The following is a 57,671-nucleotide window of genomic DNA, read 5'->3' on the forward strand; positions in this document are numbered from 1 at the left end:
GAGAGCCGTTAAGCATGCCCGAGCAACTCAATACCCGCGTCGAAGACTGTTTCCAACTCGCTGAATCCTTTTTCAAACGACCTTTCAAACGTCCCGTGGTCAGCCTCAAGTTGCGTGGCCAGAAGGCCGGCGTAGCGCACCTGCACGAGAACCTGCTGCGCTTCAACCCGCAGCTGTACCGGGAAAACACCGAAGACTTCCTCAAGCAGACCGTGGCTCATGAGGTCGCGCACCTGATCGCCCATCAATTGTTCGGCGAACGCATTCAGCCCCATGGCGAAGAATGGCAGTTGATCATGCGTGGCGTGTACGAACTGCCGCCCAACCGCTGCCACACCTATGAGATCCAGCGGCGCCGCGTGACCCGCTATATCTACCGCTGCCCCTGTGCCGACAGCGACTTCCCGTTTTCCGCCCAGCGCCACAGCCTGGTCGGCCAGGGCCGGCGCTACCTGTGCCGACGCTGCCGGCACACCCTGGTGTTCAGCGGTGAAATGCGGGTGGAATGAGGCCCGGCTGCGGCTACAGGGTCACTTTGGCCCGGCGTAGCTGGTCGATGCGTTCAGGGCTGTAGCCCAACTCCCGCAGCACCTGCTCGGAATGCGCGCCGACCGCAGCACCGATATGCCGCGGTTCAGGCAAGCCCTGGGAAAACTTCAGCGGACAGGCCATCTGCGCCTGCGCGCTGCCATCGCCACGGGGCACCTGGCTGACCAGTTGCCGCGCCTGCAACTGCGGGTGCTCCAGCGCTTCCGCGAGGCTCAGCACCGGCTCGACACAGGCATCCAGGGCGGCAAACAACTCGCAGAGCTCGGCAAAGTCGCGCTTCTCGAACTCGATCTGCAGCGCCTGTTTCAAGGCTTGCTGCTGCTCAGGCCTGGGCGACAGACCCTGGGCTGCCAACTCCGGCCGACCCAGGGCGGCGCACAGCGCCTGCATAAATCCGGGCTCCAGGCTGCCCACCGACAACCAGCGACCGTCACGGCTGCGGTAGTAGTCGTAAAAGCTGCCGCCATTGAGCATCTGGTCCTCGCGCTGCGGCTCGACGCCACATGCCAGATAACCAGCGCCGGCCATGGCATGCAGGCTGAAGGCGCAGTCGGTCATGCTCACATCCAGGTGTTGCCCGACGCCGCTGTGCTGACGGGCGATCACCGCCGCCAACAGGCCAACCACGCCGTGCAGCGAACCACCGGCAATATCCGCCGCCTGAATCCCCAGCGGCAGTGGCCCGCTGTCCTGGCGCCCGGTGTAGCTGGCCAGCCCGGCCAGGGCCAGGTAATTGATATCGTGCCCGGCACGCTCCCGGTAGGGCCCGGTCTGGCCATAGCCGGTAATCGAGACGTAGATCAACTTCGGGTTGAGCGCCTTCAACGCCTCATACCCCAGGCCCAGGCGCTCCATCACCCCTGGGCGAAACTGTTCGAGGACGATGTCGTAATCGAGCACCAGTTGCCGGACCACTTCCAGCGCCTCCGGCTGCTTGAGGTCCAGGGCCAGGCTGCGCTTGTTGCGGTTGAGGTAGGCGTGGCTGGCGGAAACCCCATGGTCATGGGGTGGCAGCACCCGCAGCAGGTCCATGCGGGTCGGCGACTCGATGCGCAGTACGTCGGCGCCCATGTCCGCCAGCAGCAACGAAGCGAAGGGCCCCGGCAACAGGGTGGAGAAATCCAGAACTTTGAGTGACGCCAACGGACCGTGCATGAACCCTCCTGACTCAAGATCGACTGCCCACAGCGTAGGCAGCCGATGCCCGCCCGGCAATTACCGCAACGCTCAGGCGGGCTGACGCTTGCGCTCGAAACCCGGGCAATAAAAAACCCGCCGTAGCGGGTTTTTCATCAACACACAGCTTTATTTGAGGATGCTTGGCGCCGGGCCTTCGGCCACGCCCAGGTCATCTTCTTCACGGGTGTCGGAGATACCACGACCACCGGAAGCCAGCTCGACCTGCAGCTTGTCTTCGTCCAGTTCCTTGACCCACTTGGCAACCACCAGGGTGGCCACGGCGTTACCCACCAGGTTGGTCAGGGCACGGGCTTCGGACATGAAGCGGTCGATACCCAGGATCAGTGCCAGACCAGCCACCGGCAGGTGACCGACCGCCGACAGGGTGGCCGCCAGCACGATGAAGCCACTGCCAGTCACGCCCGCAGCGCCTTTGGAGGACAGCAGCAGCACCAGCAGCAGAGTGATCTGGTGAGTGATGTCCATGTGGGTGTCGGTCGCCTGGGCGATAAACACGGCCGCCATGGTCAGGTAGATCGACGTGCCGTCGAGGTTGAAGGAATAACCGGTCGGGATAACCAGGCCGACTACCGACTTCTTGGCACCCAGGCGTTCCATTTTGATCAGCATGCGCGGCAGAGCCGATTCGGACGAGGAAGTACCCAGTACGATCAGCAGCTCTTCACGGATGTAGCGGATCAGTTTCAGCACGCTGAAACCGTGAGCGCGGCAGATGGCGCCCAGTACCACCACCACGAACAGCACGCAGGTGATGTAGAAGCAGATCATCAGTTGACCCAACTGCACCAGCGAGCCGACACCGTAGGCACCGATGGTGAAGGCCATGGCGCCCAGGGCACCGATTGGCGCGAGCTTCATGATCATGTTGATGATGTTGAACATCACGTGGGCGAAGCGATCGATGAAGTCCAGCACCGGCTTGCCGTAGGCACCCAGGCGATGCAGGGCGAAACCGAAGATCACCGAGAACATCAACACTTGCAGGATGTCGCCGTTGGCGAAGGCGCCGACGATGGTGTTGGGGATCACGTTGAGCAGGAAGCCGACGATGCTCTGGTCAGCACCGGCCGTCACGTAGGCAGCGACTTTCGACGCGTCGAGGGTGGCGACGTCGATGTGCATGCCGGCGCCCGGCTGGACGACGTTGACCACGACCAGGCCGATCAGCAGCGCGATGGTGGAGACGATTTCGAAGTACAGCAGCGCATAGCCGCCGGTCTTGCCCACCGATTTCATGCTCTGCATGCCGGCGATACCGCTGACAACGGTGCAGAAGATGATCGGGGCGATGACCATTTTGATCAGTTTGATGAACCCGTCACCCAGCGGCTTCAAGGCGACGCCGGTCTGCGGGTAGAAGTGACCGAGCAGGATGCCGATGGCGATGGCAACGATCACCTGGAAATACAGGGATTTGTACAGTGGCTGACGAGTCGTCATTGCAAAGTTCCTCAAAAGCCCCGGTGAACATCATCCATCGATGCACACGACGCCTAAAGTGCGAACCCTCCTGCACTGGAGGGATTTGTTTTGTCGAGCTGCGCGCAGGCATCTCTATCGGCCTTATCGCAAAGCCCGTGCCACCTTGTTGAAAATGCCCTGCAGGCCTTTAGACATCAGGGCCACAAGCAAACACTCGGATTCTTTGTCGGGGTTCGACATGGCGGATTTCCGCCCATTGCCCCTCGCTCGTCCTACAATTTGGCGGATATCCGCCTTGTCCACCTCGTACCCGCTGACTACCATCCGCCACTCAATGGACGGAACAGCCCGCATGCGCGAACGCACCATCGCCAGTCATTTCGCCCGTGCCGCTCTAGGCGGCGCGCATCGGCGTGGCCATGACTGCTCGGCGCTGCTGCAACAGGTGGGCATCAGCGCCGAACTGCTCAACGAGCCCAGGGCACGTATCGCCCCCGAGCAGTTCAGCGGCTTGCTGCAATTGCTCTGGCAAGCACTGGACGACGAATACCTGGGGTTCGCGCCCGAGCCGAGCAAGCGCGGCACCTTCGCCATGATGTGCCACGCGCTGATTCACTGCCGGACCCTGGGGAAGGCGCTCAATCGCGGCTTATTATTTTATAGCCTATTCCCGCAGGCCCCGCGTCTGAGCCTCAGTCGTGAAGGCGAGATGACCCGCCTGAGCCTGGACGACAGTCAACTGCGGGACCCGGACCACTTCCTCAGCGAAAGCCTGCTGGTGATCTGGCATCGCCTCGGCAGTTGGCTGGTCGGCCAACGGATTCGCCTGGAGCAGGCGACCTTCAGTTACCCCCGGCCCGGGCACGGCGCCGAATACGACCTGTTGTTCCCCTGCCCCCTGGTGTTTGGCGCCGAGCACAGCAGCCTGCTGTTCCACAGCCGCTACCTGGACCTGCCATTGCTGCAGGACGAACGGACCCTCAAGCACTTTCTTGAACGCTCACCGGCAGACCTGCTGTCGCGGCCGGACCCTGGCGACAGCCTGAGCAGCCAGCTGCGCCGCCTGCTCAGTCGCGACTGCGAGCACTGGCCAGACCTGGAAAGCGTGGCCCGGCAACTGCACATCAGCCCACAGACCCTGCGCCGGCACCTGCGTGAAGAAGGGTCGAGTTTTCAGGAGTTGAAGGATCAGTTGCGGCGCGATATCGCCATCTATCACCTGGGGCGGGCCGACCTGTCGTTGCAACAGATCGCCGAGCAGCTGGGGTTTTCCGAGCCCTCGGCCTTTCATCGGGCCTTCAAGAAGTGGACCGGCCTGACCCCGGGCGCCTACCGCGCCCAGGAGCATTGAGCCCACGGCTTCAGATGATCGGGAAGTGAATCCGGAACGCCGCGCCCCCCAGGGAGGAATCCCCCAGCGTCAGCTGCGCGCCGTAACTGTCGATGATGTCCTTGACCACCGCCAGGCCAATCCCCTGCCCCGGATGCTGGCGGTCCAGGCGTTCGCCACGTTGCAGAATCCGCGCGCGCTGGTCCGGTGGTACGCCGGGGCCGTCATCCTCGACACAGAGTTCAGCGCCCTCGAGGGTGTCGCGCACGCTGATGCGCACCTGGCTCAGGCACAGGCGGTAGGCGTTCTCCAGCAGGTTGCCGAGCATTTCCAGCAGGGCACCGTGCTCAATCGGCACATAGCACTGCTCCGGCAGGTCGAAAGAGACCCGCACCTGCTTGTCGCGGTACACCTTGTCCAGGGTGTCGCACAGGCTTTGAAGCACCGGACGCAACCTGACCTGGTGCCGCACCAGGCCGCTTTTACGCAGGCTGGCGCGCTGCAATTGATAGCTGATCTGCTGACTCATGCGCTCGATCTGGCTTTGCAGGACCCAGGCCTGGTCACGGTCCTGGGGGCGCTGGGCCATGTCTTCACTGACTCCCTGCAACACCGCCAGCGGGGTTTTCAGGCTGTGGGCCAGGTCATCCAGCGAGTCGCGGTATCGGCTGCGCTGCTCGCGCTCGCTGTGCAACAGGCGGTTCAACGAGCCGGTGAGCCGCAGCAGCTCGCGCGGGTGTTCTTCGCTGAGGCTTTCGCGGGTACCGCTTTCGATCTGGTCCAACTCCTGGCTCAAGCGGCGCAAGGCCTGCAGGCCCCAGGTCAGGCCGAGCCAGAGCAATGCCAACAACACCAGCAACGCCGCGCCGAACCCCAGGTAGAGGTTTTCCCGCACGCCTTCCAGGGTCTGCTGGTACTCACGCACCGGCTGCAAGGCGACGATACTGAAGGCCGCACTTTTACCGCCTAGCAGCTTGACCTCGACGTCGTAGACGAAGAACTCCTGGCCATCGGCGTCGCGGATTTTGGCGAATTCGTTACCACGCCCGTCATAGCGCGGCTTGTAGTTGATGCTCTCTTCCCGCGTCGCTTTCGAGCGCCACACCAGGTGCCCTTCACGATCATAGATGTAGCCGAGCAAACGGCTGTCGGTGAGGTTGAAACGCTCGTCCGGCAATTGCATCGGCATCTGCAGGTGATTGCCTTCGACCCGCGCCGCCGAGATCAAGGTGGTCACGTCGGAGGCCAGGCGCTGCTCGATGGAGTCCTGCAGCGCCAGGCTGAACGCGCCTTGCATGGCCGGCAACAATGCCAGCATGAACAGCACCGCCAGGGTGGTGGCGGCCAGCATCAGGCGCAAGCGCAGCGATCGAATCATCGGCAGCGCTCATTGAACAGGTAGCCCAGGCCACGCACGGTCTCGATCGGTTTGAAGCCCGACGGAGCCTCCAGCTTGCGCCGCAAGCGCCCGACCAGCACTTCGATCACGTTTGGATCGCGCTCGTCGTCGTCCGGGTACAACTGCTCCATCAACCGATCCTTGGCCACCACTTGCTGGTGATGACGCATCAGGTATTCAAGAATCCGGTACTCATAGGCGGTCAGCGCCAGCGGCTGCTCATCCAGGGAGGCCTGCTTGCGATTGAGGTCGAGCAGCAGCGGCCCGGCGATGATGGTCGATTGGGTAAAGCCACTGGAACGGCGCAGCAAGGCATTCAGGCGCGCGTCCAGTTCTTCGAACTGGAAGGGCTTGACCACATAGTCGTCAGCGCCGGCTGCCAGCCCTTCGACCTTGTCCTGCCAGTTGCCGCGAGCGGTCAGGATCAGGATCGGGAACGTCTTGCCACGGGCGCGCAACTGGCGGATCAGGTCCAGGCCACCCATGCCCGGCAGCCCGAGGTCGATCACCGCCAGATCGTGATTGAACTGCTCGCTCTGATACAGCGCCTCTTCGGCGTTGGCCACGGACTCGACCACATGACCACTGTCCGTGAGCCGGGTTTGCAGGTGATGGCGCAGCAGCGCCTCATCCTCAACGACCAGCAGTTTCATAAAGCTCTCCCAGGCAAAATATCCACAACTCCAAAGGGCATTCAGGCCCCCTGATTACTCATACGGCAACGCCGGATCTGCCTTTGGGCCAGATCCGGCGTCAGTCAAAGCCAGAGTACGGGTCAGAACGCGTAGTTGGCCGACAGGTAGGTCTGGGCGCTGCTGTCCAGGTTCAGCGAACCCTGCTTGCTGCCGCCGCGCTCGCTCATTTCGGTGCTGGCGTTGCTGCGCAGGTAACGATAACCCAGCTCAACCGAGGTGTTCTGCGAAACTTGCTGCAGCACGCCGGCCTGTACGCCGACCGCATAACCGATGTCGCTGTCACGGCTGAAGCCTGGCGATTCCTGGGTCATCTTGACCAGGCCGGCGGTGGCGCCACCGAACAGTTTGGTGCTGCTGGTCACTGGCAGGAACATATCGTAGCTGCCCAGCAGATTTTGCTGACGCAGTTTAATGCCATTGTGCGAGCCAGAAACATATTCATAAGTGGCGTAGTAACGGGCCTGGTCATTCAACTGGCCGAAGCGCACACCGAAGGTGCTGTCCTTGGCGATCACACCATCGGAATCCGGGTGGCCGAGGTTGTTGTTGAGCAGGCTGGACTTGCTGACCTTGTCGCTGGTCAGGCCGTAGCTCAGACCGGCGAAGTTGCTATCAGCGGCTTGGGCAGCGGCGCTGGCGCCGAGAACAGTGAAGGCCAGGATCATCTTTTTGATAGAAGTCATTAGGGAATTTCCTCATTCGCTATGTGCTATTTGGGTACGGAGCTAGGTTAACCACCACCCCCTGAACTCCCCCTGAACACACTCTGAACCTGGCCTGAACCGAACCCACCCTGCTGTTTTTTCAGCTATTTTCCGCAAAACAGCAGTAATGGGGCCTCAGCCGCCATACTGGCGCCGCTGCTTATAGAGGCACCCTCAAACCCCGGGGCTACCCCGCAACCGCGCAACCCGGCAAAATGCCGGACATGAATTCTCTCCCCGCCCTGCCCGCCTGCTGCACCCCACTCGACGCCCACTGGCCGCTGCCCCAGGCGCTGGCCAATAGCGTCCTGCTCAGCACCCACTTCAACCCCGCGCAACTGGCGGCGGACGACTTCCAGCGCTGCGCCATCGAGCCGCCGGCGAGCATTCAGCGCTCGGTCGCCAAGCGCCAGGCCGAGTTCCTTGCCGGGCGCCTGTGTGCCCGCGCCGCCCTGCAACGCCTGGAAGGCCTGGACTGCACCCCGCCCATCGGGGACGACCGGGCACCGGTATGGCCAGCGCACATCTGCGGCTCGATCACCCACAGCACCGGCCGGGCAGCGGCAATCGTGGCGCGCAAGGAGCACTGGCGCGGCCTGGGCATGGACCTGGAAAACCTGCTGGATGCCGAACGTGCCCGGCGCCTGGCGGGCGAGATCCTCACCGCGCCGGAGTTGCAGCGCATGGCCGCCGGCCCCAGCGAGCATCTCGCGCTGTCGGTGACCCTGACCTTTTCAGTGAAGGAAAGCCTGTTCAAGGCGCTGTACCCGATCGTCCAGCAGCGCTTCTATTTCGAACATGCCGAAGTGCTGGAGTGGACCGAGGCCGGCCAGGTGCGCCTGCGCCTGTTGCAAGACCTGTCCAGCGAATGGCGCAACGGCACGCAACTGGACGCGCAGTTTGCGCTGCAGGATGGGCAGTTGCTGAGCCTGGTCAGCATTCCCGGTTGAGACCGGCGCGCCCAAGCCCCAGGCCTGAGGCCTGGAGCTTCAGGGCTTCTCTTCTTGATGACGTGGCCAGCTCAGGCTGAAACAGGCGCCGCCCAGGCTCTTGCTGCGCCCGATCAGCGCGCGACCGTCGTGCCAGTGAATGATCCGCCGCACAATCGACAGGCCCAGGCCATGCCCGCCGGAGGCTCGGGTACGGCTGTCATCCAGCCGCAGAAAGGGGGTGAAGATCCGCTCCCAAGCGCTTTCCGGAACCCCGGGGCCATCGTCTTCAACGTCCACCCGGCACCGCACCTGCCCGACCTGATAGCTGATGGTCACCTGGGATTCGGCGTGGCGCATGGCGTTGCTCACCAGGTTCTGCAAGGCCCGGTGCAGATAGCGCGGCTCGGCCTCGACCCAGGCGTCATCACAATTGGCGGCCGACAGGCACAACCCGCGCTGGACCTTGACCTCGGCCCGCAGCGGCGCCAGTTCGCTGATCACCTGGCTGACCAGGGCATCAAGGTCGATGCGCTGGAAGTTCAGCGCCGGCGAACCCTGCTCCAGGCGCGCATAGGTGAGCATTTCATCCACCAGGCGGTCCAGGTCCTGGATATCGCTGTCCATGCCCTCCATGTACTTGTCCCGCGCCGCCGGGGTGGTGGCCGAGCCGATCATTTCCAGGCCAAAGCGCAGGCGTGCCACCGGCGTGCGCAACTCGTGGGACACCGCCCGCACCAGCTCACGCTGGATCGCCAGCAGACGTTGCAAGTGCTCGGCCATGCCATTGAACGCCGCCGCCAGGCGCCCGATCGAGTCGGCGCCGCGGGCGGGAACCCGGGTTTCCAGGCTGCCCTCGGCGATGCGCGTAGCCGCTGACTCCAGCCCGCGCAGGCGCCGCTCCAGCTGACGCACCAGGAGATAGACGATCAAGCCGATCAGGCTCAGGCCCAGGGCGGCGATCAGCACCAGCCACTCGGGCGGATAGGGGTTCATCTGATACAGCGGGCCGATTTCCAGGACCCAGGGCGTGCCAACCATGCCAGCAAACACCCGGATCGAATCGCCCCCCTTGCCCAACGCCATCACCGTATCGCCCTCGGCGACGCGGCGGCGCTGGTCTTCGTCCATGTCGGCCTGTTCAAGGATCACCAGGTGCATATCGAAACCAAACCCCTTGGCTTCCTTCAAGTCCGCCAGGCGTTGCGGTTGCTCGGCGACCGGGTAGCGCACCAGTTCGTCGGCCAGCAGGTAAATAGTCGCGCGCGCCAATTGCTCGCTGATCTGCTGCACCTCGCCGGTCAGCAGCAGTTGTTCCTTGTCGCTGACCAACCGGTAGACCCTTGCTGCGTGCGGCCCGGTCTGCTCCACCAGGGCCTGGCCTCGCAGCACGCGGCTGCGCTGGCCGCTGTCGAGGCTGGTCTGGGCGAATGTCTGCAAGGCCAGGGGAATCCCCAGGAGCCGCTCCCACAATGCCAGGGCGCGCCGGCGCTCGATCTCACTCATCGGCTGCAGGTTGTCGGCCATCAGCGAAAACGTGCCATGGGCCAGGCGCTCGCGATACTGCTCGCTGCGCACATTATTAAGCAGGTGCAGGGCCAGCACGCCAAGCAGCGCCACCAGGATCAGGGCGGCGCACATGCCGCCGTAGATGCGCAGGAAGATCGAGTTCACAGCGGCATATCGGCAGCGGCTTCAGGGACGAACAGGTAGCCCTTGCTGCGGATGGTCTTGATCAGGCGCGGGTGCTCCGGGTCGTCGCCGATCTTGGGGCGAATGCGCGAGATGCGCACATCGATCGAGCGGTCCTGGCCGTCGTAGCCGATGCCACGCAGGGCGGTGAAGATTTCTTCGCGGGACAGAATGCGCCCGGCGTTGGCCACCAATAGCCAGAGCAGGTCGAACTCGGCACTGGTCAATTCGATCCCCGCCTCGTTCAGCCACGCCTCGCGCAGCGCACTGTCGACCACCAGCGGGCCGAACTGCAGGCGTCGCTGCTTCTCCGGGACCGCCGCTTCCGGCGCCTCGCTGCGCCGCAGCAGGGCCTGGATCCGCGCCAGCAGCAGCCGCGGGCGCACGGGCTTGCAGACATAATCGTCGGCGCCCAGGTCCAGGCCCATGACCTGGTCCATGTCGTCGGAGCGCGCGGTGAGCATCAGGATCGGCCCGTCATAGCGGTGGCGCACCTTGCGGCAGATGCTCAAGCCGTCTTCGCCGGGCAGCATCAGGTCGAGAATCACCAGATCCGGCTGCTCGTTGATGATCCGCGCCGCCGCCAGCGCACCGTTGCCTTCTATGGCCACCTGCAGGCCATTGCTCTCCAGGTACTCACGGGTCAACTCGGCCAGACGCTGGTCGTCCTCAACAATCAATACCTGCCAGGCTTCTTGCTCCACGGGTGACCTCTTCTTGCCAAGAACATATTCAGGAAGGATCCACCCGTCTTTTTGTAATGTTTGAGGTGGATAAGACTGCTTAAAGCGCGGCCGATTGTAGCAATGGCCAGGCAGGTGAACACAAGGAGGCAAATCGGTTCGGACAGCGGCCTTTTTTGTGATAGGGTTCGCGCCCGCAAAAATCCGCCCAGGGCAGCTTCCGGCGGTAAAAAACAGTGACAAACGGTTTGATCCAGGCCTACTGCGGCCTGCATGAGGTTTGCGGCTTTCATACACAATTTACGCACAACCTTATCCACAGGCTGTACATTGCATTCACCCCCAAAAACGCATTATCTTGTAGCCCGGCGCAAAAAAAACCCTACATCTAGGGTTTTGCGCAAAAAACCAAACACAAATCAGACAAGAAACTCAAGCCCTTTTCTTGCCCAAGTTTGGTGAACCAATCGCTTTTTTAGAAGACCAAGACCGCGCGTGCGGATGGCTACTGTTTTCCAACCTGCCACAGGGGAAAACGGTACGGGTGTTGCAGTCACAGACTGTCATCCATCAGGAACAGGTGCTTGAGCCAAAAGCTCGGGAACCAAGACTTCGGCATGGAAGCGGCGCCAACAGCCCCCTTCCTGAACTGTCCCGAAGTGGTTATGCCCGGCCCACGCCGGTTGTAGTGCTTCAGGACGGAACGGTGGGCACCGTGATGGTGCCCAAACAAACATAGAGAACGTGGAGACACCCATGCAAACCGACACAACTCGCGAGAACCCGCAGGGCACCGCGCCGCAGGCCGCTGATTCCAATCTGGATCTGTCCGCCACCGCGCCCGGCCAACTGCGCGTGATCAAGCGTAACGGCACTGTCGTTCCTTACACCGACGACAAAATCACCGTCGCTATCACCAAAGCGTTTCTTGCAGTTGAAGGCGGCAATGCTGCCGCTTCGTCGCGAATCCACGACACCGTGGCCCGCCTGACCGAACAGGTCACCGCGACCTTCAAGCGCCGCATGCCATCGGGTGGCACCATCCACATCGAAGAAATCCAGGACCAGGTCGAACTGGCCCTGATGCGTGCCGGCGAGCAGAAAGTGGCGCGCGACTATGTGATCTACCGCGACTCCCGCGCCAAAGAGCGCGCCGTGCGTTCCACCAGCGAAGAGCCGGTACAGGCTCACCCATCGATCCGCATCACCCGCGCCGATGGCAGCATGGCGCCGCTCGACATGGGCCGCCTGAACACCATCGTCAGCGAAGCCTGCGAAGGCCTGGAAGAAGTCGACGGCGACCTGATCCAGCGCGAAACCCTGAAGAACCTCTACGACGGCGTGGCCCTCAAGGACGTCAACACCGCCCTGGTGATGACCGCCCGTACCCTGGTCGAGCGTGAGCCGAACTACTCCTTCGTGACCGCTCGCCTGCTGATGGACACCCTGCGTGCCGAAGGCCTGAGTTTCCTCGAAGTGGCCGAAAGCGCCACTCACCACGAGATGGTCGACCTGTATGCCAAGGCACTGCCTTCCTACATCGCCAAGGGCATTCAATTCGAATTGCTGAACCCGGTCCTGGCCGAGTTCGACCTGGAAAAACTCGGCAAGGCCATCAACCACGAGCGCGACCAGCAGTTCACCTACCTGGGCCTGCAAACCCTGTACGACCGCTACTTCATCCACAAGGATGGCGTGCGTTTCGAACTGCCGCAGATCTTCTTCATGCGCGTGGCCATGGGCCTGGCGATCGAAGAGAAACAACGCGAAGACCGCGCCATCGAGTTCTACAACCTGTTGTCGTCTTTCGACTACATGGCCTCGACCCCGACCCTGTTCAACGCCGGCACCCTGCGTCCACAGCTGTCGAGCTGCTACCTGACCACCGTGCCGGACGACCTGTCGGGCATCTACCACGCGATCCACGACAACGCCATGCTGTCCAAATTCGCTGGCGGCCTGGGTAACGACTGGACTCCGGTGCGCGCACTGGGTTCGTACATCAAGGGCACCAACGGCAAATCCCAGGGCGTGGTTCCGTTCCTCAAAGTAGTGAACGACACCGCCGTTGCCGTAAACCAGGGTGGCAAGCGCAAAGGCGCTGTCTGTGCCTACCTGGAAACCTGGCACATGGACATCGAAGAGTTCATCGAGCTGCGCAAGAACACCGGTGATGACCGTCGTCGTACCCACGACATGAACACCGCCAACTGGATCCCTGACCTGTTCATGAAGCGCGTCTTCGATGACGGCCCGTGGACCCTGTTCTCGCCATCCGAAGTGCCGGACCTGCACGACCTGACCGGCAAGGCCTTCGAAGAGCGTTACGAGTACTACGAAGCCCTGTCCCAGTACCCGGGCAAGATCAAGCTGTTCAAGACCATCCAGGCCAAAGACCTGTGGCGCAAAATGCTGTCCATGCTGTTTGAAACCGGCCACCCATGGCTGACCTTCAAGGACCCATGCAACCTGCGCAGCCCGCAGCAGCACGTAGGCGTGGTCCACAGCTCGAACCTGTGCACCGAGATCACCTTGAACACCAACAAGGACGAGATCGCCGTTTGCAACCTGGGCTCGATCAACCTGCCGAACCACATCACCAACGGCAAGCTGGACACCGCCAAGCTGGCACGCACCGTGAACACCGCCGTACGCATGCTCGATAACGTGATCGACATCAACTACTACTCGGTGCCACAGGCGCAGAACTCCAACTTCAAGCACCGTCCAGTGGGCCTGGGCATCATGGGCTTCCAGGACGCGCTGTACCTGCAGCACATTCCTTACGGTTCGGATGCTGCGGTCGAGTTCGCCGACAAGTCCATGGAAGCGGTCAGCTACTACGCGATCCAGGCTTCCTGCGACCTGGCCGACGAGCGCGGCGCCTACGAGACGTTCCAGGGTTCGCTGTGGTCCAAAGGCATCTTGCCGCTGGATTCGCAACAGATCCTGATCGAGCAACGTGGCCAGAAGTACATCGATGTCGACCTGAACGAATCCCTGGACTGGGCACCAGTTCGCGCCCGTGTGCAGAAAGGCATTCGCAACTCCAACATCATGGCCATCGCACCGACCGCCACCATCGCCAACATCACCGGCGTGTCGCAGTCGATCGAACCGACCTATCAGAACCTGTATGTGAAATCGAACCTGTCGGGCGAATTCACCGTGATCAACCCGTACCTGGTCCGCGACCTGAAAGCCCGCGGCCTGTGGGACTCGGTCATGATCAACGACCTGAAGTACTACGACGGTTCGGTGCAGCAGATCGAGCGCATCCCGCAAGAACTCAAAGAGCTCTACGCGACGGCCTTCGAAGTGGACACCAAGTGGATCGTCGACGCCGCCAGCCGTCGCCAGAAGTGGATCGACCAGGCTCAGTCGCTGAACCTGTACATCGCCGGCGCTTCGGGCAAGAAGCTTGACGTGACCTACCGCATGGCTTGGTACCGTGGCCTGAAAACCACTTACTACCTCCGTGCCCTGGCCGCGACCAGCACCGAGAAGTCCACCATCAGCACCAGCAAGTTGAACGCTGTTTCCAGCGGCAACCACGGTGATGACTCGGTCCTGGCCGCTCCGGCAGGTCCTGCTCCGGTGCCGAAGGCTTGCGCCATCGACGAGCCGGATTGCGAAGCTTGCCAATAAGCTGAACCCTTGAGCGCCGCCAGGCGCTTGAACCGAACCCCCGATAGACCTCTGGTTTATCGGGGGTTTTCTTTTGCTTGCAATTTACCGGTGACAACCGCCTAAACCACGGTTTACAGCGGGTGTTCAGGTGTAAGATGGCGCGCCATTCAACTTCAGGGATTTTTTGCAATGTTTGCCAGGTGCAGGGACGCAGCGCGCCGCCTTTTCGGCGTTTTATCAACCGTGGCACGCCTGTTGTTCGGGCTGACCCTGTGGCTGGCGCAAAGCCTTCTTGGCCAATGGCGCCCGCCCTATTGGCTGCGCAAATTGATCCCCGCACTGGGACGAGGCCTGACCGCCATCGGGCGCAAGGTCCAGGCCTACCCACGGCAATTTGCCGCCGGCATCGCGACCCTCGCCGTGCTGAGTGCCGGCGGCCTGTATGGCTGGCACTGGTACGCCAACCTGCCGCAACCCCACACCGTGCATTACAGCGTGCAAGGCCCCAGCCTGACCGACTACACCCGGCAGCCGCCGCTGATCGACACTCTGCGTATCCGCTTCAACGAATCGGTGGCGCCCCTTGAAGCCATCAATCAACCCGTGACTGAAGGCATCACCCTGAGCCCGGCAGTCGCCGGCAACTGGCGCTGGGTCGAGGACCGCACCCTGCAATTCACCCCAGACCAGGACTGGCCGATCGATGCCAAATACAGCGTCGAGCTGGCCAAGAAAAAGCTGCTGGCCGACGGCGTACTGTTGAGCCAGTACAGCAGCACATTTTCCACCCCCGCGTTCAGCGCCAACCTGGTTCAGAACGAGCTGTATCAGGACCCGGTCGACGCCAGCCTGAAACAGCAGGTCGCCACCTTCAGGTTCACCCACCCGGTGGATGAAGAGAGCGTGCGCAAACGGATCAAGTTCTCCCTCGGCACCGGCCTGCAATACCGCGACCCTAAAGCCGCGAACCAGCCCGAGATCAGCTTCGACACCTTCAAGCTGCAGGCCTATATCCGCTCTCCGGCGTTGGCCACGCCACTGGAAACCAACCAGATCAGCCTGACCCTCGGCGAAGGGGTCAAGTCCCAACTGGGCGGCAACGCCACTCCCGCCTCGCAAACCCGCCTGGTGACGGTGCCCGGTCGCTATCGGCTGACCTTCAGCAACAGCGAAATCAACTTCGCCGACAATGATCGCGGCGAACCCGAGCCGGTGCTGATGTTCACCAGCTCCAACGCCGTGGCCGACGAGGCGATTGCCGGCAAGGTCCAGGCCTGGCTGCTGCCGGAAAAACCCCAGGACGACCTCGCCCCCTGGAACGCCAAGGACATCGACGAAGCCCTGCTGGCCCGCTCGCAACCGATCAAGCTCAGCCACGTACCCAGTGTCGAGCCGCTCAATACCGAGCACGCCTTCAAGTTCAAGGCACCCGCGGGGCGCACCCTCTATGTGCAAATCCCGGCGCGGATCGAGGCGATTGGCGGCTACCTGGCGAAAAACCCTACAACCTCGTTGCTGAGCATGCCGGCCTACCCGCGCACCCTGCGCTTTCTGTCCGACGGTGCCCTGCTCAGCCTCACCGGTGAAAAACGCGTGGGTTTCATGGCCCGTGGCGTGCCCGGCGCCCACGTGGAGATCGCCCGCGTCCTACCCAACCAGCTGCAGCACCTGGTCGACCAGAGCAGCGGCAGTTTTGCCCGCCCCAACTTTGCCAATGACTATTTCGACCGCATGGTCGAACGCCAATCCCTGGACATCCCGCTGTCCTCCAGCGATCCGTCCAAGACCCAATACGACAACGTCGACCTTGGCAGCTACCTCAGTGCCAACGGCGGACGCCGCGGGATCTTCGTGCTCAAGCTCAGCGCCCAGGACCAACCGAGCCAGCGCACCTTCGACGGTTACTCGCAAAGCGCGACCAATGACCTGCGCTTCATCGTGGTCACGGACCTTGGCATCATCGCCAAGCGTTCCAGCGACGGCAGCCATGACCTGTACGTGCAATCCATCGGCAGCGGCCTGCCGGTGGCCGAGGCCCAGGTCGAGATCATCGGACGCAACGGCCTGCCGGTCAGCAGTGGCAAGACCGACGCCCAGGGTCACGCGCACTTCGCCAAGCTCGACGAACTGCGACGCGAGAAAACCCCGCTGATGTATGTGGTGACCCGCGGCAATGATCAGTCATTCCTGCCGATCGCTCGCCAGTCGCAACAGCTGGACCTGTCGCGCTTCGACGTCGGGGGCCTGCAGGAAGACGGCACCAGCAACCGCCTGAGCGCCTACCTGTTCAGCGACCGGGGCCTGTACCGCCCGGGCGAGACCGCACACCTGGGCATGATCGTGCGCAGCGGCGACTGGAAAGGCGCCTTGCAGGGCCTGCCGGTCGAACTGCTGATCACCGACCCACGGGGCCTGACGGTGGTGCGCGAGCCCCTGAAATTGTCTTCCAGCGGTTTTGAAAGCTACGACTTTGCCAGCAGCGACGTGGCACCGGCCGGCGATTACACCGCGACCCTGCAACTGATTGGCGACAAACAACTGCGAACCCACCTGGGCAGCGTCAACTTCAAGGTCCGCGACTTCGAGCCGGACCGCCTGAAGGTCAGCCTGAGCCTGCACGAAACCCCGGTCGCCGGCTGGATCGCGCCGGATCAGGTCGAGGCCAAGGTCACGGCGCTGCACCTGTTCGGCGCGCCGGCCGCAGGGCGGCGGATCACCGCCAACCTGTCGCTGAACCCGGCACTGGCGGGGTTCGAGCGTTACCCCGAGTACCGCTTCCGCCTCAACGACTCGCTGACTGAAGCCAGCAGCGAAGACCTGGCGGAAACCACCGCCGACGACAATGGCCAGGCCGTGCTCGACCTGGACCTCGAGCGTTTTGCCAACAGCACCTACCGCCTGCAGGTCCTGACCCAGGTGTACGAGGCCGAGGGCGGGCGCAATGTGGCGGCGCAAAGTTCGTTGCTGGTGTCTTCGGCGCCCTACCTGATCGGGGTCAAGAGCCAGGACTCGCTGTCCTACGTGGCCAAGGGCACGGCGCGCCAGGTGCATTGGCTGGCTGTCGGCCCGGACCTGAGCCCGCGCGCGGTCGAAGGCCTGGTCAGCCAGGTGATCGAGCACCGCTACGTGTCGGTGCTGGTCAAGCAGGCCAATGGCACCTACAAGTACGAGTCACGCCTCAAGGACACGGCTCAACCCGCCTCGCCGCTGACGCTCACCGAGCAAGGTGCGACCCAGGTGCTGGACACCCAGACGCCCGGCGACTTCACCCTGCAACTCAAGGATGCCAACGGCAACCTGCTGAACCAGATCGACTACAGCGTGGCCGGTAAAGGCAACACTTCGCGCTCCCTGGAACGCAACGCCGAACTGCAACTGCGCCTCGACAAACGCAGCTACGCCAGCGGCGACGAGATCGCCATCAGCATTCGCGCGCCCTACACCGGCGCCGGGCTGATCACCATCGAGCGCGACAAGGTCTACAGCCAGCAGTGGTTCAAGGCCGACAGCACCAACAGCGTGCAGCACATCCGGGTGCCCAAGGGCCTGGAGGGCAACGCCTACGTCAACGTGCAGTTCGTGCGTGACATCGGCTCGTCCGAGGTCTACATGAGCCCGCTGTCCTATGGTGTGGTGCCCTTCAGCATCAACCTCGATGCGCGCCGCATGCCGCTGAAAGTCGAAGGCCCGGCACAGATCGAACCGGGGCAAGTGCTGGATATCAAGGTCAGCAACGACCGGCCGACCCGCGCGGTGATCTATGCGGTTGATGAAGGCATTCTGCAGGTCGCACGCTACAAGGCGCCCGACCCGCTGGGCTTCTTCTTCCAGAAGCGCGCCCTGGAAGTCGGCACCAGCCAGATCCTTGACCTGATCCTGCCGGAGTTCAGCCGCCTGCTCAGTGGCGCAGCCCCAGGTGGCGACACCGAGGGCGCCCTGGCGTCGCACCTCAACCCGTTCAAGCGCAAACACCAGCCACCTGTGGCCTGGTGGTCAGGGGTGGTGGACCTGCCGGCCGGCGAAAGCGTGCTGCACTACCAACTGCCGGACAACTTCAACGGCAAGCTGCACCTGTTCGCCGTGGCGGTGGACGCCAACAGCGTCGGCGTCAGTGAAGGCGCGAGCGAAGTCCGCGGCCCGCTGGTGATCACGCCGAACGTGCCGGCCTTTGTCGCCCCAGGGGATATTTTCACGGTCAGCGCCGGGGTCTTCAGCAACCTGGAAGTCGATACCGCCGTGAAGTTCGAGCTGCAAACCAGCGCCGGGCTGCAGGTCGAAGGTGAACCCGGCAGCACGCTGCACCTGCAACCGCGCAAGGAAGGCGTGGCGCAGTTCCGGATCAAAGTCCTGGAAAACCTCGGTTCCGCCGACCTGCGCTTTATCGCGGTCTTGCCCGACGGCAAACGGATCCAGGTCGCGGAAACCACCTCGGTACGCCCCTTGAGCGAACACCGGGTGGCCCTGACCCTCGGCCGCTTTGAAGGCGCCAGCCAGGAACTGCTGCCGACCCGCAACCTGTTCAGCGAGTTGCGCAATGTCCAGGTGGGTGTTGCCGCGTCGCCACTGGTATGGGCCGACGGCCTGAAACACTACCTGGACGACTACGCCTACGCCTGCACCGAGCAGTTGGTGTCCAAAGCCATGCCGGCGCTGATCTGGCGTGATACGCAAGCGGGCGTGCCCTCCACGCAGGGCTTCGACGGCCTGCTGCGGGTACTGCGCCAACGGCAGAACCAGGCCGGCGGCTTCGGCTTGTGGGCGGCCAACCCACAGGTCACGCCCTACGCCAGCCTGTACGCCACCGACTTCCTGATCGAAGCCCGCGAACGCGGCCTGGCCGTGCCCGCCGACCTGCTGGAGCGGGCCAATGCCTACCTGACCGAGATCGCCAACGGTCCGAGCGAAGGCCTGCAGGAACTGCGCAACCGCGCCTACGCCAGCTACCTGCTGAGCCGCCAGGGGATCCTGGTCAGCGGCGCCCTGAGCGATATCCGCGAGCGCTACGAAACCTACCAAAGCGATACCTGGCAGAACGACCTGGGCGCGGCCTACCTGGCGGCCAGCTATAAGCTGCTGAAACAGGATCGCCAGGCCGATCGGCTGTTCCGCAAGCTTCCCTGGCGCACCCTGAACGACCGCTGGGATAGCGACGGTTTGTATTACGACCCCCTGGTGCACGATGCCGAGCACCTGCATCTGTTGAGCAAACACTTCCCCGACCTGGTGGACGATGTGCCGCTCGACTTGCTGGATAAACTCGGCAAGCGCCTCAACGAGCAGCGCTACAACTCGCTGTCGGCCGCCCTGCTGTTGCGGGCGCTGGACAACTACGGGCAGCGCGCCGACAGCGGCATGCACCTCAAGGCCAGCGCCTGGCTCAACGACAAGTCCCAGCAATTGCTGAACATGGTCGGCCAGCCTCCGCGCAGTGCGGTGCCGGCGGCCACTGAAAAGCTGCTGCTGGAGAAGTCCTCCGGTCCTGCCGCGTTCTACATGTTCAGCGAAGCCGGTTTCGATCGCGGCGCCAATACCCAGCCCTTGAGCAATGGCCTGGAAGTGATCCATGACTACCTCGACCTCAAGGGCCAGCCGGTGACCCAGGTCAGCGTGGGCGATGAGTTCCTGGTGCGCCTGCGCCTGCGGGCCACCGAACATGACCAGGTGCAACAAGTGGCCGTGGTCGACCTGTTGCCAGGTGGCGTCGAGCCGGTCTATCGCCTGCCCCCGCAGCCCAAGCAGCGCGACGAGGAGGATGAAGACGAGGAGCAATCGTCCGGCGATGACGACGAGCAATCCTGGCAAGCGCCGGTCGGCGAGAGTGAGCTGAGCAACTGGCAGCCGGAGTACATCGATGTGCGCGATGACCGCGTGGTGTTCTACGGCACCGTGCTGCGCGACGCCGCGACCTTTGTCTACCGCGTGCGCGCGACCAACGCCGGGACCTTCAACACGCCACCGGCGTATGCCGAAGGGCTCTACCAGACCACCCTGCAAGGACGTGGCAAGGTAGGCCAGCTTGAAATCGTCAAACCTTGAGCCCCAGCCCCAACGCAGGCCCCTTGCACAGCGCGTGAAACCGCTGCTCAAGGGCCTGCTGCTGGGGGCCATCGGCCTGGGGCTGCTGCGGCTGTGGCCCCATGCGCCGCTGCAACAGGCGGCGCCGTCGTCGCGGGTGGTGCTGGCCGAAGACGGCACCCTGCTACGCATGACCCTGGCCAGCGATGGCCAGTACCGCCTGTGGTTGCCCCTGGAGCGCATCTCGCCGTCACTGGTGCAGGCCCTGCTGCTCAAGGAGGACCGCAACTTCTACTACCACCCCGGGGTCAACCCGCCGGCGCTGTTCCGCGCCGCGCTGGCCACCTACAGCGGTGGGCTGCGCCAGGGCGGTTCGACCCTGAGCATGCAGCTGGCGCGCAGGCTGTATGACCTCAACACCCGGCAGGTTCCCGGCAAGCTGCAACAGATGGTCCTGGCCCTGTGGCTGGAGGCGCGCTACAGCAAGCACGACATCCTCGAGGCCTACCTGAACCTGGCGCCCATGGGCGGCAATATCGAAGGCGCCGAAGCGGCCAGCCGCGTCTACTTCGCCAGGCCGGCAGCCCAGCTCTCGCTGTCGCAAGCCCTGGCCCTGGCGGTGATTCCGCAACAACCCAACCGCCGCGCGGCCTTCACCGCCGACCTGCAACAGGCCCGCCTGCGCCTGATGGCTGCCTGGCGCGAGGCCTATCCGGATGACCCGCGCAATCAGAGCCTGCTGGAGTTGCCCCTGGAAGCCCGCAGCCGCCAGCAATTGCCGTTTCTTGCGCCGCACCTGAGCGAGCAACTGCTGGCCGCCCACGCCGGCAGCGAGCTGCAAAGTACCCTCAACCTGCCTTTGCAACGCCTGCTGGAGCGCCTGATCCAGGGTTACATCGGCGAAAAACACAACCTCGGCGTGGACAATGCGGCCGCCATCCTGCTCGACACCCGCGACCAGAGCGTCAAGGCCCTGGTCGGTTCGGCCGACTATTTCTCGCTGCCGATCCAGGGCCAGGTCAACGGCGTGCTAGCGCGGCGCTCACCGGGCTCGACCCTCAAGCCGTTTCTCTATGGGCTGGCGATCGACCAGGGGCTGATCCACCCCATGAGCATCCTCAGGGACATGCCGAGCAACTTCGGTTACTTCCAGCCGGAGAACTTCGATGGCAGCTTCATCGGCCCGCTGAACGCGCAGGAGGCGTTGATCCGCAGTCGCAACATTCCGGCGGTATGGCTCGCCAGCCAGCTGAAAACCCCGACCCTCTACGACCTGCTGCAACGCTCCGGCGTCAAGGGGCTGCGCGCGCCAGGGCATTACGGCCTGGCCCTGGCCCTGGGCGGTGGCGAGATGACCATGGAGGAACTGGCCCGGCTGTACCTGATGCTGGCCGGTGACGGCCACCTGCGACCGCTGCGCTACCTGAGCCAGCAGCCGACCAGCAGCGGCGAGCAACTGCTCAGCCCGCAAGCGAGCTTTATGGTGCGCGACATGCTGCGCCACAACCCGCGCCCGGATGGGCTGCCGGCCGACAGCCGCGGCCGGCATTGGCGCACCGCGTGGAAGACCGGCACCTCCTGGGGCTTTCATGACGCCTGGAGCGCCGGGCTGGTAGGGCCGTATGTGCTGGTGGTGTGGGTCGGCAATTTCGACGGCCGGCCCAACCCGCAGTTCATTGGGGCCAAGACCGCGGGGCCGCTGTTTTTCAGGATCGCCGATGCCCTGCCGCTGGCCTTGCCCACGGTCGCCGAGCGCGCCGACAAACCGCCGCCCGGGCTGACGCGGATCCAGGTCTGCAGCGCCTCGGGTGAACTGCCCAACCGCTGGTGCCCGCAAACCCGCAAGACCTGGTACATCCCCGGCGTGTCACCGATCCGGGTGTCGAACCTGCATCGCCCGGTGCTGATCGACACCCGCACCGGCAAGGCCGCCTGCCCGCCGTTCGACCCGCAGTACACCCGCGAGGAGGTCTTCGAATTCTGGCCCAGCGATGTGCGCCGGCTGTACCGCGCCGCCGGGTTGCCACGGCGCGCAGTGCCCAATGTGCTCAAGGCCTGCCAGCCCGAGCGCAATGCCGATCAGAGCGAGGCGCCACAAATACGCTCGCCACTGACCCAGGTGGTCTACCACCTGCGCCTGTCGCGACCGGAAGAAAACATCCAGCTGAGCGCCAACGCCGCCAGCGACGCACGCCGGCTGTACTGGTTCGCCGACCAGACCCTGATCGGCCAGGGCCCACCCCAGGTCAGCCTCACCTGGCGACCGCAACGGTCTGCCAGCTATCAACTGCGAGTCAGCGATGACCAGGGCCGCAGCGCCAGCCGCACCTTGAACGTAGAGTTCCAACCCTGACCCAGCCGCTGCCGAGCTGGGCGAGGCTACGCTGGCCGTATCAGGCGCGGGATTACATCCGGGAAAACTGCATCGTCTATCGGGGCCAGCATCCAAACGCGGCCCGAGCCTGGCGGCAGCAGCTACAGCTTGAGCCCGCGCTATCCCAGGCAGACCCAGGCGAAGGTCATGCCGCAGAACAGCATCGGCAGGAGATCAAGAAACACATTCATTCGGGCACGTTCCCTGTTGGCGAGTGCCAGCAATGTAGTCGCTGAATATGACAATTATCTGTCGCGCCGCCGCTCGCCACTGCGCCCTGCCCAGCCCCAAAACAGAAAAGCCCTGCTGGCATGAACCGGCAGGGCTTTTCGTGGTGAGTCGGGCTGAATGATCAGCCCGCCAGCATCAGGTCATCTGGATGATGGTCTGCATGATGGTGCTCTGGGTGGAGATGGTCTTGGCGTTCGCCTGGTAGTTGCTCTGCGCCTTGATCAGCTCGACCAGTTCGTTGGTCAGGTTGACGTTGGACTCTTCCAGGGAGTTGGACACCACAGAACCCAGGGTACCGGTCTGTGGCGAATCGTAGCCCGGGATGCCCGAAGCGTAGGTTTCTTTCCAACTGGTGCCGCCTACCGGCTGCAGGCCTTGCTCATTGGTGAAGCTGGCCAGGGAGATCTGGCCGATCGGCTTGGTCTGGTTGTTGCTGAAGTTGGCCAGCAACACACCGCTGCCGTCGATGGTCAGGTTGGTGATCTGGCCAGTGGCGTAGCCGTCCTGGGCCGGGATCGAGCGCGCGGTATCGGCGTTGACCTGGGCGGTGTTGGCCAGGGAGACCGATACCGTGCCGCCAGAGCTGGCGCCGTTGGCTTTCCACACGCCATTGGTCACGGTGCCCGGGATCCAGCCAGTCAACTTCAGGTCATTGCTGATGGTTGGGGTAGCCGGAGTTGATGGATTGGGAGTGCTGACCTGCAGCAACTTGCCGGACGTATCGAAAGTGATGGTCGAAGCCACCGGATCGGTGAGGGTACCGTTTTTGGTTGGCATGCTGCCATCCATGTTGCGACCGTCGATCAGGGTGTAGGTCTTCCAGGTGTTGGAGCCCGTCTTGACCATGTACTGGTCCATGCGGTGCTCGTTACCCTGGGTGTCGAAAATCGGCGTGCTGAACTGCTTGGTGAAGGTCGCCGACAGTGTCGGGTCAAACTTGTTACCCACGATCGTGTCGTCGATAACATCGGACGTCGAGTTCAGGTTGATGGTCGAAGACACCGAAGTGGTCGCCTTGGGCGCCAGGTTCGAGGTGTCGATCCGCAGGTCGGTCAACACACCGTTGATGATCTTGCCATTGGCGTCCACACCGTAACCCTGCAGGCGAGCGGTGCCGTCGGAGTTGGTGACGTAGCCTTCCTTGTCAGTCTTGAACGTACCGGCACGGGTGTAGGTCAACGAACCGTTGTTGCTCAGGACAAAGAAGCCCTGGCCCTGGATCCCCATGTCCAGCACGTTGCCGGTGTTGTTCACGTCACCCTGGTTGAACTGCTGGGAAACGTTGGCCAGGCGCACGCCGTTGCCAATCACTTTGCTGCCGCTGCCCAGCTTGGTGGCCGAGTAGACGTCGGCGAATTCTGCGCGCGACGATTTGAAACCGGTGGTTGCGACGTTGGCGATGTTGTTGCCGGTAACGTCCAACTGCTTGTTGGCTGCATAGAGACCGCTAAGGCCGATATTGAAAGACATATTCCACTCCTTGTGCCGGATTAGTCGGCTCTATATACCAATGGTTTTGACTTTGGACAGAGCGATCGGGCTGCTCAGTCCGGCGAGGTTCAACATCAATTCACCGCCAGTCTGGCTGATGGTGACGCTGTTGACCGTCGCAGGCAGGTAAGTGACCAGGGCGACCGCGGTGTTATCGATCGTGGTGCTGGCCTTGAACGTGTAGTTACCCGGGTCGGCCTTGGTGCCGTCGGTTTTGGTGCCGTCCCAGGTGAAGCTCGAGGTGCCCGCGACCTGGCTGCCCAGGTCGATGGTTTTCACCTCTTTGCCGTCTTTGTCGGTGATGGTCACCTTCACGCCCGCTACGCTGCTCGGCACGGTGATCGAACCGGTCATGCTCTTGGTGGTGTCGACCTGGGTAGTGCCGGACTGCACGATCACCGAGCGACCGACCAGGGACGAGGCCTGCAGGGCCTGGCTCGACTTGTAGTTGCCGGAAATCGCGGTGACCGAATCATTGAGCGTGGTGATGCCTTCCAGGCTGCTGAACTGCGCCAGTTGCGCCACGAACTCGCTGTTGTCCTGCGGGTCCAGGGGGTTCTGGTTTTTCAGCTGAGTCACCAGCAGTTGCAGGAACGCATCCTTGCCCAGGGCCTTTTTACCGGTGGCGCTGTTGGTGGCCGAGGTAATGCCGTCAGCGCTTGAGGTTGCGGTCTTTTTCGACGAGTTCGCGAGAATCTGGTTCAGACTCAAGCTGCTGGTGGTGCTGGTGGTGTCGTTAATGCTCATTGGCGAGGCCCCTTATCACTGACCCAGGGTCAGGACCTTCTGCATCATGGTCTTGGCGGTGTTCATCATTTCGGCGTTGGTCTGGAACGAACGGCTCGCGGAAATCATGTCGGCCATTTCTTCAACCACGTTGACGTTGGGGTAGTAGACATAACCCTTGGCGTCAGCGGACGGATGGTTAGGCTCGTAACGCGCTTCGAGGTTGCTCTGGTCTTCGACCACACCCAGCACCTGCACGCCCTGGCCAGTGGAGTCCTGGTTCTGGAACAGCGACTGGCTGCCACCGCTCTGCGCACCCTGGAACATGGTGGCGAACACCGGGTGGCGGGCACGGTAGGTCTGGTCGATGCTCGACGACACGGTCTCGGCGTTGGCGATGTTACTGGCGACGGTGTTCAAGCGAGTGGTCTGAGCACTCATGCCGCTACCGGCGATATTGAAAACACTGGCGAGGGACATGGATTACTCTCCGCGCAGGGCCGAAATCAGCCCTTTGAATTTGCTGTTGAGCAGCGTGAAGCTGGCCTGGAAGTTGACCGAGTTCTCGGCGTAGTTCGACTGTTCCAGTTGGGCGTCCACGGTGTTCTGGTCGATGGAAGGCTGCATCGGCGTGCGGTACAGCAGCGACTCGTCGCCGTTACCCATGCCTTCAGCTTCGATATGACGGCTGTTGGTCATGTTCAAGGCAAAGGTGCCGTTCTTGGTCTTCTCGTTCTGCTCGGCGAGCACGGCGGAGAAGTCCAGATCCCGAGCCTTGTAGTTCGGGGTGTCGGCGTTCGCGATGTTGTTGGCCAGAACCTCGGCGCGCTTGGCGCGAAAGCCCAGAGCCTGTTCATGGATACCGAGCGCTTTATCGAAGCTGATGCTCATGTCGGGAAACCTTTGGGTGACCTGATTTTTCGTAATCTGGATATAGCAAGCCCCGTGCCAAGTGCAAAAGCCCCGTAAATCAAGGCTTCGCCGGCAGCGGCAAGGCGGCAATGCCAGAAAAGCGGCAATGGATTTCCGCGATGCGCCAGCAAAGCGGCAACCTCACTGCCGCTTTTACGCCGCGACCCGGCAACGACCAGGCACAAAAAAAGAGGCCCTGGGGCCTCCTTTTATCCACACGCGCTACACCCGGCCTACTTCGCCTGGTAGATAATCCCCGGGCTGCACTGAACCATCTGGAAATGATCAGGCAGGCCGTTGAGCGCCTCGGATGCGCCAAGAAACAGGTAACCGCCCGGTTTCAAGGTGCTGTGAATGCGCATCAGGATGTCCTTCTTCACCTCGGCGGAGAAGTAGATCAACACGTTGCGGCAGAACACGATGTCGAACTTGCCGAGGCTCGCGTAGCTGTCCAGCAGATTGAACGAGCGGAACTCCACCCGACTCTTGATCGGCGCCTTGATCGCCCAGCGCCCCGGCCCTTTCGGGTCGAAGTAGCGTTGCAGGCGCTCGGCAGACAGGCCGCGGCCAATCGCCAGGCTGTCGTATTCGCCGGTCTTGCAGTTGTTGAGCATGGTGCCGGACAAATCGGTGGCAACGATCTGCACACCCATTTTCAGTTGGCCCATGTTGGTCCGTTCGAACTCATCGATCGACATCGACAACGAGTAGGGTTCCTGGCCCGACGAGCAGGCAGCCGACCAGATGCGCAAACGCTGGTTCGGACTGGCCTTGATCGCTTCGGGAAGGACCTTGTTCTTCAGGACCTCAAAGGGATAGGTATCGCGAAACCATAAGGTTTCGTTAGTGGTCATGGCATCCACCACCTGCTCGCGCAAACCGCTGCGCGGCTGGGTCTGAATACGCTGCACCAGCTCACCCAGGGATTTGATGCCCTGCTGTTCCATCAGTTTGTTGAGACGGCTCGATACCAGATATTGCTTGTTCTCACCCAGCAAGATCCCACAGGCTTTTTCCAGGAAGACCCGGAACTGTTCGAAATCCAAATTACCCGTAGACAATGATGCCGCCTCTTAAATCGTATGACCGCCAGGAGCCGATGCCCCTAGCTGTTGTCTGCTGCTTTGATCCGGTCGACTACCCGGGATGCCAGGTCATCAGGACGGAATTTGGCAAGGAAGTCATCGGCACCGACCTTCTTCACCATCGCCTGATTGAATACACCTGACAACGAAGTATGCAGGATGATATGCAGCTTTTGCATGCGCGGATCGTTGCGTATCTCGGCCGTGAGGGTGTAACCGTCCATCTCCGGCATCTCGATGTCGGAAATCATCATCAGAAATTCTTCTTCCGGCTTCTTGCCCTCGTCCACCAGCTTGCGCAGGTAATCCAGGGCCTGGCGGCCGTCGTTCAGCGCGACCACTTCCACGCCAACCGTCTGCAGGCAGCGTGTCACCTGCTTGCGTGCCACCGACGAATCGTCGACGGTCAGTACCCGCAGGGAAATCGCCTTGTGCTGGGTTTCGACGTCCACCACACCGACAGAAATCACTTCCGAGGTCGGCGCCACTTCCGCCAGCACCTTCTCGACATCGATAATTTCGACCAACTGATTGTCAACCCGGGTCACGGCCGTCAGGTAGTGATCGCGACCGGTGCCTTTGGGTGGCGGATGGATCTCCTCCCAGTTCATGTTGACGATACGTTCCACCGACCGCACCAGAAACCCCTGGGTCTTGGTGTTGTACTCAGTGATGATCACAAACGGGTTGCTCAGGTCTTTCAATCCACCCGAACCGGTGGCCATCGCCAAATCCAGGATCGGGATGGTCGCCCCGCGAATACTTGCGACACCGCACACGACAGGACTGGATTTAGGCATCAAGGTCAGTTTCGGGCACTGCAACACCTCCCGAACCTTGAACACGTTGATCCCGTAAAGCTGCTGGCCGTCCAGACGGAACAGCAGCAGCTCCAGGCGATTCTGCCCAACCAGTTGCGTGCGCTGGTTAACCGCATCCATTACACCCGCCATGCCCAGACTCCCCAAAGCTTTAAGTTCCGACGCACGCTCATCGCTAAACGGCACGGGGCTTGCTTTTTAACTGTTATGAACGCCAAAACGACATTTTTCCGACGTCTGACATCAAACTACCGCAAATTACTTTGCGCGCTGTCAGTTTTGTCTATTTTCAACCCTGGCGGCCCTGCCCTTGCTGACTCGGTCACCCTGCCTGATCTACTTATCGGCGTCACTCAAGGGTTTCTTGAATTCACCGTAGAAGACTATCTGGCCACCAGTCAAACCGCCGGACGCTATGAAATCACGGTTGCGCAACTTGATCCGCGCATGCGCATGCCCAATTGCGACAAGGAATTGACAGCCACCCTTGAAAGCCCGGCGCAGCCCATTGGCCGCGTCACGGTCAAGGTCCGCTGCGACGGCGCCTCGCCCTGGACCGTGTTCGTGCCGGCCCAGGTCAAACTGTTTCGCGAAGTGGTGACCACCACCCGACCGCTCAAGCGCGCCGGAATCATTGCACCGGAGGAGGTCACTCTGCGTGAACGCGACATCAGCCAGGTCAACCAGGGCTACCTGACCTCGGTCGACGATGCCATTGGGCAGAAACTTGTCCGACCAATGGTCGCCGATCAAGTCGTTACCCAACTGCACCTTGAGCAGGCCGAGGTGGTGCGCAAGGGCGATCAAGTGGTGATATCTGCCCGCAGCGGCACCCTGAACGTGCGAATGCCCGGCGAAGCACTGTCCAATGGCGGCATGAACGAGCAGATAAGGGTCAAGAACCTGAACTCGCAACGTGTGATAAAGGCCCGGATTACCGCTCCCGGCCAGGTAGAAGTCGCAATGTAGGAACTGGCGCACAAGCCCGCCCTTCCCTAAACTGTGGTCCATGCGGGCCGCAGCCATGGGCGTTGGTTAATCGACAATAGCGCCTAAAGTTTTCCAGGGTATGGCCGAAAACATGGCAAGCGTCCAAATACCCAGAGGTTTTTTTATCATGGTCATCGATTTCAGCCGTTTAAACAGCTCCCCCTCACTTACCGGCAGTACGCGTACCAGCGCCAACAAAGACATCGGCGACACCGACAAGTCTGCGCCGCTGGCTACCCCGGCTGAACAAGCCAGTACCACCAAAAGCGGGGAATCGGTACACCTCAGCAATGAGGCTCAGCGTTTGCAAAAGGTCACTGACAAGCTGCGCGATCAGCCTGCCGTCGACAACGCCCGCGTGGCCGAGTTGAAAGCAGCGATTGCCGATGGCAGCTATAAAGTCGACAGCAACCGCGTAGCCAGCAAACTGCTCAATTTCGAAGCCCAGCGCTAGCCAAAGGCCTGCGCCAGGCTTTTGGACGCTTAAAACCCAAGGCCAGCCATGCACGACTCTAATTTACTGCAACTGATCACTGAAGATTTTGCTCCAGCTCAACAATTGCTGGAACTGCTGAAGACCGAATCCCTCGCTCTGTACGGCCGCGACATGCCGCTACTGGAGGATATTCTGGCGCAGAAACATGCGCTGATCATTCTGCTCGAACAGCATGGCCGCAAGCGCAGCGAAATTCTTGCCAGCCTGAACCTCCCCGCCAGCCGCGCCGGCCTTGAGCAACTGGCTGAACATTCCTCGATCGGCCCGCAATTGCTCGAGCAAAGCGATGTGCTGACCGAGCTGCTCGCCGAGTGCCAGGCGACCAATGAACTCAACGGTCGCTCGATCCAGGTTCAGCAGGCCACCACCGCGAACCAGCTGAAAATCCTCAACGGCGGCGAAAGCCCCGCACTGTATGACGCCCGCGGATCGACCTCTCTGCTTGCGAAGCCACGCCCGCTCAGTCAGGCTTGACCCGGAAAATGTGCGCGCCCTATCAAGCAGCGAAACATGCTGGCAAAATGCTGGCTCTTGCGTGTAGTCGTATTTTGTCTGGAGACTGATGAACCGTGTTCAATGCCCCAAGCGCGGAAGATGCTCCGCAGCCCCCTAAGGTTCTCACCACTCCTCTGGAGATAGCTTCGAACCTGCGGATGCTACAAGAGAGCCATGACCCGCTGATCATCACCTTCCATGAGCGCAGCCAGCGCTTTCAGAGCTATCTGGTCGAAGTCGATCGCGACAGCAACATGATCGCCCTCGATGAAATGATTCCCCGCGACGGTGAACGTTTCATGCTGGCCGGCGAGCCATTTCGCGTCGAAGGCTTCCATGAAGGCGTGCGTATCGCCTGGGAAAGCACCAGTACCCCGACCCTTGATGAGTCCAACAACGGTCGCTGCTACCGTGGCACCCTGCCGGACGAAGTGGTTTATCACCAGCGCCGCAGCGCCTTCCGTGCAGCGCTCAAGCTTTCGCAACTGGTCAATGTCGAACTCGATGGCGAAAAGCTCAAGGAATCCATCCGCGGCAAGCTGCTGGATATCTCGGCCACCGGCTGCAAACTGCGCTTCGAAGGCGATATCTCCGAGCGCCTGCAACTGGGCCAGGTCTACGAACGTTTTATCGCCGCCCTGCCCTTCGGCAGCATGACCGCTCCCGTCGAGCTGCGGTATCTGCACTATGAAGAGCGCATCGATATCACCTTCGCCGGGGTCCGCTTCCACAATATGAGCGGTCTGGTACAACGCCAGGTCGAGCGTTTCGTCTATCAACTGCAACGCGAAGCGCGGCGCTTCGATAAAGACGACATGTAAGCCACCGCCAGACATGAAAACGGGCAGTCCCTCGCGGTGACTGCCCGTTTTTTTTGCGCCGCCTTCCGGCAACCGCCAGGCCCTAAGGCCTGGCGCCACTGAGATGATGCGGCCCCTCATCCTCGGGCTTGACCTCAGTCTCCTCCTCAGCCTCGGTTGCCGGCGACTCATCAGCCACTGGCTCGTCGGCCACCGGTTCCACCGGGTTCTGCATCTGATCCTGCACCACTTGCTCATCGACCCGCGGGTCAAGAGCCGCCACCAGTGGCGAGCTGGACATGCTGTCCGGCATTGCCACGTGCTGCAGCGGAGCATCATCGACCTGATGCAGATTGGTCACCGCCTTCGGCCGGATCCGCCACACCAGGACCAACGCGAAGAAACTGAAGAACGCGTAGAGCATCTGGCTGCCGAACAGCTTCATCAGCACACCCGCCACCAATGGCCCGATGCTCGCACCCACACCGTAGGTCACCAGCAGCATGGCGGTCAGCGACACACGGCGATCGCCTTCGACGTGGTCATTGGAAAAGGCCACCGCCAACGGATACAGACAGAACTGCACCAACGAACACAGAAAGCCCAAGGCAAACAGCACCTCCAGCGGCACACTCGGAAAGATCGCCAGGGGCAGCGCCGCCACCGCCAGAAACATCGCAAAGCAGCGAATCAGCATCGCCCGGTCATAACGATCCGAGAGCCAGCCCAACGGCCACTGCACCAGCAGGCCGGCAAAAATGCAGCAGCCCATGAACAGGCCGACCTGCTCGGTGCTCAACCCCTGCTGAGAGGCGTACAGCGGCGCCAGGCCGTAGAACGAGCCAACAATCAGCCCCGCCCCCAGCACCGTACTCAGGGATTGCGGCACGCGCTTGATAAAGAAGCGTGGCTCCATCGGCGCCGGGTGCAGTGGCGCCGGGTGAATGCGTCGGGTCATGGCCACCGGTACCAGGCACAGGGCGAAGCACAGGGCCACCAGCATCAGCAGTTCCAGGCCAAGGGCCGGGTGCATGACCAGAATCAGTTGCCCCATGACCAGCCCCAGGTACGAAGCGATCATATAGCCGCTGAACACCAGCCCGCGCTGCTTGGCCTCGGCCTGCTCGTTCAGCCAGCTCTCGATGACCATGTACTGGCACATCATGCCCAGGCCGACGATCACCCGCAGCACCAGCCAGGCCGGCAGCCAGTCCACCAGGCCATGGCCGAGAACGGCAGCCCCGACGATACCGGCACAGGTGGCGTAGGCACGGATATGCCCGACCCGGGCAATCAGCCGGTGGCCGATCTTGCCGCCCAGGACCAGGCCGAAGTAGTTGGCCGCCATCAAGGCACCGACCCACAAGCCATCGACATGGTCGGCGGCCAGGCGCAGTGCCAGATAAGTGCTGAGCAAGCCCGAGCCGATAAGCATCATCAGCGAGGCGAAATAAAGCGCTCGAAAGGATTTCCAGATTTGGCGCATCGGCGTTCCGAGCGGCTCCTTGAATTGAGTGTCGGGCCGTCTTCACGACAGCCCGACGGCGACGGTTCGGTTAGGCCTGGGCCGCTAAAACACGCCGTTCCCAGGGAGTAATTTCATCAAAGAAGCTGGTCAACTCCATGGTCTTCGAAGCGATGTAGCCTTCGATGAACTCTTTGCCGAACAGTTCCTTGGCCAATGGGCTACGTTTCAGACGCTCAAGGGCCGCATGCAAGGTACAAGGCAGCGACAAACTGTCCGGCACTTCGAATTCACCCTGGATCGCGGCTTGCGGTTCCAGCTCGTTTTCGATGCCGTGCAGGCCGGCTGCCAGGCTGGCGGCGATCGCCAGATAAGGGTTGGCATCCGCCCCCGGCAGGCGATTTTCCACCCGACGCGCCACGGGCGAACTGGCCGGAATACGCAAGCCTGCGGCGCGGTTGTCATGGGACCAGCACGCATTATTCGGCGATGCGTAAGGATGGCACAGGCGCTGATAAGAATTGACGTTGGGCGCGAACAACGCGGTGAAATCCGCCATGCCGGCCTGCTGTCCGCCGATAAAGTGACGGAAGGTCGCCGTTGGCTGTCCCGCGTCATCGCTGAACACGTTCCGCCCGCTGGCGATCTCGACGATGCTCTGGTGAATATGCATCGAGCTGCCCGGGGTATGGGCCAATGGCTTGGCCATGCACACCACGGTCAGGCCATGCTTGAGCGCCACTTCCTTGAGCAGGTGCTTGAACAGGAAGGTCTGGTCGGCCAGCAAAAGGGGATCGCCGTGCAGCAGGTTGATCTCGAACTGGCTGACGCCCATTTCATGCATGAAGGTATCGCGGGGCAGGCCCAGCGCCGCCATGCACGCATACACGTCGCTGAAAAACGGACGCAGGCCATTGTTGGAACTGACACTGAACGCCGAATGCCCGTCCTCGCGACGCCCGTCCAGGCCTACGGGCGGCTGGAATGGCTGAGTCGGATCGGTGTTGGGCGCAAATACAAAGAATTCAAGTTCGGTGGCCACCACCGGCGCCAGGCCATGGGCCGCATACCGGGCGATCACCGCCTTGAGCTGGCCGCGAGTGGACAGACGCGAACTTTCGCCAGTCAATTCGTCCGCATCGCAAATCGCCAGGGCACGTGGCTGCTGGCTCCAGGGCAGGCGATGGATCTGTTGCGGATCGGCCACGAGCGCCAGGTCGCCGTCGTCGCTGCCGTAAAAGCGCGCGGGCGGGTATCCGCCCATGATGCATTGCAGCAGCACGCCCCGTGCCATCTGCAACCGCCGCCCTTCGAGAAAACCTTCAGCGGTCATTACCTTGCCGCGGGGCACTCCATTGAGGTCCGGAGTGACACATTCAATCTCATCAATGCCCGTCAATCGCTGTGCGAGTGAACGATGGCCATCGGTTGTCATGACTCAATCCTTGTTGTTGTACGAGCCGAGAACGGCGACCCGTACAAAATAGGCTTCGGCTGTTCGGAATATCAAGCAGCCGTGAGCAAAAAACCACAAAGCCCGACACACCTCACCCACGGCCCCCACCGCCGGCCGTCCATCAAGGCAGATAAAGACTGAACACACCGCCGCCCAAAGGCCCGCCGTTGCTGATCCGGGTCCGACCACGGATGCCGTTGCGCTGATGCAACTCGGCGATCCTGCCGGCGAAGTACAGGCCCAGGCCGGTGCTGCCGCTGCTGTGGTTGATGCCCTGCACGTAATCGTCCTGACGCTCGATCATCTGCTGCGGGTAGCCGTCGCCATCGTCATTGATGGTCAGCACCGTCTGCCCGGCTTCGTCGTGCACGCTGATCAGCAGCGCATGGCGTGCGTAGCGGATGGCATTGTTGATGCTGTTGGCCAGCACCGAGGCGATCAGCTCGCGGTCGAAAAAGCCCAGCGGGCTCAATGGGTCGACGTCATAGCTCGCGGCAATGCCACGGCTCTTGAACACGTCCTGATGGCTGGCCAGCTGGGCTTCGATAAAGTCATCCAGCTCATGGTAGTCGGGCCGCAATGGCAACTGGTTGGCGCCGAGTTTGTACAGCCCCAGCAGCTGCACCAGCATGCCGTTGAGGTGGGCGAACTCGAAATCGATCACCCCCTGCTCCGAGCTGTTGCGCTCAGGCTCGGGCAGGCGCGCCAGCCACTGGGCCTGGGCCTGCATCAGCAAGGTCAGGGAGTTTTTCATGTCGTGTACGGTGGAGGCGATCACCGTGGAAAAATCCAGCCCCTGTTCACTCTCGTTCATTCGCCAAACGCCTTGCTTCGCAGCTTCTGGTAACGGGGATAGCGCGGGTCGCTGTCGGGCATCAAGCCCACCATCTTCAAGCTCGCCCGGCACTCTTCGAGCAATGCCGGATCGGCGCTGGCATCGGTGCCGTGCAACAGCGACTGCGCCATGTTCAGCGCGATGCTGATGTTCTTCGGCTGCATCGCCAGCGCCCGGCGGAACAGCTCGCGAGCCTCGTCCAGGGTGCCGGCCTTATAGCTGCGCACACCTTGGCGATTGAGATCGGCCGCAGCGTTGGAGGTATTGAGAATCGTCGGGTCGTCCGTGAGCTTGGCAATGCCCTGCATCACCTTCGGATCATCACCGTAGATCTCCGCGCAGTTTTTCAGCATCGACGCGCCGGCGCTCGCCTGGCCGAGCATCTGCAACTGCTTGGCCACCAGCAGCGCGGCCTCCGGGCTCATGAACTGCTCCATGCCATCCAGCCGCAGCATGGCTTGCTCAGTGAGTTTTTCCGCGGTTTCCGCATCGTTGAGCAACAAACTGGTGGCCTTCATCAGCCGCGCGCGAATCTGCAAACCCGGGTCGGTAGGGTTTTCCTTGGCCACCGCACTCAGGGTGGTGTTGATTTCCAGTCGGGTCCGGGTATCCAGGCCTTTTTCGCTGCCCTTGCTGATCAGGGCGTGGGCCAGGCCGAGGTTGCTTTCCGGGTCCTTGAACCGCGACTGCGCACCTTGGGACACCGCCTGGCGATAGGCCTTGGAGGCGGTCTCGAAGTCTTCGTTGCCCATCGCCAGCTTGCCCAGCAACGCCTGGCGACGCACCGCCAGCGGCGACAAGCGCACCGCCTCTTCCAGCACATGCTGCGCGCGCTTGGCATCGCCTTCGACCACCAGCACATCGGCCAGGCCGTCATAGAGCGCGGGCATCATCGGAAACAGCTTCAGGGCCTTCTCGTAGACCTCCTTGGCCTGTCCCACCTGGCCACGCTTGAACAGCAAGCGGCCCAGGCCGACATAGGCCCAAGGCAACGGACGGTCCGCCAGAATCGTGTTGTACAAACGCTCCAGCGCTTCGTTCTGATTCATATCGCGCAACGCATCGGCCCGATAACGCAAGCACAGCGGCGAATAACGCGGGTCCTGCTTGCACAGGGCAATGCAGGCATTGAGCACTTCCACCGGCTTGCCGCGATCCAGGGCCTCCAGGATCGGCTTCAGCAGATTCTTGCGCTGCTGCAGGCGCTCCAGGCGCTGGGCCAGGCCGGAACGGTTGAAAGGCTTGGTCAGGTATGCATCGGGCTCGTGTTCCAGAGCACTGAGAACCATGGCCTGGCTGCTCTCGGCAGTCACCATCAGGAACACGCTTTCATGGCTGATCAGCTTGTCGGTCATCAAGTCTTCGAGCACTTGCTGACCGTTCTTCTTGCCGTCACCCAGGTGGTAGTCCTGCAGGATGAAATCGTAGCGTTTCTGCGCACACATACGCAGGGCCTGCTCGCCGGTGTCCGCCGTGTCCACGTCCTTGACGCCCAGCTCACGCAACATAGAACGCACCGAGCTACGGAAATCAGAGAAATCATCGACGATCAAAAAGCTTTTTTGGTGGTACGCCAGCATCGAAGATTCCAGGCAATTAAGAAAATGAACCCATAGACCACTGCAAGGACAAGCCCGGCCCATTTCGGCGCGCAGATAATAACGGGTAGCGATAAGCCATCAACCGCTTTTACGGTTTATCTGTGACTGCCCGCACATACGCAGAGCCCTTGCAGGCGCCGACGCAACCGGAGAAAACCAAAGTCCAAGGAGTTATCGGCAAGGAGCGCCGTTCCCTTATAGAGAAGCAGCAGGCAATACGTTTTTTTTAGAGCTAAATGTGCAAGGTACAAGCGTGCCGCCATGGACCGAAGCCGGCGGTTGCACAAAGATGCTCGCCATCGGGCCAGGCTGCTGGTAAATAGTCGTCCCATTGCTCGGGAAGGACCCATGATGCGCGCCCTGATTTTTATCTTGTTGGCGCTGGCAGGCAGCAACGCCCTTGCCGGCTACGACCTGCACATTACCCGCAAGGCTTTCTGGGCCGATCAGACGGGCCCCGCCATCAGCGCTGCAGAGTGGACGGCCTACGTGGCCGCGGACGCTCAAGTGCAGCGAGATCCAGACAACAGCGAAAATGACTTCATCGTCCTGATCGGTGCAGAGCGCTTCCCCCTGTGGTTTGACCCAGAACGCGGGGAAGCCTACACAAAGAGCCCGTCAGACCAGGCCACCACCAAACTGATCGACATCGCCCAGCGCCTCGGCGCCCAAGTCCAGGGCGATGACGGCGAACCCTATCCACCCCACGATTAAGACGCCCCGATGTCAGCCGAGCAATCCATACCCCTTTCCGAATACCTGGTATTCCTGTCCTACCTGTCTGCCCCGGCGTTGCTACTGGGCTGGGTGTTGCAGACCTTTTTATTCGCCAAGCGCCACGCGCTTGCCTGGAGGTCGGCCCACCGAGTCCTTATCGGCTACGCACTGACTCTGATAATCAGCCTGCCCCTGACCCTGTTGCTGACATTGCTCGGCGCAGCCCTGGAGCCCGCCTGCTGCAAACGCCTGCTCAGCGCTCTGCTGGCGCCAACCGGCTTCGGCCCGCTGGTCTTGACCCCAGCCAGCCTGGTGGTGGTTGCGCTGGTGACCCCGATCACCACCTGGTGTGCGTTATTAGGGCACAAAACCGTCAACCGGCCCGCCACCCACTGCTGAGCCTATCGATCTCCCGCTCATAGACATCGACAAATCATTAAATGAACTTCGATCACATTCTATTTATTGCAAGTACCGACTGCTTTGGCGAGAAACTGTTCGGCGAACAAACCGCCGCGGACCTGGTAGAGATAAAGAGAATCACCCGAGAACACACCCTGACACTGATGGGCGATCACTCGGACTACTACTATGACTCAGACTTTTCACCAGAAAGAATAAACAAGACCAAAGACGCCTTACTTCAAAGACTGTCGGCACTCAATGATGGCCACTCCCTACTGGGTAAATTCAGCGAACTCGACTCAATCAGTAACAAGCAGATCTCAACCAAAGGCATCCATCCGCTCAGGCTTATAAAGGACGTCTGTTCACAACTGTACTGGCTGAACACCAATGACTTCCGGGTTGAAATCTGCGACGCGCTGCTTGAAGCGGCCATCCAGGCCCAGAGCCTGGGCTTGCCTCTGGACGCAGAGGCCTATCTAGACTGGGATGAAATTCATGCGATGTGGGAACAAGCCTCATCCGATTGGGATGGCTACATAAAGAGCATCATGCGCGACGTGCCTGACGGGCTCTGTGCAGTATTTAATGACCTGTACAACTCCCCCTTGTCTTTGCGCCATCTCTATAGCTGGAAAGAGGGATTACCAGGCGTCCAGTTCTTGACGTTAATGCAGGCCATTGAAGATGAAGCTTTTATGCAAATGGACAAGACCAACCCGGATTACGCATTACGGGTGAGGGCCGCCATGAAGCAGTTTCATGAGTAAATCGTTTATATCGGCATAAGTACTTATAAAAAGCAGACCTTGTTGCTTACAACTATTGCCGAGGGACTTAACCCCAGACCTTATGCCAAGACTTACGGTTGAAGTCTAACTGTTGCGATCTAATGAGTCAGAGCGAAAGGCTACCGCCCTTCATGAAAAAGCCCCGCCCGAGCAATGCCCGGCGGGGCTTTTTTTGGCCTGCTGTCACCCTGTTGCCATATGGCTGCACAGGGAAATGACTGGAGGCCTTTCAATGTGGTGTCCCAGGCGGGGTTCGAACCTGCAACCTTCCCCTTAGGAGGGGGATGCTCTATCCAATTGAGCTACTGAGACATATCGTCGACCGCCGGAAAGTGGGCGGTGCGGGGAACGGCGTGCATGTTAACGGCCAAGCCTGACTTTGTCATGCAATCCGTAGGGCTTTTTGCATGATCCAGGCCCTGGGTACCGAGTCAAAGGGCGGTGTCGTGCAATTTGCATTGCTGCAAAAGGCCATCATTGCAAAATGCAATTAACGGCCCTTAAAAAAACATCATAACCAGTTGTTTTTAAAGGATTTTATAAGGATTAGACTGTTGGCACGCGCACTGCTTTATAACCTCTATAAAGAACCGCGGAGACAACGCACATGAACAGCGCCCTTTTCCTTTTGAATGCGATAGCCATTGCCATGTTGCTGGCGTTTCACTTTCAACCCGATACCAACGCTGAACCTGTCGCCTACTCCAGCGCGCACCACATCCAGCAGCAAACGCCACAACTGGCCGTGATGAACAGCCAGGCGCAAACCGCTATTGCCACTCAGGTTGCAGCCGAGCAAAAAGTAGCCGCGCCCGTTGGGCCACGTACCCAGAGCTGGGTATTTTAAGCCCGTTACTCCAGGAGCACTTTATGTCCACATTTGCCAAGGGCCTTCTTATCCTGGCCATCATCAGCGGCGCGCTAAGCCTTTTATTGCCTGAGAACCGCTTCAGCAGCCTGCCGCTGATTGCTTGTGGCGCCTTCGGCGGTTTATGGGTGCTGGCCCTGATCGTAGGGCGCAGGATCAAGTTCGATCCTGTACTGCGCTGATCCCCTGCTGCTGCAGCAACCGCAATAAATGCATGACGGTAACGGACAACTCGCCCGAGTTGTCCAGATGCACGATTTTCTGATCATCGCCCCAGCCTTCATCGGCAAACACAGCGTTGCGCTGCATCCGGCGCTCGATCTCTTCCCCGCTCTCACGCCCGCGGCGAATCAAGCGGCGACGCAGTACTTCATTGGTGACCGTCAATAAAATCGGAATTAGCTCCGGGTAACGCTCACGTGCCTGTTGCAGATGCCCCCTGGAACCATTGACCAATACATGTCGACCAGCGGCCAGCCACTCGTCGATCTGTACAGGAATGCCATAACCAAGGCCGTTGGCCCGCCAGTACAAGGCAAACTCCCCACGCTGCACCGCGTTTTCAAACTCCTGTACAGAAACCTCAAGCGCTTGCTCTCCCACCGACTCCGCCGAACGGGTAATGACACGCTGCGCCACCTCACAGCCGATTTCATGCAACGCCTCGCGGGCTGCCGCGATCAGGCTGTCCTTGCCTGCGCCCGACGGCCCCAACAGGTAAATCAGTTTGCCCGGCATTCAATATCACTCTGCCATATATCGCTAGTAAATCGGCCATTTGCCACTATCCTATACAAGGTAGGGGCAGCAGCAACCGACACCCCTAGCATGCACGTTCAAGAAGGCTTAAACAGCTTCTGACGAGCGGCAGGATAGATGGAGTGACCGGGCCAGAGCGATCTTTTCAAACCAGTCCGCATTTCTGATAATTGGTGCTGGCATAACGCCTTTATCCGGTTCAATATTTGTCACAGAATTGGCGCCAATGATCTGGCAATTTTGAGGCATGATTCGGGCCTCTTAAACAATTCAGGTTGAACATTTGGCCTTAAGGCTTGTCCTAAAGACATCCTGCGGCCAATTCCGAGAACCGCTCCCCTGAACTAACCGGTTAAATATATGCGCCCATTGAAACAGGCAATTTATTCCAGCCGTACGGCTGACAAGTTCGTCGTACGTCTACCCGACGGGATGCGTGAACGCATTGCCGAGGTGGCTCGCAATCATCACCGCAGCATGAACTCCGAAATCATCGCGCGCCTGGAACAGAGTCTTATTCAGGAAGGCGCTTTGGGTGAAGAGTTGAGCATGCGTCTGGACAGCCCCGAGCTGTCTTTGCATGAACGCGAACTGCTTCAACGTTTCCGTCAACTCTCCCACCGCCAGCAGAACGCTCTTGTTTCGCTGATTGCCCATGACGCCGAAATGGCTGCAGACGCTTCCTGATTCATCCCGTAAGCACTAGGCCAGCCTCGCGCTGGCTTTTTTTTGCACGCCATTTGGCTGCCGACGCCGCGAATCGCTCAGCCGGCCGGAGAGATACAAGAAAGAGGAGGCGCAACGAAAACGCACCACCCAGCCAGAACCGGGAGGTGCGCAGGACTCAGAGCAGGAAGATGGTTGCCAGCCCGAGGAAGATAAAGAAACCACCGCTGTCGGTCATCGCAGTGATCATGACGCTTGCACCCATCGCCGGGTCGCGACCCAGGCGCGCCAGCGTCATAGGGATCAGCACCCCCATCAGCGCAGCGAGCAACAGGTTAAGGGTCATCGCCGCGGTCATCACCACCCCCAGCGACCAACTGCCGTAAAGCAGGTACGCCACAATCCCGATCACACCGCCCCAGACCAGACCGTTGATCAGACCAACGGCCAGCTCCTTGCGCATCAAACGGGCGGTATTACCGGTACTGACCTGGTCGAGCGCCATGGCGCGCACGATCATGGTGATGGTCTGGTTGCCCGAGTTACCACCGATACCGGCCACGATCGGCATCAGGGCCGCAAGCGCCACCAGCTTTTCGATCGATCCTTCAAACAGCCCGATCACCCGCGATGCGACAAAGGCGGTGATCAGGTTGACCGCCAGCCACGCCCAACGGTTGCGCAGGGATTTCCACACCGAGGCGAAGATATCTTCCTCTTCCCGCAGACCGGCCATGTTCAGGACTTCGGTCTCGCTCTCCTCACGAATCAGGTCGACCATTTCATCGATGGTCAAACGGCCGATCAGCTTGCCGTTCTTGTCGACCACCGGGGCCGAAATCAAGTCGTAACGTTCAAAGGCCTGGGCCGCGTCATAGGCGTCCTCATCCGGGTGAAAGCTCACCGGATCGCTGGCCATCACTTCAGAAACCTGTTTGTCCGGGTCATTGACCAGCAGCCGCTTGATCGGCAGCACGCCCTTGAGCACTCCGCCGTTATCGACCACGAACAATTTATCGGTGTGCCCCGGCAACTCCTTGAGGCGACGCAGGTAACGCAAGACCACTTCCAGGCTGACGTCTTCGCGGATCGTCACCATCTCGAAGTCCATCAGCGCGCCGACTTGCTCCTCGTCATAGGACAGCGCGGAGCGAACGCGCTCACGCTGCTGGCCATCGAGGGCTTCCATCAGCTCATGGACGACGTCTCGCGGCAGCTCGGGGGCCAGGTCAGCAAGTTCGTCGGCGTCCATCTCCTTGGCGGCAGCCAGGAGCTCATGATCGTCCATGTCGGCGATCAGGGTTTCACGTACGGAGTCGGATACTTCGAGAAGAATGTCGCCGTCGCGCTCGGCCTTGACCAGTTGCCAGACGGTCAGACGCTCTTCCAGCGGCAAGGCTTCAAGGATGTAGGCAACGTCGGCGGAGTGCAGATCATCGAGCTTGCGTTGCAACTCGACGAGGTTCTGCCGGTGAACCAGGTTTTCAACCCGATCCTGGTGATGACCTTCCTGGCGGTGAGTCAGGTCTTCGACGACTCGCTGGCGATGCAACAGCTCAACAACTTGAGCGAGGCGATCCTGCAAGCTGTCTTGTGTTTTCTTTACTTCAACTTCGGTCATAGGCGAACTCCACTCCCAGCAGCGGGGCACGCCGGAAGGATCAATCAGTCAATTCATGATTGGAAAAGCGAGGTACTGAGTTACTACTGGGTAAGTCCATGGAGGTATTCCACAAGCCCCGGCGGGGCTGACGGGCGCAATCATACACCGCCTGGCGGCTTTAAACGTTAAAAATCATGGTCAGAACAAGCGCTTGCGAGACAAAGCTGAGCGCTGCCCGAATCTATGAAGCTGCGACGCCTGCCCGGAAAAAGAAAACACACCAGCGGCGAAAAAAGTCGCCGACAGCAACAAACAAGGGGCAGAAATACAGAGCACACGCCAACTCAGACGCCAGAACACCCGCAGCGTTCAAGTCAGGCCCGAAGAAGAGAAGGAAAGAAAAAAGATAAATCGCAGAAAGCAAAAAGCCCGCATCAAGATGCGGGCTTTTTGGTGTTTGGTGCACTCGACAGGATTCGAACCTGTGACCGCTCGGTTCGTAGCCGAGTACTCTATCCAGCTGAGCTACGAGTGCAGATTGTGTTTTTAGACCAGATCACAACTGGTTGAAGCCAAGCTATCTGCATTGCTGCAAACAACTCTTAAATGGTGCACTCGACAGGATTCGAACCTGTGACCGCTCGGTTCGTAGCCGAGTACTCTATCCAGCTGAGCTACGAGTGCATTTGTTGCCGCGCATTATAGGCCGTTCAATCTCTATGTAAAGCGATTTTTTCTAGTAATTTCAACAACTTACCGAAAAATCCAGATTGCAACGTACTAAGCAAATAATGGCGGAGAACGGGGGATTCGAACCCCCGACACCCTTTTGAGGTGTACTCCCTTAGCAGGGGAGCGCCTTCGGCCACTCGGCCAGCTCTCCGCAACACGGGGCGTATATTAACCAGCTTTATCCCCGTTTGCAAACATAAAAAACGATAAAAATTAATGGCTTGGTTCTTCGTCCTTCTCTTTCTTGATCCGCAGGTAAATTTCCTCACGATGCACAGCCACCTCTTTCGGGGCGTTGACACCAATACGCACTTGATTTCCTTTGACGCCGAGCACGGTCACAGTGATTTCGCCATCACCAATAATCAGGCTTTCTGCGCACCGACGAGTCAGAATCAGCATACCTTTCTCCTCACGCATTTCATTTCAGGGACAACAGTCTGCAAAAAAAAGGGTGTCGGCCTACAACCAGGACGGCTGCATTCCTACACGCCTAAGTATTGACCAGCGCCAGCAAAAGAACAGTTTTCGCTCACGCCGGCCAAAAAAGACAAGGGGCGCGGCAAGGCCGCGCCCCTTGGGCAACGCATCACTCGCCCTGGCGGGCCGGTGCGTCCAGTTCGAAAGCCGTGTGCAGAGCGCGCACAGCCAGTTCCAGGTACTTCTCTTCGATCACTACGGACACCTTGATTTCCGAAGTCGAGATCATCTGGATGTTGATGCTTTCTTTAGCCAGCGATTCGAACATCCGGCTCGCCACGCCTGCGTGGGAGCGCATGCCGACGCCGACGATCGACACCTTGGCAATCTTCGTGTCGCCGACCACTTCGCGGGCACCGATCTCGCGAGCGGTGTTTTCCAGCACGGTCTGCGCCGCCAGGTAGTCGTTGCGGTGCACGGTGAAGGTGAAGTCGGTGGTGTTATCGTGCGCGACGTTCTGCACGATCATGTCGACTTCAATGTTCGCGCCGCTGATCGGGCCGAGAATCTTGAAGGCCACGCCGGGGGTGTCTGGCACGCCACGGATGGTCAGCTTGGCTTCATCGCGATTGAAAGCGATGCCGGAAATGATCGGCTGTTCCATGGATTCCTCTTCATCAATAGTAATGAGGGTGCCCGGACCCTCCTTGAAGCTGTGCAGTACGCGCAGCGGAACGTTGTACTTGCCGGCGAATTCAACCGCACGGATCTGCAACACCTTGGAACCGAGGCTGGCCATTTCCAGCATCTCTTCAAAGGTAATCTTGTCCAGGCGCTGCGCCACCGGCACGACCCGTGGATCGGTGGTGTAGACGCCATCGACATCGGTGTAGATCTGGCATTCATCGGCCTTCAAGGCCGCTGCCAGTGCCACGCCGGTGGTGTCGGAACCGCCACGGCCCAGGGTTGTGATGTTGCCGTGCTCGTCAACGCCCTGGAAGCCTGCCACCACCACCACACGACCGGCCTTCAGGTCGCCGCGAATCTTCTGGTCGTCAATCTGCAGGATGCGCGCTTTATTGTGCGCGCTGTCGGTCAGGATCCGTACCTGATTACCGGTGTACGAGACCGCCGGCACGCCGCGCTTGATCAGCGCCATCGCCAGCAAGGCGATTGTCACCTGCTCCCCCGTGGAAACGATCACATCCAGTTCACGCGGAACCGGCTGGCCATCGCCACTGATTTGCTTGGCCAGATCGATCAGGCGGTTGGTTTCGCCGCTCATCGCAGACAGCACAACCACCAGGTCATCGCCGGCTTCGCGGAATTTCTTAACCTTGTCGGCGACCTGCTCGATTCTTTCGACAGAGCCGACCGAGGTGCCTCCAAATTTCTGTACGATCAAAGCCATTTCTAAGCCGCCTCAGCCCGTAAAGGGGCGCCCATTAATCAATCAAACTGCAAAGCGCAAAAGGCCCGCCACTAGACGGCGGGCCCGGCTCGGAGCCTTAAATACCCTGTTCGACAAAGGGTACGGTCAGGGCCAGCGCGCCATCCAGCGCTGCGGCGTCAACGCCACCGCCTTGCGCCATATCCGGACGACCACCGCCCTTCCCGCCCACTGCCGCAGCGGCCTGTTTCATTAAATCACCGGCTTTGAGTTGGCCAGTCAGGTCCTTGGTTACGCCCGCAACCAGAACGACCTTTTCCTCATGGACACTGCCGAGCAGGATCACTGCGCGACCGAGTTTGTTTTTCAATTGATCGACCAGCGCCAACAGCGCCTTGCCGTCCTGGCCGTCCAGGCGCGCCGCCAGTACTTTCACACCCTTGACGTCCACTGCGCTGGCCGACAGATCGTCGCCGGCGGCACTGGCAGCCTTGGCTTGCAGCTGCTCGAGTTGTTTCTCCAGCAGGCGGTTGCGTTCCAGCACGGCCGACAGCTTGTCGATCAGATTGTCGCGGCTGCCCTTGACCAGGTTGGCCGCTTCCTTGAGTTGTTCTTCCGCAGCGTTCAGGTACGCCAGCGCCGCAGCGCCGGTGACCGCTTCGATACGGCGCACGCCGGAGGCCACGCCGCCTTCGCTGATGATCTTGAGCAGGCCGATGTCGCCGGTGCGATTGGCGTGGATACCGCCGCACAGTTCGACGGAGAAATCACCGCCCATGCTCAGCACGCGCACGTTATCGCCGTACTTCTCGCCAAACAGGGCCATGGCGCCTTTTTTCTTGGCGGTTTCGATGTCGGTTTCTTCGGTTTCCACCGCGGAGTTCTTGCGAATCTCGGTGTTGACGATATCTTCCAGTGCCTTGAGCTGCTCGGGCTTGATGGCCTCGAAGTGGCTGAAGTCGAAACGCAGACGCTGGCTATCGACCAACGAGCCTTTCTGTTGCACGTGCTCGCCCAGCACCTGGCGCAGCGCAGCATGCAGCAAGTGAGTCGCGGAGTGATTCAGGGCCGTGGCGTGACGCACCTGGGCATCGACCTGGGCCTGCACCGGAGCACCGACCGTCAGGCTGCCCGACGCCAGCACGCCGTGGTGCAGGAAGGCACCACCGGTCTTGGTGGTATCGCGCACGTCGAAACGCGCCGCACCAGCCTGCAGGTAACCGCAGTCGCCGACCTGGCCGCCCGACTCGGCGTAGAACGGGGTCTGGTCCAGGACCACCACCGCCTCTTCGCCTTCGCTCAGGACGTCGACCGATTGGCCGTCTTTATAGAGAGCAACCACCTTGGCCGCGCCGCTGGTGGCGGTGTAGCCGGTGAACGCGGTGGCCACGTCAACCTTGACCAGGGTGTTGTAGTCCAGGCCGAACGAGCTGGCCGAACGCGCACGCACTCGCTGGGCTTCCATCTCGCGCTCAAAGCCCTCTTCGTCAACCGTCAGGCTGCGCTCACGGGCGATGTCGGCGGTCAGGTCCATCGGGAAACCGTAGGTGTCATACAGCTTGAACACCACGTCGCCCGGCACCACGGTGCCTTTGAGCTCCAGCAGATCCTGCTCGAGGATCTTCAGGCCGTGCTCCAGGGTCTTGGAGAACTGTTCTTCCTCGGCCTTGAGTACGCGCTCGATGTTGCTCTGCTGCTTCTTCAATTCAGGGAAGGCTTCGCCCATCTCGGCAACCAGCGCCGCGACGATCTTGTAGAAGAAGCTGCCGGTTGCCCCCAGCTTGTTGCCGTGACGGCAGGCGCGACGAATGATCCGGCGCAGCACGTAGCCGCGACCTTCGTTGGACGGCAGCACGCCGTCGGCAATCAGGAAGCCGCACGAACGGATGTGGTCGGACACGACTTTCAGCGACGACTGATCGCCATTTTCACAGCCGATGGCCTCGGCCGATGCGCTCAGCAGGTTCTTGAACAGATCGATGTCATAGTTGGAATTGACGTGCTGCATCACCGCACTGATCCGCTCCAGGCCCATGCCGGTATCCACCGACGGCGCTGGCAACGGATGCAACACGCCATCGGCGGTGCGGTTGAACTGCATGAACACGTTGTTCCAGATCTCGATGTAACGGTCGCCGTCTTCTTCCGCAGAGCCGGGTGGGCCGCCCCAGATGTGGTCGCCGTGATCGTAGAAAATCTCGGTGCATGGGCCGCACGGGCCGGTATCGCCCATGGTCCAGAAGTTGTCGGATGCGTAAGGCGCGCCTTTGTTGTCGCCGATGCGAATCATGCGCTCGGCTGGCACACCGATTTTCTGGGTCCAGATGTCATACGCTTCGTCGTCCGAGGCGTAGACCGTGACCCAGAGTTTTTCCTTCGGCAGCTTCAGGACACCGGTCAGAAAGGTCCAGGCATAGGTAATCGCGTCGTGCTTGAAATAGTCACCGAAGCTGAAGTTACCCAGCATTTCGAAGAAAGTGTGGTGACGAGCGGTATAACCGACGTTTTCCAGGTCGCTGTTCTTGCCACCGGCACGCACGCACTTCTGGCTGCTGGTGGCGCGGGTGTAGGCTCGTTTTTCCTGGCCCAGAAAGCAGTCCTTGAACTGGTTCATCCCCGCGTTGGTGAACAGCAGGGTTGGGTCGTTGCCCGGAATCAAAGAGCTGGAGGCTACACGGGTGTGGCCTTGCTCTTCGAAGAAGCGAAGGAAGGCTTCACGGATTTCTGCGCTTTTCATTAGGTTCTTCCACGGAGGCTGCGGCCAAAGGCCTGTGCGCAACGTCAACAGACGAAGCGACGGCAAAGGGCCGCATTATATCGGCGTTAATCAGCAGGTACAGCGTGTTTGTACGATACAAACAGTCAATTGGACGGCTAACACTGTCAGTGGCGGGAAAACGCGGCAAAAGCATCGACGACTTGCTCGATTTGCCCCCGGCTGACGTCCAGATGCGTGACCATGCGCAAGCGTGACGCCGCGCCCAGCCTGATCCCGCGCTCGGCGGCAAAGGCCTTGAGGGCTTCGGCACGCTCACCGACCTGGGCATACACCATGTTGGTCTGCACCGGCTCGACGCTGTAGCCGGCCTCGCGCAGGCCGTCGGCCAGCAGGCGGGCGTTGGCATGGTCGTCGGCCAGGCGCTGCACTTGGTGCTCCAGGGCATAGAGGCCGGCCGCCGCGAGAATCCCCGCCTGGCGCATGCCGCCACCGACCATCTTGCGCAGGCGGCGCGCCTTGGCGATCAGTTGCTCCGAGCCACACAGCACCGAGCCCACCGGCGCACCCAGACCTTTGGACAGGCACACCGATACCGAGTCGAAGTGCCGAGTGATCTCCCGTGCATCGACCCCCAACTTGACCGCCGCGTTGTACACGCGGGCGCCGTCCAGATGCAGGGCCAGGCCGTGTTCACGGGTAAAAGCCCGCGCCTGGGCCAGATAGGCCAGGGGCAGCACCTTGCCCTGCATGGTGTTTTCCAGGGCCAGCAGGCGGCTGCGGGCGAAGTGGAAGTCGTCGGGCTTGATCGCGGCCGCCACCTGGGCCAGGTCCAGCGAGCCGTCGTCCTGGAACTCCAGGGGCTGTGGCTGGATCGAGCCGAGCACCGCCGCACCGCCCCCTTCATATTTATAGGTGTGGGCCTGCTGGCCGACGATGTATTCGTCGCCACGCTCACAATGGGCCATCAACCCCAGCAGGTTGCTCATGGTGCCGCTGGGCACGAACAGCGCGGCGGCAAAACCCAGGCGCTGCGCCAGATCGGCCTCAAGCTGGTTGACCGTCGGATCCTCGCCGTACACATCATCCCCGGTCCTGGCGCTGGCCATTGCCTCGAGCATGCCTGCGCTGGGCTGGGTGACCGTGTCGCTGCGAAGATCGATAACACTCATGGGGCGGGCCTCATCAATAGGACGGGTAAGTCGATGCCGGCAGTAAAGTCTGCGGCGAGCTGTTTTTCTACGGTCGACACCGCGATTAATCAAGGGCTGCAGCGGAAAAACCCGCATAACCCTGCAAAAAATCGATGCCTATCATCCAAAAGCAGCGATGCAGCAGCAAAAAATATGTGTTAAAAACTCACCGCCGCCGAATAATCCGGCGGCAAACGTTCTCAGGGCGGGGTGTAACTCCCCACCGGCGGTAATTGCGCGCAATGCGCATAGCCCGCGAGCGCTTGACGACACCCACGGCTTTACGGTGAGTGGCGCCAAGGTCAGCAGACCCGGTGTGATCCCGGGGCCGACGGTCATAGTCCGGATGAAGAGAGAACGGGATTGGCGCCAAAGGGCCGAACCGGAGCAGCCGTGTGAGTGATCACAGGCCAGCCTGGCACGTACCCTTAAATCCCATTCGATTCATAACGCCCTGTTTTTCACACAAACAGGAGTCAGAACATGCAACCCACCGCAATCGATAGCAAAAGCAAAAGCCACTCGAACGAGCGCGTCGCGTTTATCCAGGCCTGCTGGCACAAGGAAATCGTCGATCAGAGCCGTAAGGGTTTCGTCGCCGAAATGCTGGCCCAGGGTTACCTGGAAAGCGACATCGACTTCTTTGAAGTCGGCGGCGCCTTCGAAATCCCCCTGCACGCCAAGCTGCTGGCCAAATCCGGGCGTTATGCCGGGATCGTCGCCGCAGGCCTGGTGGTGGATGGCGGGATCTACCGTCACGAGTTCGTCGCCCAGTCGGTGATCAGCGGCCTGATGCAAGTGCAGCTGGAAACCGAAGTGCCGGTATTCTCGGTGGTGCTGACCCCGCATCACTTCCACGCCGGTGAAGAGCACCAGAAGTTCTTCTTCGACCACTTCGTGCACAAAGGCCAGGAAGCAGCCAAGACCTGCGCCGACACCCTGCACAAGACCCGCGCCCTGCGCCGTCATGAGCAACGTGCAGTCGCGGTCTGAAACCCTGCACAGAGATAGTCCTGACACCCTAGGGTGTCAGTCAGGGCCAGCGCAGCCTGCGCTGGCCCTCATTGAAACCGAGACACCCCTGACAGAACCAGCACCCGAAGGCGCCCCAAGCCTGCAGTAGCGATAGGGTCAGACCAGCTCGTCAGCGGTGGTGGGAACGATCAGAATCCCGGCACGCAAGCCGTTCTTGACCTTAGGGTTGGGGAAGATGATCCGGGCACCGGGTTCTTCGACCACCCAACGGGTCTGGGCGATGTCCTCGGCTAGCAGATAACCCACTTCCAGTTCCGAAAAATTCTCGATGTCCGCCGGCAGGTGCAGGTGGAAGGCATCGCTGTGCTTGATGATTTCCCGGGCCACGCTGAACAGCTGCAAACCGTCCAGGCTCTGCTCGGCCAACGGCGGCTCGCTGCCTTCGATAATCTGCTTGAGACGGGTTTCCAGGCGCTCGACATTGACGCCCTGGTTCTGGCCGAAAGGCCGGGCCTTGCCCAGCTCCAGGGTGAAGGACTCGGCGCCCAGCTTGTCGTAGGTGTAGGAGCTGAACACGATCGACGGCTTGTTCTGCAGCAGCACCGCCTCCATGCCAGCCGCACGCAAGCGGGCCAGTTCGGCGCGCGAATGCTGGCGGCCTTCCTTCCACGGATAGAGGGCGAACTGCTCGATTTTCGAGCCGCGAATCGCGGTATGCAGGTCGTAGTGCAGGCGACTGCGCTCGGGCAGGCTGAAAAAACTCGCCGCCAGCCGCTCCAGTTCGCAGGCGCGCAGGGCTTCGTTGCCGCTGCTTTGTTCATGACGGCCGTTGAACAGCCGATTGACGTCCTGCTCGATATAACGCTCGCCGCGGCGCATGGCCTCGGGGTTGCCGAACAGGAACAGAATACGTGCGCAAGGCTTGAGGTCGCCCCGGGCGATGTCATGCAGCAACCGATCGAGCAACTCGATCGGTGCGGTCTCGTTACCGTGGATGCCGGCCGACAGCAGCAGGTCCATGCCATTGTCGCGAGCTTCGGGCGGCCGCACTTCCAGCGCGCCTTCGCTCAGCCAGCGCATCCGCACGCCTTCGACAGTCAGTTGAGTCTTCTCCGCCGGTTCGCGACCGGCGAGGGTCAGTTCAAGCAGTTTGCCGAGGGCGAGCATAGAACGAGTTCCTTAGTGAGCGTGGCCGCAATCCGGGCCGTGCACGTGATCGTCTTCGTCACCGGCGTCGGCCGGTTCCATTTCCAGTTGCAGGCTGACCAGGTTGGTCGCCAGCGGGCGCAGCAGCAGGTTGGCGTATTCGGCATCACCTTCTTCGACGTCCACGCCGATCAGCAATTGGCCGCGGCCGTCCTGCTGGATCCACAACTCTTTGCCTTGCCACATCACCGCAACACGGGTGCAGGAGGTTTCCAGTTGAGTGCCGTCGGTGTCTTCAAGGATCAGCTGCAGGGTATCGCTCATTTATTACGCTCTCATCTGGAGATAAAGCGGCGCGCCCGACTCAACAGAGACGGGCGCGGGCTTTCAATTGATCTGGAATGGATAAACCGCGCCCAGTTTAAGGATTTGCGTCAGTTCATCCAGTGCCGTCCGGCACTCAAGCAGCAATTGCGGATCCGCCAGATCGCTTTCGGCCAGGCGGTCGCGGTAGTGCTTGCCGACCCATTGGGTCAAGGTGTCGTACAACGGCGCGGTCATGATAACCCCTGGATTGACCGCCGCCAGCTCGGTTTCGTTGAGCGCGACCCGCAGTCGCAGGCACGCCGGGCCACCGCCGTTCTGCATGCTTTGCTTGAGGTCGAAGACCTTCACTTCGCGAATCATCCCGGCCGAAGACGTCAGGCCTTGCAGGTACTGCCAGACGCGTTCGTTGGCGCGGCATTCCTCGGGCACGATCAGCAGCATCGTGCCATCGGCGCGCGACAGCAGCTGACTGTTGAACAGGTAGGAACGCACCGCGTCCTCCACCGTGACCTGGGAACGCGGCACGCAGATCGACTGGAAGTTGCCGCCGAACTTGGCCAGCTTGCCCTGCAGCTCGGCGAGCATGGTGTCGGTGTCGAGGAAGGCATCTTCGTGGTGGAACAGCAGCTCGCCGTTGCCGACCGCGATCACGTCGTTGTGGAACACACCCTGGTCGATCACCGACGGGTTCTGCTGGGCGTAGACCACGCCGTCGTCGCTCAGGCCGTGCAGGCGAGCCACGGCTTGCGAGGCTTCCAGGGTCTGGCGCGCCGGGTATTTCTGCGGCGCCGGGTAGCGGGTGTCGAAGGCGCTGCGCCCGAACACAAAAAACTCGACCCCGGCCTGACCGTACTCACGGCAGAAGCGCGTGTGGTTGGCCGCGCCTTCGTCGCCAAATTGCGCCACTGCCGGCAACGCCGCGTGGTGAGCGAAGTGCTTCTGGTCGGCGAACATCGCCCCCAGCACGCGGCTGGTGGTCGGGTGCTCGATGCTGCGGTGGTATTTGCAGTTGAGGTTGGCGGCGGTGAAATGCACGCGGCCATCCGCAGTGTCGGCGCTCGGGCTGACGGTGGCGGCGTTGGCCACCCACATGCTCGACGCCGAGCAACTGGCAACCAGCAGCGGCATGGCCTGTTTGGCGGCCTGCTGAATCACTTGCGCGTCGCTGCCGGCAAAACCCAGGCTGCGCAGGGCCGCTACATCCGGGCGCTCCTGCGGGGCCAGCACGCCCTGCTGAAAGCCCATTTCCATCAGCGCTTTCATTTTCGCCAGGCCTTGCAGCGCCGCCTCCTTGGGGTTGGAAGACTGCTGGCTGTTGCTCTGGGAGGCGACGTTGCCGTAGGAAAGACCACCGTAGTTATGGGTCGGCCCCACTAGACCGTCAAAATTGACTTCATAGGATTTCATCAGCGAGGCTCCACGAACATCGATATTTTTATAGGCGTTAAAAGCGGATCAACCTGTGGCCAAAGAGCGTGCTCCCCAGCCACAACAGCTCCCACACATTCAGGACAAGCGCACACCCGGGGTCAATGCGCTCGGCAGCACCAGGCTTGGGGTTTCCAGCGAGGCCACCGGGTACGCGCAGTAATCTGCCGCGTAGTAGGCACTGGCCCGATGGTTGCCCGACGCGCCCACGCCACCGAACGGCGCGCTGCTGGCGGCGCCGGTCAGCTGTTTGTTCCAGTTGACGATGCCGGCCCGGCTTTCCAGCCAGAACTGCTGGTAGCGCGCCTCGGAATCCGAGAGCAGGCCCGCAGCCAGGCCGTATTGGGTGTTGTTGGCTTCGGCAATCGCGCCGGCAAAATCTGCGTAGCGGATCACTTGCAGCAACGGCCCGAACAGCTCTTCATCCGGTCGCTCGGCCACGGCCGTCACGTCGAGAATGCCCGGGGTCAGCAGTGCGGCCTGGGCCTGGGGCTGAGTCATGGTCAGCAGCGCTACCGCGCCATTGGCCAGCAGTTGCTCCTGGGCGTCGAGCAAGGCGCGGGCAGCCCCCAGGGAAATCACCGAGCCCATGAACGGCGCGGGTTGCTGATCGAATGCACCGACCTCGATGGTCGCGCTGACGGCCACCAGGCGCTCCAGCAACTGGTCGCCCCAGGCACCTTGCGGCACCAGCAGGCGGCGGGCGCAGGTGCAGCGCTGGCCAGCGGAAATAAAGGCGGACTGGATGATGGTGTACACCGCCGCATCCAGGTCGGCGACCTGATCCACCACCAGCGGGTTGTTGCCGCCCATCTCCAGCGCCAGGATCTTGTCCGGGCGCCCGGCGAATTGCTGGTGCAGGTGGTTGCCGGTGCGGCTGGAGCCGGTGAAGAACAGCCCGTCGATACCCGGGTTGGCCGCCAGGGCGATGCCGGTTTCCCGCGCGCCCTGCAGCAGGTTCAACACACCGGCCGGCAGACCGGCTTCGATCCAGCACTTGACCGTCAGCTCGGCGACTTTGGGCGTCAGCTCGCTGGGTTTGAACAGCACGCTGTTGCCCGCCAGCAAGGCCGGGACGATATGGCCGTTGGGCAAGTGGCCCGGAAAGTTGTAAGGGCCGAACACCGCCACCACGCCGTGTGGCTTGTGGCGCAGCACGGCGGTGGCGTCGCCCAGGGGGCCGCTCTTCTCGCCGGTACGCTCACGGTAGCTCTGCACCGAGATGGCAATCTTGTTGACCATGCTGGTGACTTCGGTGGCCGACTCCCACAGCGGCTTGCCGGTCTCCTCGCCAATGCAGCGGGCCAGTTCGTCGGCGTGGTTCTTCAGGCTGGCGGCAAAGGCTTCCAGCACCGCGATGCGCTCGTCCAGGGAGCGCTTGGCCCAGGCCGGAAATGCCTGGCGCGCGGCCTGGACCGCAGATTCAACCTGTTCGGCGGTGGCGCCGTTGCCGGTCCACAGCACCTGCTGCGTTACCGGGTTCAGGGATTGAAAGGCTTCGCCCTGCCCTGCCAGCCACTCACCAGCGATGTATTGCGCATTCATTACTTGGACTCCCGGGAAGCAGACAACGGAACCGCGCGGACCTGGTCGCCGGCGTTGAGTTGCAGGCGTTTGGCGGTCAGGGGATCGACCACCAGGGTGCCGGCGGCAAAGCGCGCCGGAGCGGCCGTGATGCGGCAATCCTCGCGCTTGCGGTTGTGGATCAGGAACGGCGTGGCGTCATCGCCCGGGGTGCCGATCGCCAGCACCAGCGCCTGGCTGTCGCGTACCGCGCGGATCTTGCTGGTTTCGCATTCCACCGCCGGACCGGCGTCGAAGATGTCGACGTAGCCCTGATAGCTGAAACCTTCACTCTTGAGCATGGCCAGGGCCGGCTCGGTGTCGGTGTGGACCTTGCCGATCACGCTGCGCGCGTCTTCGGACAGGAAGCAGGTGTAGAGCGGGAACTTGGGCATCAGCTCGGCGATAAACGCCTTGTTGCCCACCCCGGTCAGGTAGTCGGCCTGGCTGAACTCCATCTTGAAGAAGTGCCGGCCCAGGCTTTCCCAGAATGGCGAGCGCCCGGCGGGGTCGGACATGCCGCGCATTTCGGCAATGATCTTGTTGCCGAACAGCTGCGGGAACTCGGCGATAAACAGCATCCGCGCCTTGGCCAGCATGCGGCCGTTGAGGCCGGTGCGGTAATCGGCGTGCAGGAACAGCGAGCACAGCTCGGAGTTGCCGGTCAGGTCGTTGGCCAGGAACAGCGTCGGAATCTCGCGGTAGATATTGAGTTCCTGGGAGGCGCTGACCGTCAGGCCGACCCGGAAGTTGTACCAGGGCTCACGCAGGCCGACCGCGCCGGCGATCGCGGAGATGCCCACCACCCGGCCGTTGTCGTCTTCGAGCACGAACAGGTAGTCGGCATCGCCGCGCTCGGCCTCGCCGCGAAAGGTTTTCTCGGCCCAGCCGACGCGGTGGGTCAGGCGCTCTTCGTTGGCCGGCAAAGTGGTCAGGCCGGTGCCGGTACTGCGCGCCAGGTCGATCAGCGCGGGTAAATCGCTGCTGCGTACGGGACGAACGATCATGCTATCTCCTCAAACGGGCCGCTAACGCCACCCGTGAAACTCGCTGCCTTCTGGGCAATTTTCTCTGGGCAAAAGCAGGCGTCAAACCGCTACCAGGCGCACGCTGGCACCTTCGCCGACACCCAGTGCTTCGGCCGCTTGCAAGTCCAGGGTCACCGGTTTGCCGGGGGCGTAGTCGAGCTCCAGCAACACCGCGCGGTAATCCTGCAACTGGGCGTTGGCCACCAGGTACTGGCGTCCGCCGCCCTTGGTCACCTCACCGATTTTCACCGGCACCACGCGGCTCTGGGCGATCGAGCGAATGCCCGAAACCCGTGCATGCAGGGTCGGGCCGCCGTCGAAGATGTCGATGTAATGATCGGTCTCGAAGCCTTCGCGCATCAGGATGTCGAACGTGATCTGCGCCCGTGGGTGCACCTGGCCCATCGCCTCTTGGGCGGCGTCCGGCAGCAGCGGCACGTAGATCGGGTAGTGCGGCATCAGTTCGGCGAGGAAGGTGCGGCTTTTCAGCCCGCACAGGCGCTCGGCGGCAGCGTAGTTGAGGTCGAAGAAGTTACGTCCGATGGCATCCCAGAATGGCGAGTCGCCCTGTTCGTCGCTGTAGCCGACGATCTCGGTCACCACTGAATCGGCAAAACGCTCCGGGTGGCTGGCCACAAACAGCAGGCGGCCGCGGGAGTTGAGCTCCGACCACGACGACCCCACCAATTCCGGCACCACGTAGAAGCTAGTCAACAGGCTATTGCCGGTCAGGTCATGGCACTGAGACAGGACGTGAATCTTGTTATGAATCTTCAGCTCGCGGGAGGCGTGAACGAAGGTTTCATTGCGAAAGCTGTAGAACGGCTCGGAGTAACCGGCCGAGGCGACGATGGCCGAGCAACCCACCAGCTTGCCGCTGTCGGTGTCTTCAAGGACAAAGAAATAGCTCTCTTCACCGTTGAAGCTGACTTCGGCAGCGAACGAGGCTTCGGAAGCAGCAATCTTGTCGCTCAGGCGTTCGACATCATCCGGCAAGGAAGTGACACCAATCGGGCTGTCCGCAGCCAGACGCTGTACCTCGCCCAGATCAGCCATTTGCGCGGGGCGCATCACCAGCATGGTGTCACTCCTTACTCGAAACAGGTCGGCAAACAGGCCGACTCAGGGAAAAAAATGCCGGGATAGCCCGGCACAGAAATGTGGCTCGACGCCTATCCGCGAGGATAAACGCCGAGGAGTACTGCAGCCTGAATCAGGCTTGGGTCAACGTGGCGACGGCACGCTCGAAGCGGTCCAGGCCGGCATCGATATCGGCGTCTTCAACCACCAGGCTCGGGGCGAAACGCACCACGTCCGGGCCGGCTTGCAGAATCATCAGGCCTTCTTTTTCAGCGGCGTTGAAGATGTCTTTGGCCTTGCCCTTCCAGGCATCGCTCAGCACGCAACCGAGCAGCAGGCCCAGGCCGCGCACCTGAGTGAACAGGCCGTATTTCTCGCCGATCTGCTCCAGGCGGGTCTTGAACTTGTCGTGCTTGGCGCTGACACCGCTCAGTACCTCAGGGGTGTTGATCACGTCGATCACCGCTTCCGCGACAGCACAGGCCAGCGGGTTGCCGCCGTAGGTGGTGCCGTGGGTGCCGACCACCAGGTGCTTGGCCAGTGCTTCAGTGGTCAGCATGGCCGCGATCGGGAAACCACCGCCCAGGCTCTTGGCGCTGGTCAGGATGTCCGGCGTCACGCCGTAGTGCTGGTAGGCGAACAGCTTGCCGCTGCGACCCATGCCGGTTTGCACTTCATCGAACACCAGCAGCGCGTTGTGCTCGTTGCACAGCTCGCGGGCGCCTTGCAGGTAAGCCAGCTCGGCCGGCAGTACGCCGCCTTCGCCCTGGATCGGCTCCAGCACCACGGCGCAGGTCTTGTCCGAAACGGCGGCTTTCAACGCTGCCAGGTCGTTATAAGGAACGTGGGTGATGCCGGTGATTTTAGGACCGAAACCGTCGGAGTACTTCGACTGGCCACCGACGTTGACGGTGAACAGGGTACGGCCGTGGAAGCTGTTGAGCGCGGCGATGATTTCGTACTTCTCAGTGCCGAAACGATCGAAGGCGACACGACGGGCCAGCTTGAAAGCGGCCTCGTTGGCTTCGGCGCCGGAGTTGCAGAAGAACACGCGCTCGGCGAACGTGGCGTCGATCAACTTGTGCGCCAGGCGCAGGGCCGGCTCGTTGGTGAAGACGTTGGACACGTGCCACAGCTTGTTGGCTTGTTCGGTCAGCGCACCGACCAGCGCCGGATGGGCGTGACCCAGGACGTTGACCGCGATGCCGCCGGCGAAGTCGATCAGCTCTCGACCTGACTGATCCCAGACTCGGGACCCGGCGCCACGCACTGGAATGAAAGCCGCAGGCGCATAGTTGGGAACCATGACCTGGTCGAAATCGGCGCGTTGCACCGGAGCTTGCTCAACGGACATCGGAGTCTCCTGAAGAGGAACGCCTGCCTGAAACTGGCGAGCGATGGGGGGATTGTAAGGACAGTTTTCAGCCCGGCCTTGCCGCCAAGCGACAACTTCTTATAGCGCCAAACCCGGATTTAGACGGGTTTACGGCAATGCGACAAATAGCGTCGCAAAGGCGCAGTTTAAACTGCCGACAGGCCTTAGCGGCAGCTCTACCCGCAATTGCGTCGGCCAATGATCTGTCGTCGCGGCCATAGGCTCGCGCCACGTTTGGGGCTGGGCAGGACAGGCGTTGTGTAATCCGTGGAGAAATGCGCCGGAATTTCAGGGCCCGCGCAGCCTGACGGCAGCGGCACATGTTTGAGGTGTAGCCGCTGCCGCAGGCTGCGCTGACCGGAACAGACGCCGTGTAATCTTTGCTGAAATGCGTCGAACGCCAGGAAAACCACACCCGCCGGATCGGATCAACCGCGCTCGGACGGCACCGATGACAACTCGA

Annotated in this window: 48 protein-coding genes, 4 tRNA genes and 1 riboswitch (1 of these 53 running past the window's edge); of the genes, 17 read left to right on the plus strand and 35 right to left on the minus strand. The window is 61.3% G+C overall.

Annotated features, from left to right (window positions below; translation table 11 throughout):
• The first annotated feature begins 14 nt into the window (after positions 1 to 14).
• Positions 15 to 509, plus strand: coding sequence for a SprT family zinc-dependent metalloprotease (locus tag CF161_RS05830; protein WP_020295638.1), 495 nt, complete (start codon positions 15 to 17; stop codon positions 507 to 509).
• Positions 510 to 522: 13 nt separating this feature from the next.
• Here the strand turns inward: CF161_RS05830 and CF161_RS05835 are convergent, their stop codons facing one another.
• Both CF161_RS05835 and CF161_RS05840 read right to left on the minus strand, forming a co-directional pair.
• Positions 523 to 1,704, minus strand: a complete 1,182-nt coding sequence (locus CF161_RS05835; RefSeq protein WP_020295639.1) for a CaiB/BaiF CoA-transferase family protein — start codon at positions 1,702 to 1,704, stop codon at positions 523 to 525.
• Positions 1,705 to 1,854: 150 nt separating this feature from the next.
• A complete protein-coding gene (locus tag CF161_RS05840) occupies positions 1,855 to 3,189 on the minus strand; it encodes a dicarboxylate/amino acid:cation symporter (RefSeq protein ID WP_020295640.1) in 1,335 nt (444 codons plus the stop codon).
• A gap of 334 nt (positions 3,190 to 3,523) precedes the next feature.
• Between CF161_RS05840 and CF161_RS05850 the strand changes: the two genes are divergently transcribed.
• Positions 3,524 to 4,522, plus strand: a complete 999-nt coding sequence (locus CF161_RS05850) for an AraC family transcriptional regulator (RefSeq protein WP_020295642.1) — start codon at positions 3,524 to 3,526, stop codon at positions 4,520 to 4,522.
• Between the two features lie 10 nt (positions 4,523 to 4,532).
• Here the strand turns inward: CF161_RS05850 and CF161_RS05855 are convergent, their stop codons facing one another.
• From CF161_RS05855 to CF161_RS05865, 3 genes are all read right to left on the minus strand, one after another.
• Positions 4,533 to 5,879 carry an ATP-binding protein gene (locus CF161_RS05855; RefSeq protein WP_020295643.1) on the minus strand — a complete coding sequence of 449 codons (1,347 nt, stop codon included), beginning with the start codon at positions 5,877 to 5,879 and terminating at the stop codon, positions 4,533 to 4,535.
• Positions 5,876 to 6,553, minus strand: a complete 678-nt coding sequence (locus tag CF161_RS05860; protein WP_020295644.1) for a response regulator — start codon at positions 6,551 to 6,553, stop codon at positions 5,876 to 5,878. Before CF161_RS05860 ends, CF161_RS05855 begins: the two co-directional genes overlap by 4 nt.
• Positions 6,554 to 6,675: 122 nt before the next feature.
• Positions 6,676 to 7,278 carry an outer membrane beta-barrel protein gene (locus CF161_RS05865; RefSeq protein ID WP_020295645.1) on the minus strand — a complete coding sequence of 201 codons (603 nt, stop codon included), beginning with the start codon at positions 7,276 to 7,278 and terminating at the stop codon, positions 6,676 to 6,678.
• Positions 7,279 to 7,523: 245 nt separating this feature from the next.
• Between CF161_RS05865 and CF161_RS05870 the strand changes: the two genes are divergently transcribed.
• A complete protein-coding gene (locus CF161_RS05870; protein ID WP_020295646.1) occupies positions 7,524 to 8,249 on the plus strand; it encodes a 4'-phosphopantetheinyl transferase in 726 nt (241 codons plus the stop codon).
• Positions 8,250 to 8,288: 39 nt separating this feature from the next.
• On the opposite strand, the gene CF161_RS05875 is transcribed toward CF161_RS05870, so the two are convergent.
• Positions 8,289 to 9,902 carry an ATP-binding protein gene (locus tag CF161_RS05875; protein WP_020295647.1) on the minus strand — a complete coding sequence of 538 codons (1,614 nt, stop codon included), beginning with the start codon at positions 9,900 to 9,902 and terminating at the stop codon, positions 8,289 to 8,291.
• Positions 9,899 to 10,624 (minus strand): response regulator, encoded by a 726-nt coding sequence (locus tag CF161_RS05880; RefSeq protein WP_020295648.1) that lies wholly within the window; start codon positions 10,622 to 10,624, stop codon positions 9,899 to 9,901. Before CF161_RS05880 ends, CF161_RS05875 begins: the two co-directional genes overlap by 4 nt.
• A gap of 735 nt (positions 10,625 to 11,359) precedes the next feature.
• Here CF161_RS05880 and CF161_RS05885 point away from each other — a divergent pair.
• The 3 genes from CF161_RS05885 to pbpC all read left to right on the plus strand — a co-directional run bounded on the left by CF161_RS05885 (position 11,360) and on the right by pbpC (position 22,601).
• On the plus strand, positions 11,360 to 14,251 hold the full coding sequence (locus CF161_RS05885) for a ribonucleoside-diphosphate reductase subunit alpha (RefSeq protein ID WP_020295649.1): 2,892 nt from the start codon (positions 11,360 to 11,362) through the stop codon (positions 14,249 to 14,251).
• A 171-nt stretch (positions 14,252 to 14,422) separates the two neighbouring features.
• A complete protein-coding gene (locus tag CF161_RS05890; protein ID WP_043228716.1) occupies positions 14,423 to 20,269 on the plus strand; it encodes an alpha-2-macroglobulin in 5,847 nt (1,948 codons plus the stop codon).
• Positions 20,270 to 20,303: 34 nt separating this feature from the next.
• Complete coding sequence (gene pbpC / locus CF161_RS05895) at positions 20,304 to 22,601, plus strand: penicillin-binding protein 1C (protein WP_020295651.1); 2,298 nt, start codon at positions 20,304 to 20,306, stop codon at positions 22,599 to 22,601.
• A gap of 387 nt (positions 22,602 to 22,988) precedes the next feature.
• On the opposite strand, the gene flgE is transcribed toward pbpC, so the two are convergent.
• From flgE to CF161_RS05925, 6 genes are all read right to left on the minus strand, one after another.
• Complete coding sequence (gene flgE / locus CF161_RS05900; protein ID WP_020295652.1) at positions 22,989 to 24,323, minus strand: flagellar hook protein FlgE; 1,335 nt, start codon at positions 24,321 to 24,323, stop codon at positions 22,989 to 22,991.
• 30 nt (positions 24,324 to 24,353) lie between these two features.
• Positions 24,354 to 25,091, minus strand: a complete 738-nt coding sequence (gene flgD / locus CF161_RS05905; RefSeq protein ID WP_020295653.1) for a flagellar hook assembly protein FlgD — start codon at positions 25,089 to 25,091, stop codon at positions 24,354 to 24,356.
• 15 nt (positions 25,092 to 25,106) lie between these two features.
• Positions 25,107 to 25,550, minus strand: coding sequence for a flagellar basal body rod protein FlgC (flgC, locus tag CF161_RS05910; RefSeq protein ID WP_020295654.1), 444 nt, complete (start codon positions 25,548 to 25,550; stop codon positions 25,107 to 25,109).
• Between the two features lie 3 nt (positions 25,551 to 25,553).
• Positions 25,554 to 25,961 carry a flagellar basal body rod protein FlgB gene (flgB, locus tag CF161_RS05915; RefSeq protein ID WP_020295655.1) on the minus strand — a complete coding sequence of 136 codons (408 nt, stop codon included), beginning with the start codon at positions 25,959 to 25,961 and terminating at the stop codon, positions 25,554 to 25,556.
• Positions 25,962 to 26,215: 254 nt separating this feature from the next.
• Positions 26,216 to 27,043 carry a protein-glutamate O-methyltransferase CheR gene (gene cheR, locus CF161_RS05920; RefSeq protein WP_020295656.1) on the minus strand — a complete coding sequence of 276 codons (828 nt, stop codon included), beginning with the start codon at positions 27,041 to 27,043 and terminating at the stop codon, positions 26,216 to 26,218.
• A 44-nt stretch (positions 27,044 to 27,087) separates the two neighbouring features.
• On the minus strand, positions 27,088 to 28,020 hold the full coding sequence (locus CF161_RS05925) for a chemotaxis protein CheV (RefSeq protein ID WP_020295657.1): 933 nt from the start codon (positions 28,018 to 28,020) through the stop codon (positions 27,088 to 27,090).
• Between the two features lie 75 nt (positions 28,021 to 28,095).
• On the opposite strand from CF161_RS05925, the gene flgA reads away from it, so the two are divergent.
• From flgA to CF161_RS05945, 4 genes are all read left to right on the plus strand, one after another.
• On the plus strand, positions 28,096 to 28,857 hold the full coding sequence (gene flgA / locus CF161_RS05930; protein ID WP_043228719.1) for a flagellar basal body P-ring formation chaperone FlgA: 762 nt from the start codon (positions 28,096 to 28,098) through the stop codon (positions 28,855 to 28,857).
• 148 nt (positions 28,858 to 29,005) lie between these two features.
• Entirely contained in the window at positions 29,006 to 29,332 is a 327-nt protein-coding gene (flgM, locus tag CF161_RS05935) for a flagellar biosynthesis anti-sigma factor FlgM (protein WP_020295659.1), read from the plus strand.
• Between the two features lie 48 nt (positions 29,333 to 29,380).
• Positions 29,381 to 29,848 carry a flagella synthesis protein FlgN gene (locus CF161_RS05940; RefSeq protein WP_020295660.1) on the plus strand — a complete coding sequence of 156 codons (468 nt, stop codon included), beginning with the start codon at positions 29,381 to 29,383 and terminating at the stop codon, positions 29,846 to 29,848.
• Positions 29,849 to 29,943: 95 nt separating this feature from the next.
• Positions 29,944 to 30,690, plus strand: a complete 747-nt coding sequence (locus CF161_RS05945) for a flagellar brake protein (protein ID WP_043228721.1) — start codon at positions 29,944 to 29,946, stop codon at positions 30,688 to 30,690.
• A gap of 82 nt (positions 30,691 to 30,772) precedes the next feature.
• Here CF161_RS05945 and CF161_RS05950 read toward each other — a convergent pair whose 3' ends face one another.
• The 4 genes from CF161_RS05950 to CF161_RS05965 all read right to left on the minus strand — a co-directional run bounded on the left by CF161_RS05950 (position 30,773) and on the right by CF161_RS05965 (position 36,005).
• Positions 30,773 to 32,155, minus strand: a complete 1,383-nt coding sequence (locus CF161_RS05950; protein ID WP_020295662.1) for an MFS transporter — start codon at positions 32,153 to 32,155, stop codon at positions 30,773 to 30,775.
• Between the two features lie 70 nt (positions 32,156 to 32,225).
• Complete coding sequence (locus tag CF161_RS05955) at positions 32,226 to 33,467, minus strand: glutamine synthetase family protein (RefSeq protein ID WP_020295663.1); 1,242 nt, start codon at positions 33,465 to 33,467, stop codon at positions 32,226 to 32,228.
• A 244-nt stretch (positions 33,468 to 33,711) separates the two neighbouring features.
• Positions 33,712 to 34,404, minus strand: a complete 693-nt coding sequence (locus CF161_RS05960; protein ID WP_020295664.1) for a sensor histidine kinase KdpD — start codon at positions 34,402 to 34,404, stop codon at positions 33,712 to 33,714.
• A complete protein-coding gene (locus tag CF161_RS05965) occupies positions 34,401 to 36,005 on the minus strand; it encodes a tetratricopeptide repeat-containing response regulator (protein WP_020295665.1) in 1,605 nt (534 codons plus the stop codon). The genes CF161_RS05960 and CF161_RS05965 overlap by 4 nt, the downstream gene beginning before the upstream one ends.
• 369 nt (positions 36,006 to 36,374) lie before the next feature.
• Here CF161_RS05965 and CF161_RS05970 point away from each other — a divergent pair, with 369 nt between their 5' ends.
• Genes CF161_RS05970 through CF161_RS05980 form a run of 3 tightly spaced genes read left to right on the plus strand, consistent with a single transcriptional unit; the run spans position 36,375 to position 37,918 of the window.
• Positions 36,375 to 36,740 carry a hypothetical protein gene (locus CF161_RS05970; RefSeq protein ID WP_020295666.1) on the plus strand — a complete coding sequence of 122 codons (366 nt, stop codon included), beginning with the start codon at positions 36,375 to 36,377 and terminating at the stop codon, positions 36,738 to 36,740.
• Positions 36,741 to 36,749: 9 nt separating this feature from the next.
• The gene (locus CF161_RS05975; protein WP_020295667.1) at positions 36,750 to 37,142 is read left to right on the plus strand and encodes a hypothetical protein; all 393 of its coding nucleotides are present in this window, start codon (positions 36,750 to 36,752) and stop codon (positions 37,140 to 37,142) included.
• A 41-nt stretch (positions 37,143 to 37,183) separates the two neighbouring features.
• Positions 37,184 to 37,918 carry a hypothetical protein gene (locus CF161_RS05980; RefSeq protein ID WP_020295668.1) on the plus strand — a complete coding sequence of 245 codons (735 nt, stop codon included), beginning with the start codon at positions 37,184 to 37,186 and terminating at the stop codon, positions 37,916 to 37,918.
• Between the two features lie 256 nt (positions 37,919 to 38,174).
• Here the strand turns inward: CF161_RS05980 and CF161_RS05985 are convergent.
• Positions 38,175 to 38,251 (minus strand) — tRNA-Arg (locus CF161_RS05985).
• A 295-nt stretch (positions 38,252 to 38,546) separates the two neighbouring features.
• On the opposite strand from CF161_RS05985, the gene CF161_RS05990 reads away from it, so the two are divergent.
• Both CF161_RS05990 and CF161_RS05995 read left to right on the plus strand, forming a co-directional pair.
• Positions 38,547 to 38,786, plus strand: a complete 240-nt coding sequence (locus CF161_RS05990) for a hypothetical protein (RefSeq protein ID WP_020295669.1) — start codon at positions 38,547 to 38,549, stop codon at positions 38,784 to 38,786.
• A gap of 23 nt (positions 38,787 to 38,809) precedes the next feature.
• A complete protein-coding gene (locus CF161_RS05995; protein WP_043228726.1) occupies positions 38,810 to 38,989 on the plus strand; it encodes a PA3371 family protein in 180 nt (59 codons plus the stop codon).
• On the opposite strand, the gene phnN is transcribed toward CF161_RS05995, so the two are convergent.
• Positions 38,964 to 39,545: a phosphonate metabolism protein/1,5-bisphosphokinase (PRPP-forming) PhnN gene (gene phnN, locus CF161_RS06000; protein ID WP_020295670.1), complete on the minus strand. Its 582-nt coding sequence runs from the start codon at positions 39,543 to 39,545 to the stop codon at positions 38,964 to 38,966. The two genes, CF161_RS05995 and phnN, sit on opposite strands and share 26 nt — an antisense overlap.
• A gap of 381 nt (positions 39,546 to 39,926) precedes the next feature.
• Here phnN and CF161_RS32090 point away from each other — a divergent pair, with 381 nt between their 5' ends.
• Entirely contained in the window at positions 39,927 to 40,253 is a 327-nt protein-coding gene (locus CF161_RS32090; RefSeq protein ID WP_003178899.1) for an Arc family DNA-binding protein, read from the plus strand.
• 157 nt (positions 40,254 to 40,410) lie between these two features.
• Here the strand turns inward: CF161_RS32090 and mgtE are convergent, their stop codons facing one another.
• The 8 genes from mgtE to ltaE form a co-directional block, all read right to left on the minus strand.
• A complete protein-coding gene (gene mgtE / locus CF161_RS06010) occupies positions 40,411 to 41,853 on the minus strand; it encodes a magnesium transporter (protein ID WP_020295671.1) in 1,443 nt (480 codons plus the stop codon).
• 440 nt (positions 41,854 to 42,293) lie between these two features.
• A tRNA-Arg gene (locus CF161_RS06015) sits at positions 42,294 to 42,370 on the minus strand.
• Between the two features lie 72 nt (positions 42,371 to 42,442).
• Positions 42,443 to 42,519, minus strand: a tRNA-Arg gene (locus CF161_RS06020).
• A gap of 108 nt (positions 42,520 to 42,627) precedes the next feature.
• Positions 42,628 to 42,718: transfer RNA gene (locus tag CF161_RS06025), tRNA-Ser, on the minus strand.
• A 62-nt stretch (positions 42,719 to 42,780) separates the two neighbouring features.
• On the minus strand, positions 42,781 to 42,969 hold the full coding sequence (csrA, locus tag CF161_RS06030; protein ID WP_002554426.1) for a carbon storage regulator CsrA: 189 nt from the start codon (positions 42,967 to 42,969) through the stop codon (positions 42,781 to 42,783).
• Between the two features lie 187 nt (positions 42,970 to 43,156).
• Positions 43,157 to 44,398: an aspartate kinase gene (locus CF161_RS06035; protein WP_020295672.1), complete on the minus strand. Its 1,242-nt coding sequence runs from the start codon at positions 44,396 to 44,398 to the stop codon at positions 43,157 to 43,159.
• A 97-nt stretch (positions 44,399 to 44,495) separates the two neighbouring features.
• Positions 44,496 to 47,114: an alanine--tRNA ligase gene (gene alaS / locus CF161_RS06040; RefSeq protein WP_020295673.1), complete on the minus strand. Its 2,619-nt coding sequence runs from the start codon at positions 47,112 to 47,114 to the stop codon at positions 44,496 to 44,498.
• Between the two features lie 146 nt (positions 47,115 to 47,260).
• Entirely contained in the window at positions 47,261 to 48,265 is a 1,005-nt protein-coding gene (gene ltaE / locus CF161_RS06045; RefSeq protein WP_020295674.1) for a low-specificity L-threonine aldolase, read from the minus strand.
• Between the two features lie 213 nt (positions 48,266 to 48,478).
• A riboswitch (FMN riboswitch) is annotated at positions 48,479 to 48,649 on the plus strand.
• Between the two features lie 120 nt (positions 48,650 to 48,769).
• On the opposite strand from ltaE, the gene CF161_RS06050 reads away from it, so the two are divergent.
• Positions 48,770 to 49,279 carry a 6,7-dimethyl-8-ribityllumazine synthase gene (locus CF161_RS06050; protein WP_020295675.1) on the plus strand — a complete coding sequence of 170 codons (510 nt, stop codon included), beginning with the start codon at positions 48,770 to 48,772 and terminating at the stop codon, positions 49,277 to 49,279.
• A gap of 138 nt (positions 49,280 to 49,417) precedes the next feature.
• On the opposite strand, the gene astE is transcribed toward CF161_RS06050, so the two are convergent.
• The 8 genes from astE to argR all read right to left on the minus strand — a co-directional run.
• The gene (astE, locus tag CF161_RS06055; RefSeq protein WP_020295676.1) at positions 49,418 to 50,428 is read right to left on the minus strand and encodes a succinylglutamate desuccinylase; all 1,011 of its coding nucleotides are present in this window, start codon (positions 50,426 to 50,428) and stop codon (positions 49,418 to 49,420) included.
• A 12-nt stretch (positions 50,429 to 50,440) separates the two neighbouring features.
• Positions 50,441 to 50,731: a hypothetical protein gene (locus tag CF161_RS06060; RefSeq protein WP_020295677.1), complete on the minus strand. Its 291-nt coding sequence runs from the start codon at positions 50,729 to 50,731 to the stop codon at positions 50,441 to 50,443.
• Between the two features lie 63 nt (positions 50,732 to 50,794).
• Positions 50,795 to 52,141, minus strand: a complete 1,347-nt coding sequence (gene astB, locus CF161_RS06065) for an N-succinylarginine dihydrolase (protein WP_020295678.1) — start codon at positions 52,139 to 52,141, stop codon at positions 50,795 to 50,797.
• Positions 52,142 to 52,240: 99 nt separating this feature from the next.
• Positions 52,241 to 53,707 carry a succinylglutamate-semialdehyde dehydrogenase gene (gene astD / locus CF161_RS06070; RefSeq protein WP_020295679.1) on the minus strand — a complete coding sequence of 489 codons (1,467 nt, stop codon included), beginning with the start codon at positions 53,705 to 53,707 and terminating at the stop codon, positions 52,241 to 52,243.
• Positions 53,707 to 54,732 (minus strand): arginine N-succinyltransferase, encoded by a 1,026-nt coding sequence (gene astA / locus CF161_RS06075; protein WP_020295680.1) that lies wholly within the window; start codon positions 54,730 to 54,732, stop codon positions 53,707 to 53,709. The genes astD and astA overlap by 1 nt, the downstream gene beginning before the upstream one ends.
• 81 nt (positions 54,733 to 54,813) lie before the next feature.
• On the minus strand, positions 54,814 to 55,833 hold the full coding sequence (gene aruF / locus CF161_RS06080) for an arginine/ornithine succinyltransferase subunit alpha (protein WP_020295681.1): 1,020 nt from the start codon (positions 55,831 to 55,833) through the stop codon (positions 54,814 to 54,816).
• Positions 55,834 to 55,966: 133 nt separating this feature from the next.
• On the minus strand, positions 55,967 to 57,187 hold the full coding sequence (locus CF161_RS06085) for an aspartate aminotransferase family protein (protein WP_020295682.1): 1,221 nt from the start codon (positions 57,185 to 57,187) through the stop codon (positions 55,967 to 55,969).
• Between the two features lie 449 nt (positions 57,188 to 57,636).
• A protein-coding gene (argR, locus tag CF161_RS06090; protein WP_020295683.1) for a transcriptional regulator ArgR crosses the window boundary here: on the minus strand, positions 57,637 to 57,671 show its end. The gene runs 946 nt beyond the window's last position; only the last 35 of its 981 coding nucleotides appear in the window; its start codon lies beyond the right edge, outside the window — the gene reads right to left on this strand; its stop codon occupies positions 57,637 to 57,639.

This window comes from Pseudomonas sp. CF161 (assembly GCF_000416215.1).
Taxonomy (GTDB): domain Bacteria; phylum Pseudomonadota; class Gammaproteobacteria; order Pseudomonadales; family Pseudomonadaceae; genus Aquipseudomonas.

Coding starts and splice junctions, on each gene's coding strand:
- CF161_RS05885 (WP_020295649.1), top strand. CDS start 11,360: ATGCAAACCGACACAACTCGCGAGAACCCGCAGGGCACCGCGCCGCAG.
- CF161_RS05865 (WP_020295645.1), bottom strand. CDS start 7,278: ATGACTTCTATCAAAAAGATGATCCTGGCCTTCACTGTTCTCGGCGCC.
- CF161_RS06060 (WP_020295677.1), bottom strand. CDS start 50,731: ATGAGCGATACCCTGCAGCTGATCCTTGAAGACACCGACGGCACTCAA.
- flgM (WP_020295659.1), top strand. CDS start 29,006: ATGGTCATCGATTTCAGCCGTTTAAACAGCTCCCCCTCACTTACCGGC.
- CF161_RS05870 (WP_020295646.1), top strand. CDS start 7,524: ATGAATTCTCTCCCCGCCCTGCCCGCCTGCTGCACCCCACTCGACGCC.
- CF161_RS06085 (WP_020295682.1), bottom strand. CDS start 57,187: ATGTCCGTTGAGCAAGCTCCGGTGCAACGCGCCGATTTCGACCAGGTC.
- CF161_RS05965 (WP_020295665.1), bottom strand. CDS start 36,005: ATGCTGGCGTACCACCAAAAAAGCTTTTTGATCGTCGATGATTTCTCT.
- astB (WP_020295678.1), bottom strand. CDS start 52,141: ATGAAATCCTATGAAGTCAATTTTGACGGTCTAGTGGGGCCGACCCAT.
- CF161_RS05890 (WP_043228716.1), top strand. CDS start 14,423: ATGTTTGCCAGGTGCAGGGACGCAGCGCGCCGCCTTTTCGGCGTTTTA.
- CF161_RS05975 (WP_020295667.1), top strand. CDS start 36,750: ATGTCAGCCGAGCAATCCATACCCCTTTCCGAATACCTGGTATTCCTG.
- CF161_RS06050 (WP_020295675.1), top strand. CDS start 48,770: ATGCAACCCACCGCAATCGATAGCAAAAGCAAAAGCCACTCGAACGAG.
- CF161_RS05950 (WP_020295662.1), bottom strand. CDS start 32,155: ATGCGCCAAATCTGGAAATCCTTTCGAGCGCTTTATTTCGCCTCGCTG.
- CF161_RS05990 (WP_020295669.1), top strand. CDS start 38,547: ATGAACAGCGCCCTTTTCCTTTTGAATGCGATAGCCATTGCCATGTTG.
- CF161_RS05960 (WP_020295664.1), bottom strand. CDS start 34,404: ATGAACGAGAGTGAACAGGGGCTGGATTTTTCCACGGTGATCGCCTCC.
- CF161_RS05835 (WP_020295639.1), bottom strand. CDS start 1,704: ATGCACGGTCCGTTGGCGTCACTCAAAGTTCTGGATTTCTCCACCCTG.
- mgtE (WP_020295671.1), bottom strand. CDS start 41,853: ATGACCGAAGTTGAAGTAAAGAAAACACAAGACAGCTTGCAGGATCGC.
- CF161_RS05860 (WP_020295644.1), bottom strand. CDS start 6,553: ATGAAACTGCTGGTCGTTGAGGATGAGGCGCTGCTGCGCCATCACCTG.
- ltaE (WP_020295674.1), bottom strand. CDS start 48,265: ATGAGTGTTATCGATCTTCGCAGCGACACGGTCACCCAGCCCAGCGCA.
- CF161_RS05855 (WP_020295643.1), bottom strand. CDS start 5,879: ATGATTCGATCGCTGCGCTTGCGCCTGATGCTGGCCGCCACCACCCTG.
- alaS (WP_020295673.1), bottom strand. CDS start 47,114: ATGAAAAGCGCAGAAATCCGTGAAGCCTTCCTTCGCTTCTTCGAAGAG.
- flgA (WP_043228719.1), top strand. CDS start 28,096: ATGAACGCCAAAACGACATTTTTCCGACGTCTGACATCAAACTACCGC.
- aruF (WP_020295681.1), bottom strand. CDS start 55,833: ATGCTGGTGATGCGCCCCGCGCAAATGGCTGATCTGGGCGAGGTACAG.
- CF161_RS05955 (WP_020295663.1), bottom strand. CDS start 33,467: ATGACCGCTGAAGGTTTTCTCGAAGGGCGGCGGTTGCAGATGGCACGG.
- CF161_RS05840 (WP_020295640.1), bottom strand. CDS start 3,189: ATGACGACTCGTCAGCCACTGTACAAATCCCTGTATTTCCAGGTGATC.
- CF161_RS05830 (WP_020295638.1), top strand. CDS start 15: ATGCCCGAGCAACTCAATACCCGCGTCGAAGACTGTTTCCAACTCGCT.
- CF161_RS32090 (WP_003178899.1), top strand. CDS start 39,927: ATGCGCCCATTGAAACAGGCAATTTATTCCAGCCGTACGGCTGACAAG.
- csrA (WP_002554426.1), bottom strand. CDS start 42,969: ATGCTGATTCTGACTCGTCGGTGCGCAGAAAGCCTGATTATTGGTGAT.
- flgB (WP_020295655.1), bottom strand. CDS start 25,961: ATGAGCATCAGCTTCGATAAAGCGCTCGGTATCCATGAACAGGCTCTG.
- flgC (WP_020295654.1), bottom strand. CDS start 25,550: ATGTCCCTCGCCAGTGTTTTCAATATCGCCGGTAGCGGCATGAGTGCT.
- phnN (WP_020295670.1), bottom strand. CDS start 39,545: ATGCCGGGCAAACTGATTTACCTGTTGGGGCCGTCGGGCGCAGGCAAG.
- flgE (WP_020295652.1), bottom strand. CDS start 24,323: ATGTCTTTCAATATCGGCCTTAGCGGTCTCTATGCAGCCAACAAGCAG.
- CF161_RS05850 (WP_020295642.1), top strand. CDS start 3,524: ATGCGCGAACGCACCATCGCCAGTCATTTCGCCCGTGCCGCTCTAGGC.
- astD (WP_020295679.1), bottom strand. CDS start 53,707: ATGAATGCGCAATACATCGCTGGTGAGTGGCTGGCAGGGCAGGGCGAA.
- CF161_RS05970 (WP_020295666.1), top strand. CDS start 36,375: ATGATGCGCGCCCTGATTTTTATCTTGTTGGCGCTGGCAGGCAGCAAC.
- astA (WP_020295680.1), bottom strand. CDS start 54,732: ATGATCGTTCGTCCCGTACGCAGCAGCGATTTACCCGCGCTGATCGAC.
- CF161_RS05995 (WP_043228726.1), top strand. CDS start 38,810: ATGTCCACATTTGCCAAGGGCCTTCTTATCCTGGCCATCATCAGCGGC.
- CF161_RS06035 (WP_020295672.1), bottom strand. CDS start 44,398: ATGGCTTTGATCGTACAGAAATTTGGAGGCACCTCGGTCGGCTCTGTC.
- astE (WP_020295676.1), bottom strand. CDS start 50,428: ATGCTCGCCCTCGGCAAACTGCTTGAACTGACCCTCGCCGGTCGCGAA.
- CF161_RS05940 (WP_020295660.1), top strand. CDS start 29,381: ATGCACGACTCTAATTTACTGCAACTGATCACTGAAGATTTTGCTCCA.
- flgD (WP_020295653.1), bottom strand. CDS start 25,091: ATGAGCATTAACGACACCACCAGCACCACCAGCAGCTTGAGTCTGAAC.
- CF161_RS05980 (WP_020295668.1), top strand. CDS start 37,184: ATGAACTTCGATCACATTCTATTTATTGCAAGTACCGACTGCTTTGGC.
- CF161_RS05925 (WP_020295657.1), bottom strand. CDS start 28,020: ATGGCGGGTGTAATGGATGCGGTTAACCAGCGCACGCAACTGGTTGGG.